The sequence below is a fragment of the Pseudochelatococcus sp. genome (assembly GCF_050946405.1).
Classification (GTDB): domain Bacteria; phylum Pseudomonadota; class Alphaproteobacteria; order Rhizobiales; family Beijerinckiaceae; genus Pseudochelatococcus.
The window spans coordinates 1-57,052 of the sequence record NZ_JBMNUS010000001.1; the positions used below are offsets into that span (position 1 = coordinate 1).

Annotated in this window: 52 protein-coding genes and 1 pseudogene (1 of these 53 cut by a window edge); 27 read left to right on the forward strand and 26 right to left on the reverse strand. The window is 66.2% G+C overall.

Features of this window, described 5'->3' with window-relative positions; all coding sequences use genetic code 11:
- Positions 1–114, forward strand: a pseudogene (locus ACOYJQ_RS00005) (IS5/IS1182 family transposase); the annotation flags it as partial.
- Between the two features lie 354 nt (positions 115–468).
- Here the strand turns inward: ACOYJQ_RS00005 and ACOYJQ_RS00010 are convergent.
- Complete coding sequence (locus ACOYJQ_RS00010; protein WP_433455287.1) at positions 469–744, reverse strand: DUF1153 domain-containing protein; 276 nt, start codon at positions 742–744, stop codon at positions 469–471.
- A gap of 515 nt (positions 745–1,259) precedes the next feature.
- On the opposite strand from ACOYJQ_RS00010, the gene mnmA reads away from it, so the two are divergent.
- From mnmA to ACOYJQ_RS00040, 6 genes are all read left to right on the forward strand, one after another.
- Complete coding sequence (mnmA, locus tag ACOYJQ_RS00015) at positions 1,260–2,456, forward strand: tRNA 2-thiouridine(34) synthase MnmA (RefSeq protein ID WP_433456367.1); 1,197 nt, start codon at positions 1,260–1,262, stop codon at positions 2,454–2,456.
- Positions 2,457–3,107, forward strand: a complete 651-nt coding sequence (locus ACOYJQ_RS00020) for a class I SAM-dependent methyltransferase (protein ID WP_433455289.1) — start codon at positions 2,457–2,459, stop codon at positions 3,105–3,107.
- A 68-nt stretch (positions 3,108–3,175) separates the two neighbouring features.
- The gene (locus ACOYJQ_RS00025; protein ID WP_433455291.1) at positions 3,176–3,688 is read left to right on the forward strand and encodes an HPP family protein; all 513 of its coding nucleotides are present in this window, start codon (positions 3,176–3,178) and stop codon (positions 3,686–3,688) included.
- 3 nt (positions 3,689–3,691) lie between these two features.
- The gene (folB, locus tag ACOYJQ_RS00030) at positions 3,692–4,099 is read left to right on the forward strand and encodes a dihydroneopterin aldolase (RefSeq protein WP_433455293.1); all 408 of its coding nucleotides are present in this window, start codon (positions 3,692–3,694) and stop codon (positions 4,097–4,099) included.
- A gap of 4 nt (positions 4,100–4,103) precedes the next feature.
- Positions 4,104–4,583 carry a 2-amino-4-hydroxy-6-hydroxymethyldihydropteridine diphosphokinase gene (gene folK / locus ACOYJQ_RS00035; protein ID WP_433455295.1) on the forward strand — a complete coding sequence of 160 codons (480 nt, stop codon included), beginning with the start codon at positions 4,104–4,106 and terminating at the stop codon, positions 4,581–4,583.
- 289 nt (positions 4,584–4,872) lie between these two features.
- The gene (locus ACOYJQ_RS00040; RefSeq protein ID WP_433455297.1) at positions 4,873–5,262 is read left to right on the forward strand and encodes a c-type cytochrome; all 390 of its coding nucleotides are present in this window, start codon (positions 4,873–4,875) and stop codon (positions 5,260–5,262) included.
- Between the two features lie 79 nt (positions 5,263–5,341).
- Here the strand turns inward: ACOYJQ_RS00040 and ACOYJQ_RS00045 are convergent, their stop codons facing one another.
- Together ACOYJQ_RS00045 and nspC are read right to left on the reverse strand one after the other, a co-directional pair.
- On the reverse strand, positions 5,342–6,622 hold the full coding sequence (locus ACOYJQ_RS00045; RefSeq protein WP_433455299.1) for a saccharopine dehydrogenase family protein: 1,281 nt from the start codon (positions 6,620–6,622) through the stop codon (positions 5,342–5,344).
- Positions 6,623–6,675: 53 nt separating this feature from the next.
- A complete protein-coding gene (gene nspC, locus ACOYJQ_RS00050) occupies positions 6,676–7,776 on the reverse strand; it encodes a carboxynorspermidine decarboxylase (RefSeq protein WP_433456369.1) in 1,101 nt (366 codons plus the stop codon).
- Between the two features lie 635 nt (positions 7,777–8,411).
- Here nspC and ACOYJQ_RS00055 point away from each other — a divergent pair.
- The 5 genes from ACOYJQ_RS00055 (at position 8,412) to ACOYJQ_RS00075 (ending at position 13,740) form a co-directional block, all read left to right on the forward strand.
- On the forward strand, positions 8,412–8,723 hold the full coding sequence (locus tag ACOYJQ_RS00055) for a DUF2794 domain-containing protein (protein WP_433456371.1): 312 nt from the start codon (positions 8,412–8,414) through the stop codon (positions 8,721–8,723).
- A 191-nt stretch (positions 8,724–8,914) separates the two neighbouring features.
- Complete coding sequence (locus ACOYJQ_RS00060; RefSeq protein ID WP_433455301.1) at positions 8,915–9,865, forward strand: glycosyltransferase; 951 nt, start codon at positions 8,915–8,917, stop codon at positions 9,863–9,865.
- A 1-nt stretch (position 9,866) separates the two neighbouring features.
- Entirely contained in the window at positions 9,867–11,918 is a 2,052-nt protein-coding gene (locus tag ACOYJQ_RS00065; RefSeq protein ID WP_433455303.1) for a hypothetical protein, read from the forward strand.
- A gap of 227 nt (positions 11,919–12,145) precedes the next feature.
- Positions 12,146–13,198 carry an aldo/keto reductase gene (locus tag ACOYJQ_RS00070; protein ID WP_433456373.1) on the forward strand — a complete coding sequence of 351 codons (1,053 nt, stop codon included), beginning with the start codon at positions 12,146–12,148 and terminating at the stop codon, positions 13,196–13,198.
- Positions 13,199–13,392: 194 nt separating this feature from the next.
- Positions 13,393–13,740 (forward strand): YkvA family protein, encoded by a 348-nt coding sequence (locus ACOYJQ_RS00075; protein WP_433456375.1) that lies wholly within the window; start codon positions 13,393–13,395, stop codon positions 13,738–13,740.
- 38 nt (positions 13,741–13,778) lie between these two features.
- On the opposite strand, the gene ACOYJQ_RS00080 is transcribed toward ACOYJQ_RS00075, so the two are convergent.
- The 19 genes from ACOYJQ_RS00080 to ACOYJQ_RS00170 all read right to left on the reverse strand — a co-directional run bounded on the left by ACOYJQ_RS00080 (position 13,779) and on the right by ACOYJQ_RS00170 (position 34,587).
- Positions 13,779–15,029, reverse strand: coding sequence for an acetate/propionate family kinase (locus ACOYJQ_RS00080; protein ID WP_433455305.1), 1,251 nt, complete (start codon positions 15,027–15,029; stop codon positions 13,779–13,781).
- Between the two features lie 105 nt (positions 15,030–15,134).
- Positions 15,135–16,556, reverse strand: coding sequence for a bifunctional enoyl-CoA hydratase/phosphate acetyltransferase (locus tag ACOYJQ_RS00085; protein WP_433455307.1), 1,422 nt, complete (start codon positions 16,554–16,556; stop codon positions 15,135–15,137).
- 27 nt (positions 16,557–16,583) lie between these two features.
- The gene (locus tag ACOYJQ_RS00090; protein ID WP_433455309.1) at positions 16,584–18,899 is read right to left on the reverse strand and encodes a DUF3141 domain-containing protein; all 2,316 of its coding nucleotides are present in this window, start codon (positions 18,897–18,899) and stop codon (positions 16,584–16,586) included.
- Between the two features lie 650 nt (positions 18,900–19,549).
- The gene (locus tag ACOYJQ_RS00095; RefSeq protein ID WP_433455311.1) at positions 19,550–20,317 is read right to left on the reverse strand and encodes an outer membrane protein; all 768 of its coding nucleotides are present in this window, start codon (positions 20,315–20,317) and stop codon (positions 19,550–19,552) included.
- A 115-nt stretch (positions 20,318–20,432) separates the two neighbouring features.
- The gene (glmM, locus tag ACOYJQ_RS00100) at positions 20,433–21,797 is read right to left on the reverse strand and encodes a phosphoglucosamine mutase (protein WP_433455313.1); all 1,365 of its coding nucleotides are present in this window, start codon (positions 21,795–21,797) and stop codon (positions 20,433–20,435) included.
- Positions 21,798–21,998: 201 nt separating this feature from the next.
- Positions 21,999–23,918 (reverse strand): ATP-dependent zinc metalloprotease FtsH, encoded by a 1,920-nt coding sequence (gene ftsH / locus ACOYJQ_RS00105; protein WP_433455315.1) that lies wholly within the window; start codon positions 23,916–23,918, stop codon positions 21,999–22,001.
- Positions 23,919–24,086: 168 nt separating this feature from the next.
- A complete protein-coding gene (gene tilS, locus ACOYJQ_RS00110; protein WP_433455317.1) occupies positions 24,087–25,184 on the reverse strand; it encodes a tRNA lysidine(34) synthetase TilS in 1,098 nt (365 codons plus the stop codon).
- Positions 25,185–25,221: 37 nt separating this feature from the next.
- Positions 25,222–26,214, reverse strand: coding sequence for a tol-pal system protein YbgF (ybgF, locus tag ACOYJQ_RS00115; protein ID WP_433455319.1), 993 nt, complete (start codon positions 26,212–26,214; stop codon positions 25,222–25,224).
- A gap of 117 nt (positions 26,215–26,331) precedes the next feature.
- Positions 26,332–26,850 carry a peptidoglycan-associated lipoprotein Pal gene (pal, locus tag ACOYJQ_RS00120; RefSeq protein ID WP_433455321.1) on the reverse strand — a complete coding sequence of 173 codons (519 nt, stop codon included), beginning with the start codon at positions 26,848–26,850 and terminating at the stop codon, positions 26,332–26,334.
- A 57-nt stretch (positions 26,851–26,907) separates the two neighbouring features.
- Positions 26,908–28,230: a Tol-Pal system beta propeller repeat protein TolB gene (gene tolB / locus ACOYJQ_RS00125; RefSeq protein WP_433456377.1), complete on the reverse strand. Its 1,323-nt coding sequence runs from the start codon at positions 28,228–28,230 to the stop codon at positions 26,908–26,910.
- 156 nt (positions 28,231–28,386) lie between these two features.
- Positions 28,387–29,595 carry a hypothetical protein gene (locus ACOYJQ_RS00130; protein ID WP_433455323.1) on the reverse strand — a complete coding sequence of 403 codons (1,209 nt, stop codon included), beginning with the start codon at positions 29,593–29,595 and terminating at the stop codon, positions 28,387–28,389.
- A 40-nt stretch (positions 29,596–29,635) separates the two neighbouring features.
- Complete coding sequence (gene tolR, locus ACOYJQ_RS00135; protein WP_433455325.1) at positions 29,636–30,109, reverse strand: protein TolR; 474 nt, start codon at positions 30,107–30,109, stop codon at positions 29,636–29,638.
- Between the two features lie 20 nt (positions 30,110–30,129).
- Positions 30,130–30,843 (reverse strand): protein TolQ, encoded by a 714-nt coding sequence (gene tolQ / locus ACOYJQ_RS00140; protein WP_433455327.1) that lies wholly within the window; start codon positions 30,841–30,843, stop codon positions 30,130–30,132.
- Between the two features lie 216 nt (positions 30,844–31,059).
- A complete protein-coding gene (gene ybgC, locus ACOYJQ_RS00145) occupies positions 31,060–31,527 on the reverse strand; it encodes a tol-pal system-associated acyl-CoA thioesterase (RefSeq protein ID WP_433455329.1) in 468 nt (155 codons plus the stop codon).
- The gene (gene ruvB, locus ACOYJQ_RS00150) at positions 31,517–32,593 is read right to left on the reverse strand and encodes a Holliday junction branch migration DNA helicase RuvB (RefSeq protein ID WP_433455331.1); all 1,077 of its coding nucleotides are present in this window, start codon (positions 32,591–32,593) and stop codon (positions 31,517–31,519) included. The genes ybgC and ruvB overlap by 11 nt, the downstream gene beginning before the upstream one ends.
- Before the next feature lie 16 nt (positions 32,594–32,609).
- Complete coding sequence (gene ruvA / locus ACOYJQ_RS00155; protein WP_433455333.1) at positions 32,610–33,227, reverse strand: Holliday junction branch migration protein RuvA; 618 nt, start codon at positions 33,225–33,227, stop codon at positions 32,610–32,612.
- Positions 33,224–33,739 carry a crossover junction endodeoxyribonuclease RuvC gene (gene ruvC, locus ACOYJQ_RS00160; protein WP_433455335.1) on the reverse strand — a complete coding sequence of 172 codons (516 nt, stop codon included), beginning with the start codon at positions 33,737–33,739 and terminating at the stop codon, positions 33,224–33,226. The genes ruvA and ruvC overlap by 4 nt, the downstream gene beginning before the upstream one ends.
- 105 nt (positions 33,740–33,844) lie before the next feature.
- Positions 33,845–34,234 (reverse strand): cell division protein ZapA, encoded by a 390-nt coding sequence (locus ACOYJQ_RS00165; protein ID WP_433455337.1) that lies wholly within the window; start codon positions 34,232–34,234, stop codon positions 33,845–33,847.
- Between the two features lie 2 nt (positions 34,235–34,236).
- Positions 34,237–34,587: a DUF4164 domain-containing protein gene (locus ACOYJQ_RS00170; RefSeq protein WP_433455339.1), complete on the reverse strand. Its 351-nt coding sequence runs from the start codon at positions 34,585–34,587 to the stop codon at positions 34,237–34,239.
- Between the two features lie 142 nt (positions 34,588–34,729).
- Between ACOYJQ_RS00170 and tkt the strand changes: the two genes are divergently transcribed.
- From tkt to fba, 4 genes are all read left to right on the forward strand, one after another.
- On the forward strand, positions 34,730–36,751 hold the full coding sequence (gene tkt, locus ACOYJQ_RS00175) for a transketolase (RefSeq protein WP_433455341.1): 2,022 nt from the start codon (positions 34,730–34,732) through the stop codon (positions 36,749–36,751).
- A gap of 175 nt (positions 36,752–36,926) precedes the next feature.
- Entirely contained in the window at positions 36,927–37,934 is a 1,008-nt protein-coding gene (gene gap, locus ACOYJQ_RS00180; RefSeq protein WP_433455343.1) for a type I glyceraldehyde-3-phosphate dehydrogenase, read from the forward strand.
- 203 nt (positions 37,935–38,137) lie between these two features.
- On the forward strand, positions 38,138–39,358 hold the full coding sequence (locus ACOYJQ_RS00185) for a phosphoglycerate kinase (protein ID WP_433455345.1): 1,221 nt from the start codon (positions 38,138–38,140) through the stop codon (positions 39,356–39,358).
- Between the two features lie 181 nt (positions 39,359–39,539).
- Positions 39,540–40,604 (forward strand): class II fructose-bisphosphate aldolase, encoded by a 1,065-nt coding sequence (gene fba / locus ACOYJQ_RS00190; RefSeq protein WP_433455347.1) that lies wholly within the window; start codon positions 39,540–39,542, stop codon positions 40,602–40,604.
- Between the two features lie 179 nt (positions 40,605–40,783).
- On the opposite strand, the gene phaR is transcribed toward fba, so the two are convergent.
- Positions 40,784–41,386 (reverse strand): polyhydroxyalkanoate synthesis repressor PhaR, encoded by a 603-nt coding sequence (gene phaR, locus ACOYJQ_RS00195; RefSeq protein WP_433455349.1) that lies wholly within the window; start codon positions 41,384–41,386, stop codon positions 40,784–40,786.
- A gap of 326 nt (positions 41,387–41,712) precedes the next feature.
- On the opposite strand from phaR, the gene ACOYJQ_RS00200 reads away from it, so the two are divergent.
- Both ACOYJQ_RS00200 and phbB read left to right on the forward strand, forming a co-directional pair.
- Entirely contained in the window at positions 41,713–42,891 is a 1,179-nt protein-coding gene (locus ACOYJQ_RS00200; protein WP_433455351.1) for an acetyl-CoA C-acetyltransferase, read from the forward strand.
- A gap of 328 nt (positions 42,892–43,219) precedes the next feature.
- A complete protein-coding gene (gene phbB, locus ACOYJQ_RS00205) occupies positions 43,220–43,954 on the forward strand; it encodes an acetoacetyl-CoA reductase (RefSeq protein ID WP_433456379.1) in 735 nt (244 codons plus the stop codon).
- 109 nt (positions 43,955–44,063) lie between these two features.
- On the opposite strand, the gene gloB is transcribed toward phbB, so the two are convergent.
- The gene (gloB, locus tag ACOYJQ_RS00210; protein ID WP_433455353.1) at positions 44,064–44,834 is read right to left on the reverse strand and encodes a hydroxyacylglutathione hydrolase; all 771 of its coding nucleotides are present in this window, start codon (positions 44,832–44,834) and stop codon (positions 44,064–44,066) included.
- A 133-nt stretch (positions 44,835–44,967) separates the two neighbouring features.
- Between gloB and ACOYJQ_RS00215 the strand changes: the two genes are divergently transcribed.
- Together ACOYJQ_RS00215 and ACOYJQ_RS00220 are read left to right on the forward strand one after the other, a co-directional pair.
- Entirely contained in the window at positions 44,968–45,774 is an 807-nt protein-coding gene (locus ACOYJQ_RS00215; protein ID WP_433455355.1) for a methyltransferase domain-containing protein, read from the forward strand.
- Between the two features lie 118 nt (positions 45,775–45,892).
- A complete protein-coding gene (locus ACOYJQ_RS00220) occupies positions 45,893–46,846 on the forward strand; it encodes an acetyl-CoA carboxylase carboxyltransferase subunit alpha (RefSeq protein ID WP_433456381.1) in 954 nt (317 codons plus the stop codon).
- A gap of 36 nt (positions 46,847–46,882) precedes the next feature.
- Here the strand turns inward: ACOYJQ_RS00220 and ACOYJQ_RS00225 are convergent, their stop codons facing one another.
- A complete protein-coding gene (locus ACOYJQ_RS00225) occupies positions 46,883–47,884 on the reverse strand; it encodes an NAD(P)H-quinone oxidoreductase (protein ID WP_433455357.1) in 1,002 nt (333 codons plus the stop codon).
- Between the two features lie 138 nt (positions 47,885–48,022).
- Positions 48,023–48,898, reverse strand: coding sequence for a UTP--glucose-1-phosphate uridylyltransferase GalU (gene galU, locus ACOYJQ_RS00230; protein WP_433455359.1), 876 nt, complete (start codon positions 48,896–48,898; stop codon positions 48,023–48,025).
- A gap of 277 nt (positions 48,899–49,175) precedes the next feature.
- On the opposite strand from galU, the gene ACOYJQ_RS00235 reads away from it, so the two are divergent.
- The 7 genes from ACOYJQ_RS00235 to hisN all read left to right on the forward strand — a co-directional run.
- Positions 49,176–50,528 carry a lytic murein transglycosylase gene (locus tag ACOYJQ_RS00235; RefSeq protein WP_433455361.1) on the forward strand — a complete coding sequence of 451 codons (1,353 nt, stop codon included), beginning with the start codon at positions 49,176–49,178 and terminating at the stop codon, positions 50,526–50,528.
- A gap of 220 nt (positions 50,529–50,748) precedes the next feature.
- The gene (locus tag ACOYJQ_RS00240) at positions 50,749–52,035 is read left to right on the forward strand and encodes an SGNH/GDSL hydrolase family protein (RefSeq protein ID WP_433455363.1); all 1,287 of its coding nucleotides are present in this window, start codon (positions 50,749–50,751) and stop codon (positions 52,033–52,035) included.
- Positions 52,036–52,527: 492 nt separating this feature from the next.
- The gene (locus ACOYJQ_RS00245; protein WP_433455365.1) at positions 52,528–52,659 is read left to right on the forward strand and encodes an aa3-type cytochrome c oxidase subunit IV; all 132 of its coding nucleotides are present in this window, start codon (positions 52,528–52,530) and stop codon (positions 52,657–52,659) included.
- Between the two features lie 242 nt (positions 52,660–52,901).
- Positions 52,902–54,038 carry a Re/Si-specific NAD(P)(+) transhydrogenase subunit alpha gene (locus ACOYJQ_RS00250; protein ID WP_433455367.1) on the forward strand — a complete coding sequence of 379 codons (1,137 nt, stop codon included), beginning with the start codon at positions 52,902–52,904 and terminating at the stop codon, positions 54,036–54,038.
- Between the two features lie 72 nt (positions 54,039–54,110).
- A complete protein-coding gene (locus ACOYJQ_RS00255) occupies positions 54,111–54,572 on the forward strand; it encodes a proton-translocating transhydrogenase family protein (RefSeq protein ID WP_433455369.1) in 462 nt (153 codons plus the stop codon).
- A gap of 5 nt (positions 54,573–54,577) precedes the next feature.
- Complete coding sequence (locus ACOYJQ_RS00260; RefSeq protein WP_433455371.1) at positions 54,578–55,981, forward strand: NAD(P)(+) transhydrogenase (Re/Si-specific) subunit beta; 1,404 nt, start codon at positions 54,578–54,580, stop codon at positions 55,979–55,981.
- 327 nt (positions 55,982–56,308) lie between these two features.
- Positions 56,309–57,052, forward strand: partial view of a histidinol-phosphatase gene (gene hisN, locus ACOYJQ_RS00265; protein ID WP_433455373.1) — the 5' portion only. The gene runs 66 nt beyond the window's last position; only the first 744 of its 810 coding nucleotides appear in the window; its start codon is at positions 56,309–56,311; the stop codon falls past the right edge of the window.

Here is a 57,052-nt window from a genome sequence, read left to right on the forward strand (position 1 = left end):
ATGTTCTGCCGCCTCAAGGATTTCAGGCGCATCGCAACCAGATACGACAAGCTGGCCAGAAACTATCTCGCTTCTCTATGCCTCGCGGCGCTCGTCACATGCTGGTTGCGTTGAGTCTCGACCCTAGAGCAGTCTGCGTTCAAATCGATCCATCGAATTGGATGCAAGTTGCGGTAAAATATAGAGTTTAGAGCGGCGTGACGATTCCACTTGAATGCACGCCGCTCTAACGGAAACGCAAAAATGGCCAGCGGACCAATCGTCCGGCTGGCCATGTTGCTTTGATCGCCTGTTCGCCGCATCGAAAAATGCTCCGGGGTTCTTTCCTCGGAGCGGCTCCCGATCGATCGGATGATTCCATCCGGCTGGAAGGCGTTCTTTCCGTAAGGCGGTCCCGTTTCTTCGCTTTCGTGCAGTATTCGGCAAGCCGTTTCGCCCGTTGTCGCGCAGGCCGGCGGCTGCATCGCCCTATTGGCGGTAATGCTGGATGCGCGTGGTGCGCAGCCCGGCAAGGCCGTGCTCGTCGATGGATTGCTGCCAGCTCAGAAATTCCTCAACCGTGAGGGTGTAACGCTGGCAGGCTTCCTCCAGGCTGAGAAGGCCGCCGCGGACGGCCGCCACCACCTCGGCCTTGCGCCGGATGACCCACCGCTTGGTGGATGTCGGCGGAAGATCTGCGATCGTCAACGGACTGCCGTCCGGTCCGATGACGTATTTTGCACGCGGGCGAAAAAGTTCGGTCATTGATACGCTCACAAAATTTCTGACTGACCCAGTTCGACAGATCCGACAGGAGCGATCCGGTGCAACGGGCTTTCCCGACCGATCCATGTCGATCCGTGACGCTAAGGGGTTCCCTTTAAGAATTGCCTAAAGGCTGCGCCCATGCTTTCGCTTGCGCCGGCGGGCCGGAAAGATGGATAATGCCCTGTTGCCGGCTGCGCCCGCGTCGCGGGACGGGAGCGGTTTCGCATCGCGGGGCTGGCGGGAACCGCATGGCGCGAGTATCTGTGACGCGAGTATCTGTGGCGCGAGTATCTGGAGTCGGTCGGTTTGGGCAAATCCTCACCCTGCCCATGGTCGCCGGCGGCCTCCAGAGCGGTCGGCCTGCGGGCCTCAGTCGGAGAATAGCGCGCAAACCACTCTGATTGATGTATTTTTCGCATCTTGCATTCAATCTGGTACTCAAATTGAGCGCAAACTGCTATAGGAGCGGCGACGCGCGCATCCGCGAGGGTGCGCAAAAGGCGGAAGTGATGTTGAACAGTCTTGATCTGCCCACGGCCCCGCGCGACACGCGGGTCGTCGTGGCGATGTCCGGTGGCGTCGATTCCTCGGTGGTCGCGGCCATGCTGGCCCGCGAAGGCTACGATGTGATCGGCATCACCCTCCAGCTCTACGACCACGGCGCGGCCATCCATCGCAAGGGCGCATGCTGCGCCGGGCAGGACATTCACGACGCGCGCCGGGTGGCGGAGCGAATCGGCATTCCGCATTATGTGCTCGACTACGAATCGCGTTTTCGCGATGCGGTCATCGAGCGCTTCGCCGACAGCTATCTCAACGGTGAAACCCCGATCCCCTGCGTGGAATGCAACCGGTCGATCAAGTTCACCGAACTGCTGGACACCGCGCGCGACCTGGGTGCGGACGCGCTCGCCACCGGCCATTACGTCGCGAGCCGCAGGCTTCCCGGCGCGGCGGGCGGGCGGGCGCTCTATCGCGCCGCCGATCCCGACCGCGACCAGAGCTATTTTCTCTACGCCACCACGGCGGAGCAGCTTTCGCTGCTGCGCTTTCCGCTCGGCGACCTGACGAAACCGCAGACGCGGGCGCTGGCGCGCGAGTTCGGCCTCGAAATCGCCGACAAGCACGACAGTCAGGACATCTGCTTCGTTCCCAACGGCCGCTATGCGGACATCATCGAGCGGCTGCGCCCCAGGGCGGTGCTGCCGGGCGATATCGTCCATGCGGACGGGCGGGTGCTCGGCCGGCACAACGGCATCATCCATTTCACCGTCGGCCAGCGCAAGGGGCTCGGCCTTTCCACCGGGGAGCCGCTCTATGTCGTGAAGCTCGACGCCGAGAACGCGCGCGTCATCGTCGGCCCGCGCGACATGCTGGCGACGAGCGCCATCACGCTGGGCGATCTCAACTGGATCGGCGACACGCCCCTGCTGCCGGGCGACGACCCGCTCGAGGTCGCGGTGCGCGTGCGCTCCACGCGGCCGCCCCACCCGGCATTCCTGCAAATGACCGGCGACGGCCCCGTCATCACGCTGCCGGTCGCCGAAACGGGCGTCGCGCCGGGGCAGGCGTGCGTCATCTATGAAAACAACGAGCCACGCGCGCGCGTTCTCGGCGGCGGCACCATCCGGCGCACGCGCTCGCCCGTTCCGCTCGCGGTGCCGCCCGTCACCGCCTCCCCGCTCGCAACCGTAACGGAAACCTTGTGAATGAGCACGATCGCCGACGGCCCCAACACCTCGCTGATGCGCAAGACCTATGCGCGCTGGGCGCCCATCTACGATTTCGTCTATGACGGCCTGACCGCTTCCGCCCGGCAGGAAGCCGTATCGGCCGCGCTCGCCTGCGGCAACAACGTTCTGGAGGCGGGCGTCGGCACCGGCCTTTCCCTCGGCGATTATCCGGCTTCCGCCAACGTCATCGGCTTCGATCTGTCGGAGCATATGCTGCGCAGGGCGCAGGACAAGGTGGCGAAGAACGGGCTCTCCCATGTCCGCCTGCTCACGGTGATGGACGCATGCCGGCTCGGCTTTCCCGATAACGCGTTCGATTCCGTGGTGGCGCAATTCCTGATCACGCTCGTGCCGCATCCCGAAGGCGCGCTGGACGAATTCCTGCGCGTGCTGCGTCCCGGCGGCGAGATCATCCTGGCCAACCATTTCGGCGTCGCCGACGGCCCGATCGCCCGCGCCGAGGAAGCCGTCGCGCCGGCGGTGCGCAAGCTGGGCTGGAGCTCGGCCTTCAAGACGCACCGCATCGAGGCCTGGGCGGAACGGCACCCTGACGCGACGCTGATCGAGGTGCGCCCCGCCTTTCCGATGGGCTTCTTCAAGATCATCCGGGTGCGCAAGCAGGGCTGACCGCCCGACAGGCTCCGGGCCATTTCAACGCCGTGAAAGAAATTGCCGTATCCAGGCGAGGCCCCTTCATGCATCGTCCCGTGTTCGATTATCTGGTGAGACTGCGCGCCTATCCCGCGATACGGCGAACGCAGGAGGGCCTTGCGATCGGCGGATGCAGCGCGCTCGTCATCTTCACGCTGGCGAGCATCGGGCAGCATGCCCATCTGCTGCTGGTGATGGCGTCTTTCGGCGCATCGTGCGTGCTGGTGCTGACGCTGCCCCAGAGCCCGCTCGCACAGCCGCGCAATGTCATCGGCGGGCATCTGCTCTCCGCCGCATCCGGTCTCGTGGCGTTGTGGCTGTTCGGGCAGACGCCCCTGTCGATGGCGGCGGGCGTGGGCCTGGCAATCCTGGCCATGGCGATCACCGGCACGCTGCATCCGCCGGGCGCGGGCAATCCCGTTCTCGTCATTGGCGGTGGCCACGGCCCGTGGTATCTCGTCACCCCCGTGGCGGCCGGCGCCATCGTCATCGTCGTTTTCGCCCTGCTGTATCACCGGCTCATCTCGGGGCATGTCTATCCGGTACGGAAAGTCTGATCATTGTCCAGCAACCCGCAATCTCCCGGCGCTTCCCTTCCCGCCGACCGCATCATCGTCAGCCGCATCGCTCTCTTCGCCTATCACGGCCTGCACGATGAGGAGGCGCGGCTCGGGCAGCGCTTCTTCGTCTCGCTCGATGTCGGGCTCGATCTGCGCGAGGCGGGGCGCAACGACGACTGGAACAGCACGGCCTGCTACGCCCGGATGACGGAAACCGTGCAACAGGTCGCCACCGCGCAGCGTTTCCACATCATCGAGGGGCTGGCGGAGGCCATCGCCTCCGCCCTTCTGGCGACGATCCCGCGCATCGTGCGCGCTACCGTGCGCGTCGAAAAGCCGGCCGCGCCGGTGCCCGCCGTTCTCGATACCGTCGCCGTGGAGATCACCCGCATTCGTGCGGGGGCGTGAGGCGATGACGGCGCGCGCCTATCTCGGCCTCGGCAGCAACATGGGCGACAAACGCGCCATGATCGCCGAGGCGCTGGCGCGGCTCGCATCCGTTCCCGGCATCGCGCTGGTCGCCCGGTCGCGCGACTACCGCACCGCGCCATGGGGCGACACCGATCAGGACTGGTTCGTGAACGCCTGCGCCGCCGTCGATACCGACCTGCCCCCGCATGCGCTGCTGGAAGCATGCCTTTCGGTTGAAAGCGCGATGGGCCGCGAGCGCACGCGCAAATGGGGGCCGCGCATCATCGACATCGATCTGCTCGATTATGCCGGCCGGACGATCGACAGCGACACGCTGACCCTGCCCCATCCGTATCTCCTCGAACGCGCTTTCGTTCTCGTTCCGCTGGCGGAGATCGCGGAAGGGCTTCGCGTCGCCGGCCATGACATCGCCGCACACGCCGCGACGATGGCCGATCCGAACGTGGCGCCCATCGCCTGAAGCGGGATGCATTCAAGGGGAATCGTCACGCCGCTCTCAATTCCATATTCCACCGCAACTCGCGTTCAATGCGACGGATCGACCTGAACGCAAACTGCCTAGGGCATTTCGGCGTTTCGTTGAAACGCCGAAATGCCCTATCTTATTGACTTTACGCGTTTTCTTCACGCAAAGCGGTATCCACTTTGCTTGAAAACGCTTTAACCCCTGCGCTGATCCGCGCATTGGCGTCCGGCGCGACGATCCTTTAGAGGATTATGGTTCCTGCTCCGGGTACGATCGCATCGTCATGAGAACCTTTGTCGCCATCGTTTCGCTTTCGGCACTCGCAATCCTGATCGCTCCGGCGCGGGCGCAGGACGCCGCCGCGGGCGAGCGCCTTTTCGTCAAGTGCCGCGCCTGTCATCAGGTCGGCGAAGGGGCGCGCAATCTCGTCGGCCCGCAACTCAACGGCATCGTCGGCCGCCCCGCCGCGAGCATCGACAAATATGCGTATTCTCCCGCCATGAAGGGTTCCGGCCTGACCTGGGACGAGGAAACGCTGGCCGCCTACCTGCGCGACCCGCGCGGGAAGGTGCCGCGCAACCGCATGGTGTTTCCCGGCCTGAAGAAGGACAGCGAGATCGCCGACCTGATCGCCTATCTGAAACGGTTCGACGCCGACGGCGCGAGGCGATAGAGGCGTTCGGGGCGCCCGATGACGGCCCAAAAGAGAAAGCGGGACGCCACAGCGCCCCGCTTCCCTGAACCCGATCGCGTCACGCGCCGCCGGCGACGCTCCAGCGGCCGTCTTCCGCCTGCGTGAAATCCAGCGGGCGGTCGCCTTTCTCGTCCCGGATACGATTCGGCAGGCCGATGCGGTTCAGCAGATCGAGGAACGGGTGCGGCGGCAGTTCCTCGACATTGACCTGCCGCTTCACGTCCCACGCGCCGGTGGCGACCAGCATCGCCGCCGCGACGGGCGGCACGCCGGCCGTGTAGGAAATCGCCTGGCTGCCGACTTCCTCATACGATTCCTTGTGGTCGCAGATCTGGTAGATGAAGATCTCGCGCGCCGCGCCGTCCTTCGTGCCCTTCACCAGATCGCCGATGCAGGTCTTGCCGACATAATCGGGCGCAAGCGACGAGGGATCGGGCAGCACCGCCTTCACCACCTTGAGCGGCACGACTTCCAGCCCTTCGGCCGTCTTCACCGGCTGCTCGGACAGCAGGCCGAGATTTTTCAGCACCGTGAAGACATTGATATAATGCTCGCCGAAGCCCATCCAGAAGCGGATATCCTTCACCGGCAGGTTGCGGGAGAGCGAATGAAGCTCGTCATGGCCGGAGAGATACGTCGTCTGCGCGCCTACCACGGGCAGGTCGTCTGTACGGCTGATCTCGAACATCCGGTTCGTCTGCCACGCGCCGTTCTGCCACGAATAGACCTGGCCCGTGAACTCCCGGAAATTGATCTCGGGGTCGAAGTTGGTGGCGAAATAGCGCCCGTGGCTGCCGTCGTTGATATCGATGATGTCGATCGAATCGACGTGATCGAAATAATCCGCAACGGCGAGCGCGGCATAGGCGTTGACGACGCCGGGATCGAAGCCCGCGCCATGGATGGCGGTGATGCCCTTCTCGGCGCATTCCTGCGCGTGATGCCACTCGTAATTGGCGTACCACGGCGGCGTTTCGCAGATCTTCGCCGGGTCCTCATGAATGGCCGTGTCGATGTAGGCGACGCCGGTGTCGATAGCCGCGCGCAGCACCGACATGTTGATGAAGGCAGAGCCAACGTTGATGACGATCTGCACGCCCGTCTCGCGGATCAGCGCCTTCGTCGCCTCGATGTCGAGCGCGTCGAGCGCGTGCGCCTTCAGCACGCCGGGCACCTTCAGGCTGCCCTTTTCCCTGACGCTCGCGATGATCGCCTCACATTTCGCGACGCTGCGCGAAGCGATATGAAGCTCGCCGAGAACGTCGTTGTTCTGGGCGGCCTTGTGGGCGACGACCTGTGCTACACCTCCAGCACCAATGATGAGGACATTCTTTTTCATTTCACGCGGGGTTCTCCGTTTTCGTGGGGTAAACTGCGATATTCGCGGCGCTCTCAGGAGAGATTGCCGGCGAAATCCTCAAAGCCGAACTCCCTGACGACATCCAGCGTGCCGTCGAGCTGGCGAACGACGATCGACGGCATCTTGACGCCGTTGAACCAGTTCTTCTTGACCATCGTATAACCGGCCGCATCCTCGATGGACAGCCTGTCGCCGGCCTGAAGCGGCGCCTCGAAGCTGAACTCGCCGAAGATATCGCCGGCAAGGCACGACTTGCCGCACACCTGATAGATGTGCGCGCCGTCGTTCGGCTTCATCTTCGCGCTCAGCCGGTAGATCAGCAGGTCGAGCATGTGCGCCTCGACCGAGCTGTCGACGATGGCGAGGTTCTTGCCGTTGAACAGGGTGTCGAGCACCGTCACCTCCAGCGTGGTGCTGTTGGTGATGGCGGCCTCGCCGGGCTCCAGATAGACCTGCACGCCGAACCTGTCGGCGAACGCCTTCAACCGGTCCGCGAAGGCATCGACCGGATAGCCCTCGCCGGTGAAATGGATGCCGCCGCCGAGGCTCACCCAGTCGAGCCGTCCGAGCAGCGCGCCGTAGCGCGCCTCGATCTCCCCCAGCATCCGGTCGAACAGCGGGAAATCGGCATTCTCGCAATTGTTGTGAATCATGAAGCCGGAGATCCGCTCCATCACGGCTTCCACTTTCTCCACGTCCCATTCGCCCAGACGGCTGAAGGGGCGCGCGGGATCGGCCAGCGTGAAGCCGGAGCTGCTGACGCCGGGATTGACCCGCAGGCCCTGCCGCACGCCGCGCGCCGCCGCCCGCGCCGAAAAGCGCGTGAGCTGCCCGATGGAGTTGAAAATGATCTTGTCGGCCTGCGCGAGAACCCCGTCGATCTCGTGATCGGCATAAGCCACGCTGTAGGCATGGGTTTCGCCGCCGAATTTCTCGCGGCCCAAACGTGCCTCGTACAGCGAGGAAGACGTCGTCCCGTCCATGTACTCGCGCATCAGATCGAACACCGACCAGGTGGCAAAGCATTTCAAAGCCAGCAAAGCTTTTGCCCCGGACCTCTCGCGCAATCTGGCTATTACTTCCATATTGCGAAGAAGTTTTTCCTTATCTATCAGGTAATACGGTGTCCGGATATCCGATCTGCGGTTCAATTCCACATCCTTGCGGTTGAGAAGTGTTGCGGCGCACAAGGCCGCTTTTTGCCTGTTCTGGAGAAGATCCAGCAAGCGCAGCCGCTGTTTTATATTCCAATCGCCTGAAACTCAAGGACGAATTGAAAAACAGCCCGTGAGGCCCGCGAAACGGGCCTTGCGCCGGGTTCATCAAATGCGGAGAAGAGATCGGGAGGGGGAGATCCGTCGCATCCAGATGGCCCGACTTGCGCCCTGCCGAAGGGGCTGGGGGGCTATGAAACTCGGCACAGCGAACAGCCGGGCCACCTGGATGACGATGCCGACTATCGCGGGCGATTGGGGCGGCATCGCGGCGAAGCCTTGCCCGCGACGGGGCAATATCGGGGCATTTCACCGCCGCATCCGGCGCATCATGGCGGGGCGCTTTGGCGCTTGCATGTGGCCGCCGCGACGGCCATCATGACAGCGGTGAGACAGCGACACCCTTGATGCCGTCGTTTTCAGGGCGGGAGAGGCGATTGAGCGGGACGGACGGCGAGGATGCCGGACAAGACGAGGATTCGCAGGGCAGTCGCCGGGCGGAGACCGGCGGCGCGGTCGTATCCCTGAGGGCGCGCGCGGAAGCGCCGCCGCCCATGGCGGCAGAGCCCTCCGCGGTCACTTTCGACCAGGGCGAACTACGGCTGATCTTCGGGCTTTACGGACGCAAGGTCGCCGGCGGGGAATGGCGCGACTACGCTCTGGATTTCCTGCGCGACAGGGCGGTGTTTTCCATATACCGGCGCTCGTCCGAAGTGCCGCTTTACAGAGTCGAGAAGACGCCGCGCCTTGCGCGCAAACAGGGGCAATATGCCGCAATCGCGGCTTCCGGCCTCATTCTCAAGCGCGGGGCGGATCTCGCCCGCGTGCTCGCGGCGCTGGACCGACCTCTGAAGATCGTGCGCTGACGCACGCATCCGCAGCAACCGAAAAATCGATTCAACCAAGGATACCACGCGGCCGGCGCAATAACCGGTCGAGGGCGTACAGCGCCCTTTACATGCCGTGTGCTTCATATTATTAGCAATATAATGGATGCAGCGTGAATCTCAAATAATTAATACGTGATTCAGGCATCATTTCAGGTGGAGATGTTTTTATGTCTTTAAGTGGAAACAATAGCGATTACCACAAAATCGCTGTCCTCCTGCCCTGTTACAATGAAGCCGCATCGATCAACTCCGTGGTGGAGAGTTTTCGAAAAGCTCTGCCTCACGCTGTCATTTATGTTTACGATAACAACTCTTCCGACGATACCGCCGACATCGCGCGCCGGGCCGGCGCGACCGTCAGACGCGAGACGCGGCAGGGCAAGGGCAACGTGCTGCGGCGGATGTTCGCCGACATCGAGGCGGATATCTACGTTCTGGCCGATGGCGACGGCACCTATGACGCCAGTGCCGCGCCGATGCTGATCGACAGGCTGATCGAGGATCGGCTGGATCTCGTCAACGGCTCCCGCGTTTCGACGGCCTCGCATGCGTACAGGCCCGGGCACAAGCTGGGCAACTACGTGTTGACGAAGCTCGTCAGCGTCATCTTCGGGCGTCAATTCCAGGACATGCTTTCGGGCTACAAGGTTTTTTCGCGCCGTTTCGTCAAATCCTTCCCTGCTCTGTCGCGCGGTTTCGAAACCGAGACGGAACTGGCCGTTCACGCGCTCGAACTGCGCATGCCGTGCACGGAGGTGGAGACGGAATATGGCGAGCGGCCGGCGAACTCAACCAGCAAGCTGCGCACCTATCGCGACGGTTTTCGCATCCTGATGCTGATCGCCAAACTGGTGAAGGACGAACGGCCGCTGTGGTTCTTCGGCTTCCTGGGTCTGCTCGGCATGGGGATCGGCGTCGGCTTCGGCGTGTCGGTCATCGGGGAATATCTCGCGACCGGGCTGGTGCCGCGCCTGCCGACGGCCGTGCTGAGCATCGGCCTCGTGCTTACCGGTATCATATCCTTCTTTACCGGCATGATGCTCGACATGCTCACGCAAAGCCGGCAGGAGATCAAGCGCCTCGCCTACCTTTCCCTGCCCCCGCTGCCGGCGGAATGACATGAGCGGATCGTCGTCGTCGCCACGGGATCGCCAATCCTGGCGGTCCGACCTTGCGATCGCCGTCCTGGTATGGCTGGTCGCGGCAACCGGCCTGTCCGTCTTCACCTGGTGGCGCGGGCAGGACATCAACTACGACCTGATGAACTATCACAGGTTCACCACCGCGGCCGCGCTGTCGGAGGAGCCGTTCCGCCATATCGCCGGTTTGCAGCAGTTCCTCAATCCGTTTCTCTATCTGCCGCATTTCGTGCTCAACGCCATGATGTCGCCGTTCAGGGCGGCGGTGGCCATCACCTGGATTCAGGCGCTCAACATTCCGCTGCTCTACATCATGAGCCTTCTGGTTCTGAAGGGCGCGGACATATCCCTGCCGGCGCGCCGCGTCATGGCGCTTCTCGGGGCCGCGGCCGGCGTGTTCGGGCCGATGTTCCTGACGGAAACGGGCAGCTCCTTCGCCGACAGCCTGGCGTCGCTGCCGATTCTGGCCGGCCTGTGCCTGCTGCTGATCGCGACCGACACGCCCGATCGGCGCACGGCGCTGTTGTTCGGCGCGGGTTTGCTGTTCGGCGTATCGGTCGGTCTGAAGTTGACCAACGCGGGTTTCGCCCTCGGTGCCGTCGTCGCCCTGCTGGCCATCGCCGGCTGGCGCGCGCGGTTCCCCGCCTTCGCCGCTCTTGCGTCGGGCGGCGCGCTCGGCGGCGTGATGGCCAACGGCTACTGGAGCCATCAACTCTGGCGCCATTTCGGCAGTCCGATTTTTCCCTTCTATAACAGCATCTTCAAATCCCCCTTCTACCCGCCGGAGAATACGGTCGACCGCCGCTTTCTGCCCGAGGGCCTGGCGGATGCGCTCTCCTATCCTTTCCAGTGGGTCGTCGGGCTGCATCCGTCTTCGGAACTGCCCTTCCGGGACCTGCGCTTCGCGGTGCTGTCCGTTCTGCTGGTCGCGCTGCTGGCCGTTTCGCTGTGGCGTGTCGCAAGGGCGCAAGCCGGCGGGATATCGCAAGGGACTTTGCCCGCAGCCGCGTCTTTCCGCGGAAGGTCTGCCGCCCTGGTGCTGTTCAGCGTGACGGGCTACGGGCTGTGGATCGGCCTGTTCGCCATCCAGCGCTACCTGACGCCCATCGAACTCATCGCCGGGCCGGCGCTGATCGCCATGCTTGTGCTCCTGCGTATTCCGGCGCGGGTGCTGGCGGTGGCGGCGGGTTCGCTGATGATCGCGATCGGCGCGTGGACCAGACCGAGCGATTTCGGTCATTCCGTCTGGACCTATGACGTAACCCGCACCCATCTGCCGGCGGAAATTCTGGACTCGAACGGCATCTTTCTGCTTCTCGGCGATCCGACGACCTACGTGATCGCCGATTTCGGCGACCGGACGCGCTTCTTCAACATCGGCATGATCCCCGATCCCGGCAACCGGATGGGCGACCTGTTCCGGGATGCGCTGGCCCGTCATGACGGACCGGTCTACTCCATTCAGGGCGAACCGATGTCGAAGCGCACGCTGGATTTCCTCAACGCCTTCCGCTTGCGTCAGGATGGCATCGACTGCCGTCATTTCGGGACGGACATCGGGGCGCGTGTCGTGGGGCTCGGCCTTTGCTCCGTCACCGCCAACCCGCGCGCGACGGACACCACGGCCATGACCTATCCGCTCGGCCGGGTCATTGCCTTCGCCGGGCCGCATCGAAACAGCGTTTTCTACGAAGTTTCCGGTTGGGGCGCGGAAACGGCGGCGGGACGGGCCTGGGCGCAGGACGCGAGAAGCGTTCGCATGCACTTCGAAATCGCCGACCGCCCGCCGCCGCGCATGCTGGCAACCATGCGCTTTGCCGCGCCCGTCGACCGCTGTAACATCGAGATCGCCCTCAACAAGATCGAGATCAAGGCCGATTTCGAGCGCGGCGACTGCATCGATGACGTATTGTCGTTCTCCGTCAGCGATAACATGATCGCGCCTTCGGGCGAGTTCGATCTTCATTTCAGCCTGAAACACCCGGTCAGCGCGCCTGTCATCGCCAGCACGTTTCGTCTGGTGCCCCGATAGCGCTGGAAGCACCGCTGTTTCGCGCGCGCTGAAAAATGCGTGCCGCGATGCGGTGTTTCAGGCGCATCTTGCGGAGCGGCGCGATCCGGTGTTTTATCCCCTTTATCGATCGTATGAATCAAATATCCGCGTGCTTCCCTGAAGGTCTGCGTTGGCGGGGCTGGAAAAAGCCCGGCGCCGCATGCATTCTGTCGATCCCGCGTCACGCTTCTGGAGTCACAATGTCGATACAATATCGCAAGCTCGGCCGCACGGACCTCACCATTCCCAGCATCACGCTCGGCACCATGACGTGGGGCGAGCAGAACACCGAGGCGGAAGGCCACGCCCAGCTCGATTACGCTCTGGAGCGCGGCATCAATTTTCTCGACACGGCGGAATTGTATTCCATTCCGCCCAAGCCCGAGACGCAGGGCAGCACCGAGCGCATCATCGGCACCTGGTTCAAGGCGCGCGCCAACCGCGACAAGGTCATTCTGGCGACGAAGGTGGCCGGGCGCTCGCCCAACACCTGGTTCCGCGACGATGGTTCGCCGACAGAGCTGAACCGCAAGCAGATTTTCGAAGCGGTGGACAAGAGCCTCTCCCGCTTGCAGACCGACTACATCGATCTCTACCAGCTTCATTTTCCCGATCGCGCCGTCTCGACTTTCGGCTCGGTGCCGACCATTTTTCAAGACACGCGCAACACGGTTCGGGAAAATCCGATTCCCGAAATCCTCGATGTACTCGATGATCTCGTGAAAACCGGCAAGGTGCGCTACATCGGCGTTTCGAATGAATCGCCATGGGGCCTGATGACGTTCCTGCATCACGCCGAGGTCCGTGGCCAGGCGCGCGTGCAGTCGATCCAGAACGCCTATTCGCTCGTCAACCGGGTATTCGAAACGGGGCTTGCCGAAATCTCCCTGCGAGAAGACATCGGCATGCTGGCCTATTCACCGCTGGCGCAGGGCTACCTCACCGGCAAGTATCGCGATGGCGCGCTGCCGGAGCGGTCCCGCAAGCGCCTCTTCGACCGCCTGCAACGCTACGAGAAGCCCGGCGCGGAAACGGCCATCAACGCCTATCTCGATCTGGCTGCGGAACTCGGCATCGATGCGGCGCAATTCGCGATCGCCTTCGTGCATACGCGCCCGTTCATTGCATCGACGATCATCGGCGCGACGTCGATCGCACAGTTGAAGGCCGATATCGACGCGGCCGACATCGCCATCACACCGGAGATCGAGGAGCGCATCAACGCGATCCATCAGCGCAACAGCAACCCCTGCCCCTGACGCCCCCTCCCCGACCGGTGCGCCTGCTCGCGTCAACCGCTTTTCGACGGGCATACCCTTCGAAAAGCGGTTGAGCCGCCAAATCGTCAAGGCTCACCTTGCCTTGCGGGCACGCCTCCCCCATGTCATGCACGGCATTCGAGGAGACCGCCGGAATGGAAGACCTGTTTTCCCGCCAGTTGACGAAGCAGGAAATGGACGCGATGCGCCGCACTGCGCGCGAGGAGGAGCGTGTTACACGCTCCTTCTGGAAGGCGCTGCGGCGCGTTATCCATAACGCGCCGTTCGCCGAGGATCTCGTCGCGGCCTTCTTCTGCGTGAAGGACCCTCACACACCGGCGCGGGTGCGCTATTTGCTGCTCGGCGCGCTGGGATACTTTATCCTGCCGCTCGATGCGGTGCCGGACATCCTGCCCCTTTTCGGCTACGGCGACGATATCGCCGTGCTCGCGGCGGCCTTCGGAGCGGTAGCGGGCGCCATCAAACCCGAGCATCGCGAACGTGCGCGAGAGGTTCTCGCCGACAGACAATCCATAAACTGAGGCGGGCCGAAGCGGCCCGCCCGTTTCACGCCGGCGCTTCACGCGGCGGGACGCGTGCCCGCTCCGCCGTCGATCGAGAACGCCTGGATTTCCGGGGCCGCGAGGCCGAGCACGGTCAGCGTGTGTTCGGCGATCATGAGGCCCTCGTTGGTGCGCACGATGTAGACGCGCACACGCGACAGAGGCGAGGAGATCAGGCGGGCGTTGCGGTGGTTGGCTTCCTCGTCGAGATCGATGCCGATCCACTGCATGCCTTGCAGCACGCGCTCGCGCACGCGCCAGGAGTTCTCGCCGATGCCGCCGCAGAACACCATCGCATCGAGGCCGTCGAGCGCCGCCGAAAGCGCGCCTACCTCACGGCGCACGCGGAACACGAAGTAGTCGATCGCCTCGCGCGCCTCGCGCTTGTCCGACGCTTCGAGGTCGCGCATGTCCTGCGAGATGCCGGAAAGGCCGAGAAGGCCGGATTTCGAATACAGGATCTCGCGGATTTCGGAGGACGACAGGCCCTTCTGATCCAGCAGGTAAAGCAGCACGCCGGCGTCCAGATTGCCGCAGCGGGTGCCCATCGGCAGGCCGTCGAGCGCCGAGAAACCCATCGTGGACGCGATGGAATGGCCGTAGCGCACCGCGCACATGGAAGCGCCGTTGCCCAGATGCGCGACGATCACGCGCCCTTCCGCGTCGAGCGGCGCGATCTGCCGCAGGCGGCGCGTGACATATTCATAGGATACGCCATGGAAGCCGTAGCGGCGCACGCCCTCGTTATAATACTCGCGCGGGATCGCGAACGTATCGTTGACGAAGGGGTGATTGCGGTGGAACGACGTGTCGAACACGGCCACCTGCGGCACGCCGGGGAACGCGGCCTGCGCGGCGCGGATGCCCGCGACGTTGTGCGGCTGGTGCAGGGGCGCCAGCGGCGTCAGCGATTCCAGCTCCGCGACCACCTCGTCGGTGATCTGCACCGGCTTCGTGAAGCGCACGCCGCCGTGAACCACGCGATGGCCGACAGCCACAACCTGCGTGCCGGGGAACGTATCCTCGATCCACTTGAGAATCAGATCGACGGCATGCGCATGATTCGCGATCGCGCCGCTGGCCTTGTCGAAATCCTTCTCGCCGAGCGACTGTCCTTCGCCGTCCTTGGCCGAGAAACGAGTGACCGAAGCGCCGAGGCCCTCGACCTGTCCCGTCGCCAGACTGACCGGCTTGCCTTCGGTAACGTCGAACACCACGAACTTGATGGAGGATGAGCCTGCATTCAGAACGATCAGGGTCTTGGACATGGGATATCCTTTAGCAACGCGAAAGTGAGCGGCAGGGCTGAAGCATCTGCGATGGCCGGTGCACGGAAAAAGGGCCGGTTCCCATCGGAACCGGCCCCGATCGCATCATTCCGCAGCGTCGGCGACGGCCTTTTCGGCAGGCTCGAAAGCCTTGCCGTTGCGGCGCCAGTAATCATAGAGCTGCGCCAGCGCAGCCGAAGCCAGGCGAGCGCGGTCGTTGTCGGCGCGGCTCGTGAGCATCACGGGCGCCTTGGCGCCCAGCACGAGACCGGCGGCTTCGCCGCGCGCCACGAAGGTGAGTTCCTTCGCCAGCATGTTGCCCGCCTCGAGGTTCGGCACCACGAGGATTTCGGCGCGGCCGGCCACCAGCGAGGTGATGCCCTTGGTGCGCGCAGCTTCCATATCGATGGCGTTGTCCATCGCGAGCGGGCCGTCGACGATGCCGCCACGGATCTGGCCGCGATCGGCCATCTTGGACAGCACGGCGGCGTCCAGCGTCGACGGGATGTTGACGTTGACCGTTTCCACCGCCGACAACACGCCCACGCGCGGCTCCTTGACGCCGCAGGCGATGGCCAGATCGATCGCGTTCTGGGTGATGTCAACCTTGGTCAGCAGGTCCGGCGCGATGTTGATCGCCGCATCCGAGATGAACAGCAGGTGGTCGAGGGTGGGCACGTCCATTACGAAGGTGTGGCTGATGCGGCGCGAACTGCGCAGGCCGCCGTCCTTCTTCACCACCTGGGCGAGCAGTTCGTCCGAGTGGATGTTGCCCTTCATGACGGCACGCACCTCGCCGGTGTGCACCAGTTCGACCGCCTTGGCGGCCGCCGCGCTGTGGTTCTCGATCTCGATCAGCTTGTAGCCGCTGATGTCGACGCCCAGATCCAGCGCCGCCTTCTCGATGGCCACGCGATCGCCGATCAGCACCGGAACGATCAGCCCCTTGCGGGCGGAAAGAACCGCGCCGCCGAGCGCATTGCGATCGTCCGGGCAGATGACGGCGGTCGGCATCGGCGGCAGTTGCGCCGCCACGGCCACCAGCTTGCCGAAATGGTCGTGCTCGTCGAGGATCAGTTCCGGCAGTTCGCGGGCGTCCGCCACGATGGTTTCCGTCGGCGCCTCGACTTCCGCGATGCCCTCGGCCACCAGCGAACCGTTTTCCTTCGTCACACGCGTCTCGAAGATCGCATGCGGCTTGTCGCCCTTTTCCGAGCAGCGCACGGAGGCGATGAGCTTCTCGCCCAGATGCACGCGCTCGTGGAACGCGAGGTTCTGCACCCGGTAGAGCGTGCCCGGCCCCGGCAGGCGGTTGCCCAGCACGGCCGAGATGAGCGAACCGATCCACATGGAGGGCGCAAGCGGCTGCGCCCCCTCGTTGCCCGGCAGGTTGGCCGGGTTGATGTTGCCCGTCACATGCGCGAACAGGTAGAAATCCTGCGCCGAGGCGGTGCGCTCCACCGAGGCTTCGTCGCCGACCTTGAGCTCGTCCCAGGTCGTGTTGCGAACCGTGGTCACTTCCGTCATGCTCGTGTCTCCTTCAACAGTCGGCGGTTATTCCGCGGCTGCGACCGCGACCGGACGCGTGTGCGGGGCGGCGGCGAAAGTGGCCTCGATCTCTTCCAGCTTGGCGAGCGCGGACGGATCGATCTCCTCCCGCGTCGGGCCTGCGATGGCGATCGCCACGTCGATCGCGCGGCGGCGTTCGTTCGCATCCCTGATCAATTCCGGCAGCGTGGAGAGCGCTTCTTCGGGCTCCAGCTCCACGATCACGCTCTGCTCATGGATGAGACGCGCGCGGGCGGGCTCGCTCAGGCTGTCGAAGGGCGCCGTCTGCGTCAGCACCTCGGCCGAACGGGCCAGACGGGTGCGGCGCACGGCGCCGCCACGGGCGCGCGCGAGGAAGATCAGGATGCGCACGACGCCTTCGGCGAAACCGCCGTCGGCAACGCGGGCCAGAATGGCCTGCACCTCGGCGCGGGCGCGCATGTCCGCCTCGCGATTGTCGCTCTGGGCCGCACGCCGGCGCAGCTCTTCCTGGCCGACTTCCTGCATCCAGGGCGTGTTGTAGATCGAGATGAAGGCGAATTCCTTGAACGCATCGTTGATATCGCGGAAAGTGTCGAGCGTGTTCTCGATGGCGTCCGCCCACACGTTCTGCAACGCGATGAACGGGTTGTCCGCCTTCGCCGGATGGCGGTTCTGCCGCACCTGCTCCGCCACACCCGCGAGCGGCGCAACGAAGGGGTTCTGATCCGACACCGCGACGCGCTGCACGCGCGGCCATGCCGACTTGAAGTACGCATCCGCGGTCTGCGGCGTCACCAGCGAACGGATGAGCGGACGCAGCGTCAGCTCATAAAGCTGGGCGCCGAGTTCCGAGTAGCGCGCCACGGCGGCGAAGGCGGCGTCTTCCGACAACCCGTCGTCAAGCGCCTTGATGTCGGCGATGGTGCGCGGCTCAAGGCTGATGTGCAGACGGTCCGCGCCGTCCTCCAGCACCAGCTCGTACAGACCCGGCGCCAGCGCCTCGATCGCCTGGATGGTGTCGGTGATGGCGCCGTGCTCGCGGCCCGCGACCTTCGCGGACACGAAGATGCCGAGGTGGCCGATGGTCTTGTGGACGATGTAGATGATGCGCTGGCCGCGCGCCTTGATGTTCTCCGTCGTGCCGTAGAGGTCGACGATCCAGTTCAGCGCCTGCTGCGGAGGGGTGATGTTGTCGCCGACCGAGGCGAACACGATCACCGGGCAGGCGATGTCGCGCAGGTCGATGTTCTTGTGGCCGAGCTTGGACACGCCCGTGCCCAGCTTGTTGCCGATGAACAGATCCTCCACGATCCAGCGGATTTCCGCCTCGTTCATGAAGAAGAAGCCCGACCACCAGCGCTCGAACTCAAGGAAGCGCGGGCCTTCCGTGTCGACCTTGGCGTAGAGGTTGTAATACTTCTTCCACCAGGTGTTGCCGGGGCTCATGTTCTCGAAGTTGGTCACGAGCGCCGAGCCGTCGAACACGCCGTTGCCGAGGTCGGACGAAATGAGCGCCGGCACCACGCCGCCGCCGAGGCCGCCCGAATACCGCATCGGGCTGCCGCCTTCCTTGCCGGCCCAGTAGGACAGCGGCGCACCGCTGATCGCGACCGCGCCGGTCTTTTCCGGGTTGGAGGAAGCGAGCAGCATGCTCGCCCAGCCGCCCTGGCAGTTGCCGATCACGACCGGGCGCGGCGCCTTGGGATGACGCTCGGCGATTTCGTTCAGGAAGAGACCTTCCGCCTCGCAGACGTCGGCGATGGTCTGGCCGGGCTCAGGCTTCGGGCGGAACACCACGAAGTAGCACGGATGACCGGCGTGCAGCGCGACGCCGACCTGGCTGACGGGCTTCATGCCGCCGATGCCCGCGCCGTGGCCCGCGCGCGGATCGATCACCACGAAGGGGCGCTTCGTGTCGTCAACCGTCACGCCCGCCGGCGGCAGGATGCGCAGCAGCGAGTAATTGACGGGGCGCGCCAGCGAACGGCCGTCCACGATGGTCTCGTATTCGAAATCCAGCACCGGGGGCATGCCGGCAGCCTCATGGGCGAGGTAGTTGTTGCCGCGCTGGCGCAGGATGTCGAGATAAAGCACGCCGCGCTCCACCGAGTCCGCGACATACGCGACCCAATCCTGGGCGATGGACAGCGGGTCGATCGCGACCAGCGCTCCCTGGCTGCGCGTAAACCGGTCGATGGCCTCGTTCGCGTGGGTAGAGACGATCGTCTGGCTGCTACCCGACAGATTGTTAGCCAACCGCTGCGCGTTGGTGAACTGATCGTCGACGATCTTCGCGATCCGCGCGATCCGTTCATTCAGGACGTCATCTGCCTGCGTCATGTCCCACTCTCCATCCGTTGCTGCCTGTGGCCGACATCATCGCCGACCCGTCATCCACACTGCCGGACCATCTGATCTATGCACGACACCTGCATCCATGCAGGATGGCGGCGTGCTTCCTCAAATTGTTCCAGCTTTTATCCTGTGCTTACGGGATAATCTGCCGGAGTTCGTCTCCGAATGCCTTGACGCCTCACAAGGGCCGGAAACACCGCAACTGCAAAAGATCAGCACCTGCCATTCAGCAAGTCTGTGCCATACACCAATAACGATGACATGACAGCGCGGACCCTCGGGGCCAATTCCCGCGATCGGGGCCGGCCGGCGGCGCATACGGCCCGGCGCGAGGCAATTCACCGCGCAGGCGCCGATGCAGGGCGCCCGCCGGCAAGCCCGGACCATCTCTACTCTATCGCCGAAACGTAGAAATACTCTGGAGCAGTTTGCGTTCAAGTCGATCCATCGAATTGAACCAAGTTGCGGTAAAGTATAAAATTTAGAGCGGCGTGACGATTCCGCTTGAATGCACGCCGCTCTAAATTCTTGATTCGGAGCGAATTATGATCGACGGAATGATTCCGTCCGATCGGAAGGCGCTCCATTCCATACTTTCTGACGCGAAAGCGGTATCCGCTTCTGCCGGCCTTGCTTCAAGGCAGCGCGGCGGCGCGGGCGGTGTCGCCCAGGCGCCAGCGCAGGCCGATCCGCAGATCGTGGGAGCCGCTTTCCTTCACCGCGATATCCGGTGCGCGATGCGTACCGGTGTGCAGATAGCGGTAGCCGATGTCCACCGTCACCGCCGGCGCGATCTCGACCGCGAAGCCGCCGCCCAGCGCCCAGACGAACCCCGCGCGCACCCGGTCGCCGCCGAAAGCGTGTGGGTGCGACAGCCGGTTCCAGCCCATGCCCACGCTTGCGCCGACATAGGGCGTGACGCCGTGCCAGGTGCCGATATCGGCGTAGATCGAGGCCAGCACGTTCGCGCCGTCGATATGCGCGCGAATGCCGTCGCCCGTCCCGATCCGGGCGCGGGAACGATATTCCGCCGTGATGTCGGCCCGCAGCAAGCCATTGAATCGATATCCGACACCCGCGCCGAAGATCGCCGGGCCCGACAACGTCGGGTTGAAGCGCCCGTTGGCCGTCACCGCGCCATTCGCCGACAGCGCCCCGAAACCTGCGTCGACCCTGAAATAGACGGCGGCGTCGGAAGCGGCGAAGAACGGAATTGCGCCGAGATCGGGCGCGTCCGGCAGCACATCATCGGCGATGGCCGTAAAGGGCGCGTCCGTCGGAAATTCCGGCTGGAGCTGGAGCGGACCGTCAACGGCCTGCGTCGGATCGGCGAAGGCGGCGCCGGTGAGGCATAAAACTGCGGCGAGCGTCGCCGCGGTGTGCCGAAAATACCTTGCCGCCATCTGTCGCAGTCCCTCCGCCCGACCCCGCCTGGCGGGGAAACGAAGGCACTGTCACCCAACAGGGTAAACAACCTGTTAACCCTGTTCATTAACGGCGTGGAAAGGTGCGCCCGTCTCAGGCCACCGCGGTCGTCAGCGCGTCGACGATATCGTCGACCACCTCGTCCACGAGTTCCCGATCGTCGCCCTCGCCCATCACGCGGATGACGGGTTCGGTGCCGGAAGGCCGCACGACCAGCCGGCCGGCCGCGCCGAGACGTTCGCGCCCGCGTTCGATGACCGGGGAGATGACGTCTTCAGAGGGCGCGCCCTTGGCGAAACGCACGTTCTTGAGCACTTGCGGCAGCGGCTCGAACAGGTGGCATACCTCGCTGACGGGCCGGTTGCGCCGGATCACCACCGCGAGCAACTGCAAGGCCGCGAGCAACCCGTCGCCGGTGGTGCCGTGATCAGACATGATGACATGGCCGGACTGTTCGCCGCCGAGATTGTAGCCGTCCGCCCGCATCCGCTCCAGCACGTAGCGATCGCCGACGGCGGTGCGCGACAGGTCGAGGCCGATGCCGCGCAGATAGCGCTCGAAGCCGAGATTGGACATCACCGTCGCCACCACGCCCGGCCGCGAAAGTTGCCCCTTTTCCTTCCACAGGGTCGCGATGGCCGCCATGAGCTGATCGCCGTCGACGACCTGCCCCTTTTCGTCCACCACGATCACACGGTCCGCGTCGCCGTCGAGCGCGATGCCGATATCGGCGCGCGTTTCGTGCACCTTGGCGATCAGCGCCGCCGGCGCGGTCGATCCCACGTCGCGGTTGATGTTGAAACCGTCGGGGTCCACGCCGATCTCGACGACCTCCGCGCCAAGCTCCCACAGCGCTTCCGGCGCGACGCGATAGGCGGCGCCATTGGCGCAATCGACGACGATGCGCAGACCGTCCAGGCTCAGCCCGTTGCCATTGCCGTTGCCGCGCCCGTTCGACAGCGTGCGCTTGACGAACTCGATGTAGCGCGCATGCACGCCCTCGATGCGCTTGGCGCGGCCGATGCGATCGGGCGAGGCCAGCCGCGACCGCAGATCGGAATCGATCAGTTCCTCGATCTCATGTTCGACTTCGTCCGAAAGCTTGTACGCGTCCGGCCCGAACAGCTTGATGCCGTTGTCTTCATAAGGGTTGTGCGACGCGGAAATCATCACGCCGAGATCGCAGCGCATGGAGCGCGTCAGCATCGCCACCGCCGGGGTGGGCATCGGGCCGAGCAGCAGAACCTCCATGCCGACAGAGGTGAAGCCCGCCACCAGCGCATTCTCGATCATGTATCCCGAAAGGCGCGTGTCCTTGCCGATCACCACCCTGTTGCGAAAATCGCCGCGACGGAAAATGAGCCCTGCCGCCTGCCCCACCTTCAGGGCCAGCTCCGGCGTGATGGACGCGTTGGCGCGCCCGCGAATGCCATCGGTTCCGAAATAGCTACGCGTCATCTGTCGTTTCACCTGATCTACGCTGTCTATCGGGTTCACGAGGCAACCTATGCGCTCGCTGCATCTGAATAAATAGCAGATATACCTATATAGGCAGAAACACGTTCAAAAATTGTAATCGAATATGTCCCCGACACGCGAACGGCCGGATTGCTCCGGCCGTCCATGCAACTCACACGCCTCGATGCGGCGCCGAAACGATCAGGATTGCGGCTGCGGCGTCAGCCCCTGCCCCGGTTCGTCCTTGGGCCGGTTGCGGCCCGCCGACGGCACCGGCGAACTGCGCGAGGGCGCGGGCTCGCCGGAGTCGCGCACGGGAGGCTTGCCGTCGAGCAGATTGACGATCTCGTCGCCCGACAGCGTTTCGTATTCCAGCAGCCCCTGCGCCAGCGCCTCGAGATCGGCGCTCTTCTCGGTGAGGATGCGCCGCGCGTCCTGCAACCCCGCCTCGACGAAGCGGCGGATTTCAGCATCGATCTTCTGCGACGTCGCTTCCGACACGTTCTGCTGACGGCCGACCGACATGCCGAGGAAAACCTCGTCCTGGTTCTCGCCGTACATGACGGTGCCGAGCTCTTCCGAGAAGCCCCACTGCGTCACCATGGCGCGGGCGAGCCGCGTCGCCTGCTGGATGTCCGAAGCCGCGCCGGACGTCACCTTGTCGTGGCCGAAAATCAGCTCTTCCGCCACGCGGCCGCCCATCATGATGGCCAGACGCGAGGTCATCTGCTCGAAGCTCATGGAAAGCTTGTCGCGCTCCGGCAACTGCATCACCATGCCCAGCGCCCGGCCGCGCGGGATGATGGTGGCCTTGTGCACCGGATCGGTCGCCGGCACGTTGAGCGCCACGACGGCGTGACCGGCTTCATGATAGGCGGTGAGGCGCTTTTCCTCCTCGCTCATCACCAGCGTGCGCCGCTCCGCGCCCATCATCACCTTGTCCTTGGCGTCCTCGAACTCGGCCATGGTGACGATGCGCTTGCCGCGCCGCGCCGCGAGCAGCGCCGCCTCGTTGACGAGGTTCATCAGGTCCGCGCCGGAGAAGCCGGGCGTGCCGCGCGCGATGGTCTTGAGGTCGACGTCCGGGGCCAGCGGCACCTTGCGCACATGCACGCGCAGGATGCGCTCGCGGCCCACGACGTCGGGATTGGGCACGACGATCTGCCTGTCGAAGCGGCCGGGGCGCAGCAGCGCGGGATCGAGCACGTCGGGCCGGTTGGTGGCGGCGATGATGATGACGCCCTCGTTGGCCTCGAAGCCGTCCATCTCGACCAGAAGCTGGTTCAGCGTCTGCTCGCGTTCGTCATTGCCGCCGCCGAGCCCCGCGCCGCGATGGCGGCCCACCGCGTCGATCTCGTCGATGAAGATGATGCAGGGCGCGTTCTTCTTGGCCTGCTCGAACATGTCGCGCACGCGCGAGGCGCCGACGCCGACGAACATCTCGACGAAGTCCGAGCCGGAAATGGTGAAGAAAGGCACGTTCGCCTCGCCGGCGACGGCGCGCGCGATCAGCGTCTTGCCGGTGCCGGGCGGGCCGACGAGCAGCACGCCGCGCGGGATGCGACCGCCCAGGCGCTGGAATTTCTGCGGATCGCGCAGGAACTCCACGATCTCCTGCAAGTCTTCCTTCGCCTCCTCGACGCCGGCGACGTCTTCAAAAGTCACGCGCCCGTGCGCCTCGCTGAGAAGCTTGGCCTTGGACTTGCCGAAGCCCATGGCCCGCCCCGCGCCGTTCTGCATCTGGCGCGAGAGGAAGACCCACGCGCCGATGAACACGATGAGCGGAAGCCAGTTGACCAGCAGGGCGATGAACCACGGCGTCGAATCGCTCGGCGGCCGCGCCGTGATCTGCACGCCCTTCTCGGACAGCCTGCCGACCAGCGAGGGATCGTAAGGCGCGTAGGTGCGGAAGGTCCCGCCCGTCTTGTAGGTGCCGGAGATCTCCTGCCCGGAGATGGTGACGGTGGCGATGCCGCCGTTTTCCGCGTCGTTCAGGAGTTGCGAGTAGGGAATTTCGTTGCTGCCGCCGCGCTGGCCCGGGTTCTGGAAGAGGCTGACCAGAGCGAGCACCAGCAGGAATATGATGACCCACAGGGCGAAATTCCGAAAATTGGGGTTCATCGTCTGTCTGTTATCCCGCATGGTTGAAAGGCTGGACGCCTCTGGGGCGATCGCATGTCAGTGCGTAATCTAGGCGCGGCGTCCGCTCTTGCCAAGGTCTTGAACGAAGCAGCGGGCAATAATTACCACGCCGACCGTCATATTGCGGCCGTTGAAGGCTTTTCAAGCTCATCGGCCTTGCACGACAACGCCCCGCCGGCGCTTCGGTTCCCGCCGGATGTCGAGTTCACCGCCGCGCCTGATTCCGACGACCGCCCCGCGCAGCGTGCGCCGCAGGCCGGTGTCGGCGCGGAGCGCCGCATGGAGCGCATTCACCAGGCTTTCGAGACGTTCGAGCCGGAGCGCGGGCAAGTCCTGACCTGCGCACACCCGTTCGACGCCCAGCGCCACGCAGCGCAGCACGATTTCCTCCGGCTCGCGCCACAGGTCGGCGGCGATCAGCAATCCGTCCTCATCGGGGCGCGCCAGTTGCGCGAACTTCCGCTCCGCCACCGTGTCGAGCGCGTTCTCCGCCCGCGCGCAGCGCCGGGCGAGCGTCGCGAGCCGTTCCGGCGTCAGGCCCAGCGCCTGCCGTTGCGGCGTCAGCAGACGCAGGCGCGCGCGCGTATAGCGCGGGTCGCGGTTCGACGGATCGTCGACGGCGGCGCACCCGGCCTCGCGGACGACCGACTCCAGCCGCGCCTTCGTCACGGCGAGCAACGGCCGGGCCAGCGTCAGCGGCGCCGCGTTTCCCTCATCCCCCGCCGCGAGCGGGCGGAAAGGGCGCATGGCGGCCAGCCCGCCGATGCCGCTGCCCGCAGCCAGGCGCATCAGCACCGTCTCCGCCTGATCGTCCGCGTGATGCGCGGTGACGATATGGCTCGCGCCCGCCTCCCGCGCCGCCTCCGCCAACAGGCGATAGCGCGCCGCGCGCGCCTCTTCCTGAATGGCCCGTGCCGGCTTTTCGCCGCGCCACACCATGATGCGCGCGGAAAAGCCGAACGCCTGCGCGAGCCGCGTCACCGTGTGCGCCTCGGCGGCAGCGGCGGGGCGCAACGCATGGTCCACGGTGACGACGCTCATGGCCGGGTTTTTGGCCAGCGCGCGCCAGCGCGCGGCGAGCAGCAGCAGCGCCAGCGAATCGGGGCCGCCGGAAACGGCCAGCACCAGCCCCTGCGCCGGCAGCAGCGGCGCGAACAGCGTGGCGATTTCGGCGTCGGAAACCGCCTCGAACGGACCTCGGGCGGAAAGAACGCGATCGGCGAATGAGATATCGGCTTCGATCATGGCGGCGACGCGCTTGTCGCGTCCGTTGCGGAAAAGTTCAGGCGCAGTTGGCGCGGGCGCGGGCGCGACCGAGCGCGGCTTTCAGCTCGGCGTCGGCATCGGGAAACTTGCGGATGGTTTCGGAAAACGTGGCGCAGGCCTGATCGCGAGCGCCCAGCGCTTCGAGCGACATGCCAAGCTTCAGCATGCCCTCGGGCACGCGCGCATTGCCGGAATAGGTGGTGCTCAGCTTCAGATATTGTTCGGCGGCTTCGCGGTAACGGCCACGAAAGAAATAGCTTTCGCCGAGGTTGAAAGTGGCGTCCGCCGCAAGCCTGTCACGCGGATGACTTTGCAGGAACTGACGAAAACCCATTTCGGCCTTCTCGTATTCCTGCCGGCGCATTGCCGCATCGGCCTCATTGTAGCTCGCGCGGGGATCGCCGGGCGCCGTGGCGGCGACGGACGGAATCGGCGCATCCGCCGCCTCGTCGACGGCCGCCGGCCGGCCGGCGGCGATCCCGGCGACGGCGCCGAGATCGAGCGGTCGCCCGGCCCCCGGCGGCGTCGCGGCGGGAGCAGAGGAAACGGCCGCGTTGACCTGCGGCGCAGCCGTCGCGTCGGAAGCGTCGTCGGCAACCGCCTCCTCCTCGCCCGCTTCGGTCAGGATATTGGCGTCAGCGCTTCCCACCTGCGGCGAAGGGGCGGACGCCGGCGATGCCGGCGTCGCTGTCCGGGCGGCGGAGCGCCCGTCCTGGGGGTCGAGATCGGAGCGCTTCTGCCGCGTGGGCGCCTGCTCCTGAAAACGGAATTCGACATCTTCCTGAAAACGCCGCAACTGGTCCTGAAGGCGGCGGTTCTCGAATTCCAGCTTTTCGACGGTGCCGGAGAGCTCGCGCACCTGGTTTTCCAGCCGGTTGAGACGCAGAAAGAAATCGGTGCTGTCCTGGGCGCTCGCGGACGAAGCGCCCCCGACGGCCATCAGCACCGGCAACAGCAGGGCTGCAAGCGCCAGGCCGGCGCGGGAGAAAAACAAACGGCGTACGGTCATCAGAAAAGAACCTCGTCTTTTTTACTCGATGGCGACAAGCCATAGACTAAGGACTCTTACCCGAAACCGCCCGCCGCGTCATTTCAAAGCATCGTTTTCCGCAACCTCTCGCCGCGTTCAGGAACCGGCGGGGCGGTCCAGCACCGTTACCGCACGGCGGTTCTGCGACCAGCAGGAAATATCGTCGCAGACGGCGACCGGACGCTCCTTGCCGTAGGAGACGACACGGATGCGGTTCGAGCCGACGCCGCGCGACACGAGGAAGTCGTAGGCCGTCTGGGCGCGGCGCGCGCCGAGCGCATAGTTGTATTCGCGCGTGCCGCGCTCGTCGGCATGGCCTTCGATCAGGAAGGTGTACTGCGGATAGCGTTGCAGCCACGCGGCCTGCTTGTCGAGCGTCGCGATCGCCGTCGACGTCAGATCGCTGCTGTCGGTCTCGAAGAACACGCGGTCGCCGACATTGACCACGAAATCCTGCGCCGAGCCCGGCGTCGACGCGCCGGCGCCGTACAGCCCCCCCGCACCCGCGCCGGCGCCTGCCTGGTCCGTCTTCTTCGAGGCGCAGGCGCCGAGCGCGAGCGTCGCCATGATAACGGCGGCTGCCTTGAATCCGGCAGTAGCCCTGATACCCACCATCGTCAATTCTCCTGACATAACGTTTGCTGAAACGGGTGACACGACCGGACCGGCAACTCAGCGCAGATCGCTCAGCAGGGGCGACCATGCGGGATCCGACGCAAAGGACGGCGTGGGTATCTGCGCCTTGACGCGGCCGGTGATGTCGACAATGTAGAGACGCCCGCCCGCGCTGCCGCCCGGATCGGAGAAGAACATGATGAACTGGCCGTTCGGCGCCCAGGTCGGGCTCTCGTTGTGGTAGCTCTCGGTCAGGATGCGCTCGCCCGAGCCGTCCGGCTTCATGATGCCGATGGCGAATTGCCCGGCCCGCGCGCGGGTGAAGGCGATGTAGTCGCCGCGCGGCGACCAGACCGGCTGGCTGTAGCGCCCTTCCCCGAACGAGATGCGCTGCTGGCCGGAGCCGTCCGCATTCATCACGTAGATCTGCGGCCCGCCGCCGCGGTCGGATTCGAACGCCACGCGCCCGCCGTTGGGCGAGAAGGAGGGCGAGGTGTCGATGGCGTTGGTCGAGGTGACGCGCGTCGTGGTGCGCGAGCGCAGGTTGATCGCATAGATGTTCGCGTTGCCGCCCTGCTGGAGGCTCAGGGCGATGCGCTGGCCGTCCGGCGAGAATTGCGGGCTCGACGTCATCTCGGGGAAGTTGCCGACGACCTCGCGCTGCCCGGTTTCGATGTTGAGCAGTTGCACGCGCGTGCGCTCGTTCATGCGCTGCGACATGAAGGCGATTTCCTGCGACACGGGCGAGAAGCGCGGCGACACCACGAGTTCCTCGCCGCGCGTGAGATAGCGCATGTTGGCGCCGTCCTGGTCCATCACGGCCAGACGCTTGCGGCGGTTTTCCTTCGCGCCGGTCTCGTCGACGAACACGATGCGCGTGTCGAACATGCCCTTGAGCCCGGTCACGCGCGTGAGCACGGCGTCCGAAATGATATGGCCGATGCGGCGCCAGTTGACCGGATCGGTATAGAATTGCTGGCCGGCGAGCTGCTGGCCGGCGAAAACGTCCCACAGCCGGAACTCCACCCGGATGCGGCCGCCGGCCTCGCGCACGGCGCGCCCGGTCACGAGACCCTGCGCGTTGATGCTCTGCCAGGAGGCGAAATCGGGCACGGCGTCGAAATTGACCGATTTCTCGATGAAGGTCGCGGGATCGAGCGGCGCGAAGTAGCCGATACGGCGCAGGTTCGCGGTGATCACGTCGGTAATGCCGGCGGCCACCTCGGGATCGCCGGAAAAATCGGCGACCGCGATGGGCAGCGGTTCGAAGGTCGCGCTGTTCAGCGTGATTGCGATTTCCGCCCGCGCGGCGGGCGCGAACAGGCCGACCGGCAATACCGCCAGCGCGGCGGCAGCGATGCGGGGCAGCAGGAGTTTCATCTTCATCGTCGCCAGTCTCTTGATCGGGGCAAGTCTTTTTGTCGAGGCAAGTCTTTTTGTCGAGGCAAGCTTCTTGCTCAGGGATATTCCGGCCGGCACCTGCTCGGCGTATACCGTTTCACATGAACGAAGGATATCGGGTGCGGTCATGTTTCCTCACCCCAGAAAGTCGCCGGGCGAGGCGTCGATGCGCCAGTCGCGCCAGTCCTGATAATAGGGCGCGTATTGCGCCGGGAAGGAATAAGGCGCGCAGCGGCGGATGGCGCGCATCAGGCTTTCGGCGAAGGAGCGCGAGGCCGGATCGCTCGCGCCGCTGATCACCTCCGGCGGCCCGGCGAGCGTGCCGTCCTGATTGAGCGACACGCGAACCACAGGCGACGTGCGCACATCCGCGAGCCCCGGCGGCGCGGAGAAGCAGCGCGAGATCTGCGACTTCATCAGATTGCCGATGGCGTCGCGCTGCGACAGCGACAGCTTCGGCGCGTTGCCCGTGCGCGTGCCGGCGGAAGCCGCCTGGCGCTCGCGGCCCGTGGAACCCGCCGATTGCGCGCTATCCCGGCTTGCCAACAGCTTTTCGATGGCGTCGGGATCGAAAGACCGATCGCTCTGCGAACGCGATGCCGGCTTCGCCGGTTCGCGGGCGGGAGCGGACGCCCGGGGCTCGGGCTTCGGCTCGGGTTTCGGCTTGGGCTCCGGCTTGGGCTCCGGCTTCGGTTTAGGCTCCGGCCTGGGCGGCGCGGGTTTCGGCGGCTGCGGTTTAGGCGGCTGCGGTTTAGGCGGCTCGGGCTTGGCAGGTTCGGGCTTGGCAGGTTCGGGTTTGGCAGGTTCGGGTTTGGCAGGTTCGGGTTTGGCAGGTTCGGGTTTGGCAGGTTCGGGTTTGGGCGGCTCGGGCTTTTCGGGCGCGGGCGCGGAGGGCTGCGCCTGCGCGATCTGCTGCGGGCGGGGCTGCGGCAGCGGTGGCGGCGGCACCGCCGCCTGCGGCTCGGGCTTGACCGGTTCGGGCTCTGGTGCGGGCGCGGCGGGTTGCGGCGGCGCCGGCTCGGGCGGAGCCGGTGCGGGTTCGGCGGCGGCGCGGTCCTCGCTCTTGTCCGGCGCGGGCGGGCGCGCGACGGGCGCGGGAACGTCGCGCTTGGCCTCGCCGGGGTCCGGTTTCCGCTCCTCGACGTCCGCCACCCTGTCGACGCGCGGCTTCGGATTGTCCTGCACGGTCTTCGCCGTGCGCTCGCCCTGCGTCATGGTGGAGAAAGCCTCCTCCGAGATGACCTCGACGGCGATGGCTTCCTGCTGGTCGGCGAATTTCGGCGGCGACGAGAACGCGACAAGCCCGACCACGAGCAGCGCGCCATGCGCGGCTGCCGAAGCCATCAGTCCGGGCTCGTTCTTCGAAAAACGCACTTCAACGCCCTCAGTTCGGCCCGCCGGCGTGCTTCTCGGCCGCGGGCTCCGTCACCAGCGCGACCTTCCTGAAGCCCGCCGCGGTGATCAGCGCCATCACCTCCGCCACGCGGCCGTAATCGACGGCTTTCGCACCGCGCACGTAGATGCGCTCGTCCTCGCCCGCCTGCGCCACCTCGCGCAGCCGGCCGGCGATATCGCCGTCGGCGACCTCCGTCTCGGCGACGAAGATGCGCCCGGTCGCATCCACCGAGACGGTGAGCGGCTTGTGCTCCATGTTGAGCGGCTTCGCCGCCGTCTGCGGCAGGTCGAGCGGCACCCCGACGACCATCATCGGCGCAGCGACCATGAAGATGATCAGCAGCACCAGCATCACGTCGATGAACGGCGTCATGTTGATTTCGGACATCACCGCGGGCGTGCGCCCGCGCCGGCGTCCCCGCCGCCCGCCGCCCGCTCCCGTTCCACCGACAGACATGCCCATCGCTCACCTCTCCCCGCTGCTCACGCGGCGGCGCGTTCGTCGATCTGCCGCGACAGGATCGACGAGAATTCATCGGCGAACCCTTCGAGACGCGCCTGCGTGCGCGTGGCTTCCGATTGCAGCTTGTTGTAGGCGATCACCGCCGGAATGGCCGCGAACAGCCCTATGGCGGTCGCGAACAGCGCCTCCGCGATGCCCGGCGCGACGACCGCGAGGCTCGTGTTGTTGGAGGCCGCGATCGAGCGGAAGCTGGTCATGATGCCCCACACCGTGCCGAACAGGCCGATGAACGGGGCGGACGAACCCACCGTCGCCAGCACGCTCAGGCGCGCCTGCAACGTCTCGCCCTCGCGCTGGACGGCGAGATCGAGCGCGCGGTCGATGCGCTGCTGCAAGCTGCCGACCGCGCGGCGCTGGCCGTCGAACGTGCGCTTCCACTCCCTCATCGCCGCCAGAAACAGCGCCTGCATGCCGTGAGCCGGCCGGTCTTCCAGCGAGCGGTAGAGTTCGTCCAGCGAGCGGCCGGACCAGAACACCTCCTCGAACTGGTCCATGGCCCGCCGGTAACGGGAGAACAGCAGCGACTTGTCGACGATGATCGCCCAGCACCAGACGGAAGCCGCGATCAGACCGATCATGACCAGCTTGACGACGATATGCGCCTGCCAGAACATGCCGAACAGGGTAATCTCGCCAGCGGACGGCAGGGCCGTCTGGACCACGGCGGTATCCATCGAAATTCCTTTCACACTCCGGTCTTCGCGACACGGCACGCGGCATGCTCTTCGCGCCCATCCGCCGGAGGCCGGACGACGTGACGCGGACGACGACGACCGCTTCGTAACTTGCCTGCGAATCTGTCGAAATGAGGGCCGGCGCATGAGCCGCCGCCGCCGTCACGACGCGAAACGCAACGGCAATACGAAACACCGGTTACGGTTAACGCCGCGTTACGGCCGCGCGCCGCCGACGCCTTCCAGCGCCCGCCGCAGCGATTCGGGTATGCGCGCAGGCCGGCCGCCCGCGATCGCCGCGACCCGCACGTCGGCCGAGACGATCAGTTCCTCGCCGCGCACGATTCTCTGCGCGATGACGATCGAGGCGCCGCGCACCTCCTGCGTGCGGGTGCGCACCTCGATCACGTCGTCCATCAGCGCGGGGCGATGATAATCGATGGTCATGCGCCGCACGGCGAACACGAGCCCCTCGCCGCCCGCGTGCAAGGCCCCCTGCCCCACGCCGGCGAGGCGCAGGCTGTCGGTGCGCCCGCGCTCCAGAAAGCGCAGGTAGCCGGCGTGATAGACGATGCCGGAAAAGTCGGTGTCCTCATAATAGACGCGCACCGGCAGGATGTGGGTATCGCCCTCGAAGCGCCCGGCGAGATCGGGCCAGTCCCGGCCGGCGGCGTCAAACGTCATCGGAAGGCTCCTCGTCGAACAGATCGGAAGAGAGAGGATGAGGCTGCGACTTTTCGTCGCGGACGCCCTCCTCCCGCCGGGGCGCGGCGAGCCCCAGATGGCTGAAGGCATGGGGCGTGAGCACGCGCCCGCGCGGCGTGCGCTGCACGAAGCCCTGCTGGATCAGATAGGGCTCGATGATTTCCTCGATGGCGTCGCGCGGTTCGGACAGCGCGGCGGCGATGGTTTCGACGCCCACCGGCCCGCCGCCGAAGGATTGCGCGATCATCGAGAGGTAGCGCCGGTCCATCAGGTCGAGCCCCGCCCCGTCGACCTCCAGCAATCGCAGCGCCCGGTCGGCGATAGGGCGCGTGATGATGTCCGAACCGCCCACCACGGCGAAATCCCGCACCCGGCGCAGCAGCCGGCCGGCGATGCGCGGCGTGCCCCGCGCCCTGCGCGCGATCTCGTTGGCGCCGTCCGGGCTCATGCCGACGCCGATCACCTTCGCCCCGCGCGTCACGATCAGCTCCAGCTCCGCCACCGTGTAGAATTGCAGCCGGATCGGAATGCCGAAGCGGTCGCGCAGCGGCGTGGTCAGCAGGCCCTGGCGCGTCGTCGCCCCCACCAGTGTGAATTTCGGCAGGTCGATCTTGACCGAGCGCGCCGCCGGCCCCTCGCCGATGATCAGATCGAGCTGATAATCCTCCATCGCCGGATAGAGAATTTCCTCCACCGCCGGGTTGAGGCGATGAATCTCGTCGATGAACAGCACGTCGCGCTCGTCGAGATTGGTCAGTTGCGCGGCGAGATCGCCGGCTTTCGCGATCACCGGCCCGGAGGTGGAGCGGAAATTCGCGCCGAGCTCGCGCGCGACGATCTGCGCCAGCGTCGTCTTGCCGAGGCCCGGCGGGCCGACGAACAACACATGGTCGAGCGCCTCGCCGCGCGCCTTCGCCGCCTCGATGAAGACGGACAGGTTGGCGCGCGCCTGCGCCTGGCCGATGAACTCGCCGAGCGCCAGCGGCCGCAACGACGGCTCCTGATCCCCGGCCTGCCGTTCCGGCCCGAGCACGCCCTTGCTCATGGGACAACCTCCGGGCTCATGAGGCCAGATCCCTCAGCGCGAGGCGAATGAGCCGGGCCACATCGGCCCCCTCTCCCGCCTGCTGCGCGGCGACGCTCACGGCGCGCGCGGCCTGCGGCTCGCCATAGCCGAGATTGACGAGCGCCGACACGGCGTCCGCCAGCGGCTGCGGCGCATCGGACGGCGCGGCCGCGGCAGACGGCGCGGGAGCACCCCCCGGCAGGGCAAGAAAGGCCGGCGCCTTGTCGCGAAGCTCGGTGGCGATACGCGTCGCGAGCCTTGGCCCGACGCCCGGCGCACGGGCCAGCGCATTCTTGTCGGCCTGCGCGATGGCGGCGGAAAGCGCGGCCGGCTCCAGCGCCGCCAGAATGCCGAGCGCCACCTTCGCGCCCACCCCCTGCACCGTCTGCAACAGCCGGAAAAAGTCCCGCTCCGCCTCCGAGCGGAAACCATAAAGCCGTATCATGTCCTCGCGCACCACCGTCTCGATGACGAGCGTCGCCTGTTCTCCGGCCGGCGGCAGCCCTTGCAGGGTGCGCGACGAGCAATGCGCCACATAGCCGACGCCGTGCACATCCAGAACGACGTAATCCTCGCCCTGCGAATCGACGACGCCGCGCAGCTTGCCGATCATGACGCCACCCGCATCGCCAGCGCCCGCGCCTTCCGGTGATGCGCATGGGTGATAGCGACGGCGAGCGCATCCGCCGCGTCGGGCGTCCTCGCGGTCGAGAGCGGCAGCAGCACGCGGATCATCGCCGCGATCTGCGCCTTCTCCGCGTGGCCGACTCCCACCACCGTCTTCTTGATCTGATTGGCCGCGTATTCGGCGACCGAAAGGCCGGCGAGAGCCGGCACCAGCAGCGCGATGGCGCGCGCGTGGCCGAGCTTCAGCGTCGCCTGCGCATCCTTGTTGACGAAAGTCTCTTCCACCGCCACCTCGTCGGGCGCGGCCTCGGCAAGCACGCGCGCCAGTCCGTCATGCAACTGGCGCAGCCGTTCCGCCAGCGGCAGCGCCCCGTCCGACTCGACGCAGCCGCAACCGACGAACGACAGCCGCGATCCCTCCACCGCGATCGCGCCCCAGCCCATGCGGCGCAATCCCGGATCGATCCCCAGAATGCGAATCACCTGTTGTCCCGTCATGCCTTCCGTGTAACAAAAACAAACGGAGAACGCACCTGCCGCCAGGCGCCCGATGGTGGAAAATGCCGGAGCCCGGCGCAAAACATGTCCGGTCCCGCCGCGTGGTTAAGCCTGAAGCGAGGGGGTGAGATCGGCGACGACGTTCTCGACTCTTTCCGCGATCGCCGCTACGGCTGCGGCGAATTCCGCCTCCTGCGCCCCGGCGCGTTCCTTTTCCGCCTCGCGCTTCTGCCGCAGCGCGGCGATTTCGGCCTGCGCCCCGGCCAGACGCCGGTCGGCGGCGGCGAGATCGTCCGCGATGGAGACGGCGGCCATGACGGTGAGGCGCAGTTCGTCGATGGCGCCGAACACCGCGGCGAGTTCTCCGATCCGCGCGTCGACCCGCGCCGACAGCGCCTCGATCCGCGCCTCGTCGCCCGCCTCGCAGGCCATGCGGTAGGCGCGCCCGGCGATGACGACGCTGACATGGGCGACGCCGCTGCTTTCCTGTGGCACGATCAGCCTCCCCGCTCGCCTGAAAGCACGGTCTCCACCTTCTCCAATGCGGCGGCGAGGCGCTCGTCGACATCGCCCGCCACCCGTTCGAGCCGGGCGACGCGCGCCAGCGTGCCGTCCAGCTCGACGGCGAGGCGGGCGCGGTCGTCCTGCATCAGGGCGAGTTCGGTCGGCAGGTCGCCGCCGCGCCGGTCGAGCTCCAGCCGGCGCACGCTCGCGCGCTCCAGCGCGCTCACGGCGTCGCCGAGCCGTTTCAACGCTTCCGCCAGCGACATGATGCAGCCCCCAATACCGAACTCGAGGTGAAAATCCACGTATCCGCGCAGGGTGAACGGCTGTTTTCCGCGCGTCAATACGCCTGATCGCCATGTTCCGTTTTGACATGGGGATACAGCCTGCTATCAAGCCTGATTATCAGCATGGCAGACGGGTGGCGTCACTCCGGCGCAGCGACGTCCGCCGCACGCATATGATCATATTCAAAGGATTCCACCCGTGACATCACAAGTCGAGCCCCATCAGGTCGCGTCCGAGCAGATCGGGCCGAAGCAGCTTGCCAACGCGGTGCGCGCGCTGGCGATCGATGCGGTGGAAAAGGCGAAGTCCGGCCACCCCGGCCTTCCGCTGGGCATGGCGGACGTGGCGACCGTGCTTTTCTCGCGCTTTCTCAAGTTCGACGCCGCCAATCCCGCCTGGCCGGACCGCGACAGGTTCATCCTGTCCGCCGGCCACGGATCCACATTGCTTTATGCATTGCTTTATCTCACGGGCAACCCGTCGGTGACGCTCGATGAACTGAAGCGGTTCCGCCAGTTGCATTCGAAGACGCCGGGCCACCCCGAGAACTTCGTCACCGCCGGCGTCGAGACCACCACCGGCCCGCTCGGGCAGGGCCTCGCCACGGCGGTCGGCTTCGCGCTGGCGGAGCGGCTGCTCAACGCCGAATACGGCGGCGATCTCGTCGACCACTTCACCTACGTCCTCGCCTCCGACGGCGACCTGATGGAAGGCATCAGCCAGGAGGCCATCGCGCTCGCCGGGCATCTTGCGCTCAACCGGCTGATCGTGATCTGGGACGACAACGGCATCTCCATCGACGGGCCGCTGTCGCTTTCCGATTCGGTCGATCAGGTCAAGCGCTTCGAAGCCGCCGGCTGGCGGGCCGTGCATGTCGACGGCCACGACCACGAGGCGGTGGCGGCCGCCATCGACGCCGCGCGCGCCGCCGACAGGCCGACGCTGATCGCCGCGAAAACCGTCATCGGCTACGGCTCCCCGAAGAAGGCCGGCACCTCGAAGGCCCACGGCGAGCCGCTGGGCGGCGACGAACTCCTCGCCACCAAGGAGGCGCTCGGCTGGCATCACGGGCCGTTCGAGATTCCCGACGATATCCTCGCCGCATGGCGGGCTTTCGGCGAGCGCGGGCGCGAGGCGCGTCTCGACTGGCAGAAGCGGCTTGCCGGGCAGCCCGAGAGCGTGCGCACCGAATTCGCCCGCCGCATCACCGGCGAGCCCGACGCGCGCCGCCTGCACGCGGCCATCGACGCGCTGAAACTGCGCCTGAACGCCGAAGCACCCACGATCGCCACCCGCAAGGCAAGCGAACTGGCGCTGGAGGCGCTCGTGGACGAGGTGCCGGAACTGCTGCTCGGCTCGGCGGATCTCACGCCCTCCAACAACACCCGCACCAAGGGGCTCAAGGAAATCGCCCCCGGCGACTTCAGCGGACGCTACATTCATTACGGCATCCGCGAACACGCCATGGCGGCGGCCATGAACGGCATCCTGCTGCATGGCGGCTATCGTCCGGCCGGCGGCACCTTCCTCGTGTTTTCCGACTACGCCCGCCCCGCCATCCGGCTCGCGGCGCTGACGGGAACCCCGGCGATCTACGTTTTCACGCACGATTCCATCGGGCTCGGCGAGGACGGCCCGACGCATCAGCCGGTGGAGCATCTGGCGGCGCTGCGCGCCATCCCCAACCTGCGCGTGCTGCGGCCGGCGGACGCGGTGGAGACCGCGGAAGCGTGGCAGATCGCGCTGGGCCGCACGACGGGGCCGACGCTGCTCGCCCTCACCCGCCAGAACCTGCCGGCCCTGCGCACCGAACCCGCGCCGCAGAACCTTTCGGCCACCGGCGCCTACGAGCTGTCGCCGGCCGAGGGCGTCGCGATGGCGTCGCTGTTCGCCTCCGGCTCGGAAGTCGAGATCGCGCTCAAGGCGCAGGCGTTGCTGAAGGAACAGGGCATCGCGGCGCGCGTCGTGTCGGTGCCGTCGCTGGAGCTGTTCCTGGAGCAGCCGGAAGACGTGCGCAAGGCGGTGATCGGCAGCGCCCGCATCAAGGTGGCCATCGAGGCGGCCGTGCGCTTCGGCTGGGACGCCGTGATCGATTCGGACGGCATCTTCGTCGGCCTGTCGGGTTTCGGCGCCAGCGCCCCGTACAAGGAACTCTACCGGCATTTCGGCATCACGCCGGAGGCCGTCGCCGACAAGGTGGCCAGACGGCACAACGGCTGAGGCGAACAGAGCATTTCTACTAATATCCATAGAAGGCGGAAATGCTCTATACCTTTATCGGCACATCAAAGTTTCCGAAAAGAACACAAACTTTTTGATTTGATGCGATATGAGGCCGGCGGCGCCGGCCGGAACGGCACAACCGAGTGAGCATCTTTTGCGAGGAGACGAAAACATGGCGGTTCGCGTAGCAATCAACGGATTTGGTCGCATCGGGCGCAACATCCTGCGCGCCATTGTGGAAAGCGGGCGCACCGACGTCGAGGTGGTGGCGATCAACGACCTTGCCCCCGTGGAGACGAACGCCCACCTGCTGCGCTTCGATTCCATCCATGGCCGCTTTCCCGGCGAGGTGAAGGTCGACGGCGACACGATCGACGTGGGCCGCGGCCCGATCAAGGTGACGGCGGTGCGCGATCCCGCGCAGCTCCCGCACGGCGAGCTCGGCATCGACATCGCGCTCGAATCGACCGGCATCTTCACGGCGCGCGACAAGGCGGCGGCCCACCTCGCCGCGGGCGCGAAGCGCGTCATCGTCTCGGCTCCGGCCGACGGCGCGGATCTCACTGTCGTCTACGGCGTGAACCACGACAAGCTGACGAAGGATCATCTCGTCATCTCGAACGCTTCGTGCACCACGAACTCCCTCGCGCCGGTCGCCAAGGTGCTGCACGAGACGGTGGGCATCGAGCACGGCTTCATGACCACGATCCATTCCTACACCAACGACCAGCCCTCGCTGGACCAGGTGCACAAGGATCTCTACCGCGCCCGCGCGGCCGCGCTGTCGCAGATCCCCACCTCGACCGGCGCCGCCAAGGCCGTCGGCCTCGTGCTGCCGGAACTCGCCGGCAAGCTTGACGGCAGTTCCATCCGCGTGCCCACTCCGAATGTGTCGGTGATCGATTTCAAGTTCGTGGCCAGGCGCGCGACGACGAAGGAAGAGATCAACGAGGCGATCAGGGCGGCGGCGGAAGGCCCGCTCAAGGGCGTGCTCGGCTTCACCAGCCAGCCCAACGTGTCGGTGGACTTCAACCACGATCCCCACTCCTCCATCTTCGCGCTCGACCAGACGAAGGTCATCGACGGCACCTTCGTGCGCGTGCTGAGCTGGTACGACAACGAATGGGGCTTTTCGAACCGCATGTCGGACGTCGCCGTCGTGCTGGGCAAGCTGATCTGACGCCTGCGCATCGGGCCGGGGGAGCGCCTTCCGGTCCGATGTGTCGACAAGTGAAGAAGCGCCCGCCCGCATCCGCCGGGACGCAGGGCGCCTGACGGGAGACGCGGGAAAAAGCTGTTTGACCAGATGAAATCATCTGATCGACAAGTATTTCCTCTAGGATATAACAACCCGCGCCTCTTCATGACCGGAGTTATGCCCAGATGACCGCTTTTCGCACCCTCGACGACGCCGATGTACAAGGCCGGCGTGTGCTCGTCCGTGTCGATCTCAACGTGCCCAAGGACGACGACGGCAACGTCACCGACACCACCCGCATCGCCCGCGCCATGCCGACGATCGGCGAACTGGCCGACAGGGGCGCGCGGGTGATCGTCCTGTCGCACTTCGGCCGCCCCAAGGGGCGCGATCCCAAGGAGAGCCTGAGCCCGCTCGCGCCCATCTGCGCCGATATTCTGGGGCGGCCCGTGGCCTTTGCAGACGATGTCGTCGGCGAGGTCGCGGAGCATGCCGCGGCGGCGCTCGGCGACGGCGAGGTCCTGCTGCTGGAGAACACCCGCTTTCATGCGGGCGAGGAAAAGAACGACCCCGATTTCGTCGCGGCCCTGGCGCGGCTTGGCGAGCTTTACGTCAACGACGCCTTTTCCGCCGCCCACCGCGCCCATGCGTCGACGGAGGGGCTCGCGCATGTGCTGCCGGCCTTCGCCGGGCGCACCATGCAGGCGGAGCTGGAGGCGCTGGCGAAGGGACTGGAGACGCCGCGGCGTCCCGTGGTGGCGCTCATCGGCGGCGCCAAGGTTTCGACCAAGCTCGCGCTGCTCGAGAACCTCGTGACGAAGGTGGATGCGCTCGTGGTCGGCGGCGGCATGGCCAACACCTTCCTGCTGGCGCAGGGTGTCGCGGTCGGCAAGTCGCTGGCCGAGCGGGACCTCGCCCCCACCGCGCTGCGCATTCTCGAGGCTGCGGACAGGCACGGCTGCACCATCATCCTGCCGGTCGACGCCGTGGTGGCGTGGGATTTCAAGGCGGGTGCGGAAAACCGCGCCTACGGCCTCGACGCCATTCCCGAGGACGGCATGATCCTCGACATCGGCCCGCAATCGGTGGAGCGCGTGCGCGCGGCGATAGACGACGCAGCGACACTGGTGTGGAACGGGCCGCTCGGCGCCTTCGAGCTCGAACCGTTCGACCGGGGCACCGTGGAGGCGGCCCGCCATGCGGCGCAGCGCACGCGCGGGGGCAAGCTGGTGTCGGTCGCCGGCGGCGGCGACACCATCGCGGCGCTGAACAAGGCCGATGCGGTGGCCGATTTCACCTATGTCTCGACGGCGGGCGGCGCCTTCCTCGAGTGGCTGGAAGGCAAGCCCCTGCCGGGCGTCGCCGCCCTGTCGCCGGCAGCCGCGCCCGCCACGACCGGCGCCTGAACGCGCCGTCCGGCGCCTGAACGCGCCGTCCGGCGCACTTGGAGAGCGGGAGCGGAATATTCCGACGCGAACGGGTATCCGGCTCCCGCCATCCGTTTCCGCATCCAGTTCATCCTGAAGAATGACGCTCATTCTTCGGTTCGATACAGTACAGTGCATTTTTCGTTGAGGAGGATGGCCCGTGGCCCGCATCACCCTGAGACAGCTTCTCGATCACGCGGCAGAGCACGGCTATGGCGTGCCCGCGTTCAACATCAACAACATGGAACAGGGGCTCGCCATCATGGCGGCCGCGGACGCCGTGGATGCTCCTGTGATCATCCAGGCGAGCCGCGGCGCGCGGGCCTATGCCAACGACATCGTGCTGGCCCGCCTGATCGACGCGCTCGTGGAGATCTATCCGCACATTCCGGTCTGCATGCATCTCGACCACGGCAATGCCGAGCCCACCTGCGTCACGGCGTTGCAGAACGGTTTCACCTCGGTGATGATGGACGGCTCGCTGCTGGCCGACGGCAAGACGCCGGCCGACTACGAGTATAACGTCGCCATCACGAAGCGCGTCGCCGACATCGCCCATTGGGGCGGGGCTTCCGTCGAGGGCGAGCTGGGCGTGCTCGGCTCGCTGGAGACCGGCGAGGGCGACAAGGAAGACGGCCACGGCGCCGAGGGCAAGCTCTCGCACGACCAATTGCTGACCGATCCCGATCAGGCCGTCGATTTCGTGAAGAAGACGAAGGTCGACGCGCTCGCCATCGCCATGGGCACCTCGCACGGCGCCTACAAGTTCAGCCGCAAGCCGGACGGCGAGATTCTCGCGATGCACGTCATCGAGGAGATTCACAAGCGCCTGCCGAACGTGCACCTCGTCATGCACGGCTCGTCGTCGGTGCCGCAGGAGTTGCAGGACATCATCAACACGTATGGCGGCGAGATGCCCCAGACGTGGGGCGTGCCGGTCGAGGAAATCATCCGCGGCATCAAGCATGGCGTGCGCAAGGTCAACATCGACACCGACAACCGCCTCGCGATGACCGGGGCGATCCGCAAGGTGCTCTCCACCGACAAGGCCGAGTTCGACCCGCGCAAGTATCTGAAGCCCGCCATGGAGGCGATGACGAAGCTGTGCCGGCAGCGCCTGGAAGAGTTCGGCACCGCCGGCAACGCCTCGAAGATCAAGGTGCTGCCGTTGTCCGCGATGGCCAAGCGCTACGCCGCCGGCGAGCTCGATCCGACCTTCGGCTGATCGGGGACGCTCGGGGCACCCGCCCGGCCATCCTGCGAATCGCCGGGTTTTCGCGAAGCTGGCGGCACGTTGCTGCCGCCAGATCTTGCCGCTGCGTTGCAAGCGGAAATGGAGCATGGCGTCGACCGCGCCCGCAGGGTCGGCCTGCTGCTGCGCCTTGAGCGAAGCAGCCGCCGACGTCAGCCGCCGTTCTTGTCCGCCTCCCCCTTCCGGCCCACCAGCGCGTCGAGACGCGCCTGCATGTCGGCCATCTGCTTTTTCAGCGCCTCGAGATCGGCCGCGTCGTTGGCGGGCACGGCCGGGCGGCGCTCCTCCTCGGCGGCTTTCTGCGGGAAGGGCGTGAACAGGCGCAGCGCCTCGTTGAACATCGCCACGTTGTTGCGCACCTGCTCCTCGATGGCGTGGAAAGCCGCCGCGGCGCCGAAGGACTGCGCCATCTTCTCGCGCAGTTTCTGCTGCTCGCGCGTGAAATTCTCGATGGAGAACTCGAGATAGCTCGGCACGAGCGCCTCCATGCTGTCGCCGTAGAAGCGAATGAGCTGGCGCAGGAACGCGACCGGCAGCAGGGATTGCCCCTCCTTGCCTTCCTCCTCGAAGATGATCTGGGTCAGCACGGAACGGGTGATATCCTCACCCGACTTCGCATCGAAGACGACGAAGTCCTCACCCAGACGCACCATCCCCGCCAGATCCTCGAGTGTCACATAAGTGCTGGTTCCCGTGTGGTACAGGCGGCGATTAGCGTACTTCTTGATAACCGTGGGTTGTTTCTCAGTCGCCATGAGCATCCTAGCCGTCATTCTGCCCCGCCGGTGTTTTGCAGCGCCTTGCGATTTGATGCAGGTCATTGCTCCGGCCCCTGAGTCGGGGACGATAGGCTGTTCGCGCGTTCTGGCAAACAATTTTCGCAGCAACCCGTTGTTGCGGTGCGGGTTCACACCGGTCGCCCGCCCCCGGCGGCGCGCCCGGAGACGTTTGCCGCGGTTTCTACGCTTGACGCTCCGCACGCCGCGTTCACAATCAGCGGCGGGGGAGGAACTTCACCGCCCGCTCCGGGCAGAAAGCCCCGCAGAACGTTTTTAAAAACGCTCAACTGGAGACTGATCTCATGGCCCTCAACGACATCGTCATCGTCGCCGCCGCGCGCTCCGCCGTCGGCTCATTCACCGGTTCCTTCGCAACCGTGCCGGCGCATGAGCTCGGCGCGCAGATCATTCAGGCCGCCATCGCCCGCGCCGGCATCGAGCCGGGCGACATCGACGAGGTGATTCTCGGGCAGGTGCTGACCGCGGCACAGGGCCAGAACCCTGCCCGCCAGGCCGCCGTCAAGGCCGGCATCCCGGTGGAGAAAACCGCGTGGACGCTCAACCAGGTCTGCGGTTCGGGCCTGCGCGCCGTCGCGCTCGGCGCCCAGCAGATCGCCACGGGCGACGCCACCTACATCGTCGCCGGCGGCCAGGAATCGATGTCGCTCGCCCCGCACGCCGCCTACCTGCGCGCCGGCCAGAAAATGGGCGACGTCAGCTTCATCGACACCATGATCAAGGACGGCCTGTGGGAAGCCTTCCACGGCTACCACATGGGCCAGACGGCCGAGAACGTCGCCCAGAAGTACCAGATCTCCCGCGAGGAGCAGGACGAGTTCGCCGTCGCCTCGCAGAACAAGGCGGAAGCCGCCCGCAACGCCGGCAAGTTCAAGGACGAGATCGCGCCGATCACCGTCAAGACCCGCAAGGGCGACGTGATCGTCGACACGGACGAGTACATCCGCGACGGCGCCACGCTTGAGGCGGTCGCCAAGCTGCGCCCGGCCTTCGCCAAGGATGGCACCGTCACGGCCGGCAACGCCTCCGGCCTCAACGACGGCGCGGCCGCGCTCGTCGTCACCTCCGCCGCCGAGGCCGAGCGCCGCGGCCTGAAGGTGCTCGCGCGCATCGCCTCGTGGGCGACGGCGGGCGTCGATCCCGCCATCATGGGCACCGGCCCCATCCCGGCCGCCCGCAAGGCGCTGGAAAAGGCCGGCTGGACCGTCGACGACCTCGACCTGATCGAGGCCAACGAGGCTTTCGCCGCGCAGGCGATCTCCGTCAACCGCGATCTGGGCTGGGATCTGTCCAAGGTCAACGTCAACGGCGGCGCCATCGCCATCGGCCACCCGATCGGCGCCTCGGGCGCGCGCATCCTCACCACCCTGCTCCATGAGTTGCAGCGCCGCGACGCCAAGAAGGGCCTTGCCACGCTCTGCATCGGCGGCGGCATGGGCGTCGCGCTGACCGTCGAGCGTTGATCGTCAAGCGCTGATCGTCTTTGCCGCAAAAGGGCCGCGAGACAACGACAAGACGATCCCGCACACCGTTCCGGCGGCCTCCGCCGGAACGTCTGCGCTGCTTTGGGCCAACATATCTCCTGCGCGGCGAACAATAGTTTCCGTAGCAACAAGTCTAAAAAATTGATCGATAATAATGACTTCGCAGGAGACAACCCTATAATTTCATACTATCCTGATGTTGTTCTGAATCGGGACTTCAAGGCTGCTTTCTGGCAGAAATGTTGGGCGGCATCGGTTTCTTTCGCAACGGAATCTGTGCTGCCTCACGTACAAGAAAAGAAAAGGGATCACCATGGCACGGGTAGCGATTGTAACCGGGGGCACGCGCGGCATCGGCGCGGCGATCTCCAAGGCTTTGGCGGCAGCCGGACACAAGGTCATCGCCAATTACGCCGGCAATGAAGAAGCGGCGGCGAAGTTCTTCGCCGAAACGGGCATTCCGGTCATCAAGTTCGACGTCAGCGATCCGGTGGCGTCGGCGGAAGGCATCGCCAAGATCGAAGCGGAGCACGGCCCCATCGACATCGTGGTCAACAACGCCGGCATCACGCGCGACGCCACGTTCCACCGCCTGTCGTATGAACAATGGTCGCAGGTGCTGCGCACCAACCTCGATTCGGCGTTCAACGTCACCCGCCCGGTGATCGAGGGCCTGCGCGCGCGCGGCTGGGGCCGCATCATCAACATTTCGTCGATCAACGGCCAGAAGGGGCAGGCGGGGCAGACGAACTATTCGGCCGCCAAGGCCGGTTTGATCGGCTTCACCAAGGCGCTGGCGCAGGAGAACGCCTCCAAGGGCATCACCGTCAACGTCATCGCGCCCGGCTACATCGACACCGAGATGGTCGCCGCCGTGCCGGAAGACGTGCTGAAGAAGATCATCGCCACCATCCCGACCGGCCGTCTCGGCCGGGCCGAGGAAATCGCCGACGCCGTGGTGTTCCTCGCCTCCGAGCAGGCGAGCTTCTTCAACGGATCGGTGCTGACCGTCAACGGCGCCCAGTACATCGCCAACGGCTGATCCGCTTGCAGGAGAAAGATTTGGAGCGGCGTCAAGCTTCCGCTTGAATGCATGCCGGCATCGATCCCGGCGCGAAGCCCCGGATTTTCCGGGGCTTCGTTTTCATGGGTCACGCGCGATCCTTGCGGGCGCGCACGGCGGCGAAAACCTCGGCCGGCGTGTGTCCGGCAAGGCCGAGATGCAGGGCGAGCGCCGGATCGTCGGCGCGCAGGAACGGGTTCTGCACCTTCTCGTCGCCGAGCAACGAGGGAATCGTGAGTTCCCCTCGCCCGCGCGCGGCCTCCACCGCGGCGGCCCGCTTCCGCAATTCGGTGTTGTCGGGGTCGAGATCGAGCGCGAAACGGGCATTGGCGAGCGTGTATTCGTGCCCGCAGAACAGGCGCGTATCGTCCGGCAGCGCCCGGAGCTTCTGCAAAGACGCCCACATCGTTGCGGCGTCCGCCTCGAAGAGGCGTCCGCAGCCCAGCGAAAACAGCGTATCGCCGGCGAACAGCGCCTTTTCCGGCGCGAACCAGTAGGCGACATGGCCTTTCGTATGGCCGGGCGTGGCGATGACCGCAGCCCTCAGGTCTCCGACGGCGACGGTATCGCCCTCGCCGACCGCGACGTCCACGGCCGGAATCGCTTCCTTCTCCAGCAGCGGCGCGGTCACGCGCACGGCGGGAAAGCGTTGCTTCAGGGGCAGGATGCCGTCGATGTGATCCGCGTGCTTGTGGGTGACGAGAATGTCGGTCAGTCCCCAGCCGGTGCGGGCCAGCGCGTCGACGACGGCCGCCTCCTCGGGTGCGTCGATGGCCGCCGTCGCGCCGGTGCGGGGATCGTGCAGCAGCACGCCGATGTTGTCCGCGCGGGCCGCGAATACGTGCGTTTCACCTGTCATCGCCTCAAAGCCTCCGTTTTCTCTCGACGAGCCGGCCGGCCGGCATTCACGGGACACTCGCATGTCCGTGATAATTACGCATTATATAAGAACTTCGCCCGATACGAAAAACGCCCCCGAAACTGTTGTGCTCATGGACGTCGATGTCGTTGAACTGAGAGATTTCTACGCAAGCCCCCTCGGCACCGTCGCGCGGCGACTGGTGGCGAAGGCCGTCGAGCGGATATGGCCGGATGCGCGCGGTCATACCATGCTCGGCTTCGGCTATGCCGTGCCCTACCTGTCGGCCTATCGCAACAGCGCGGACCGCATCGTCACCTTCATGCCGGCTGCGCAGGGCGCGGTGCACTGGCCGCGCCGGGGACCGAACGCCGCGGCGCTCGTCGACAAGACGTCCCTGCCGCTGCAAATCGGCAGCATCGACCGTGCGATTCTGGCGCATGCGCTTGAAACCGCCGATTCGCCGCTGGCGCTGATGGAAGAAATCTGGCGGGTGCTCACGCCCGGCGGACGCATCATCGTCATCGTCCCCAACCGGCGCGGCCTGTGGACGCGCATGGACACCACCCCTTTCGGGCAGGGCCAGCCGTTCAGCCGCTCGCAGCTCGCCCGTCTGATGCAGGCAAGCCTGTTCTCGGCCGAAACCTGGGGCGAGGCGCTCTACATTCCGCCGGTGCCGCGCCGGCTCGCGCTGCGCTCGGCCGTGGCGTGGGAGCGCATCGGCGCCGGCCTGTCGCTGCCTTTCGCCGGGGTCCACGTGATGGAGGCGGTGAAGCAGCTCTACCGGCCGGTCGTCGCGCGGGAGCTGCGTAAATCCGCCCGGATCGCACCCGTTTTCGTACCCGCTCACCCGGCGCAATCGACGCTCCCCCGCCGCGCCGCGCCGCATGATTCGCCGGCCGGATGCGACGCGACGGGCCTGTCAGCGCCCTTGACTTGACGCCGCGCCGACGCCAAGGTCCGCGCACGCAAGGGCGCTTGCCGATCGCAGCGCGCTCCGGCGCGGAACGCGGCAAAGCGTGTCCGCAGCTCCCCCACGATGCAACGACTGGCGAACCATGCGCAGCTATCTCGATTTTGAAAAACCCGTCGCCGAACTCGAAGCCAAGATCGAGGAGCTCAGAGCCCTGGCCGATTCGGGCGATGCGGTGGCGATCGGCGACGAGATCGCGCACATCGAGGCCAAGGCGCGCAAGGCGCTCAACGACCTCTACGCCTCCCTCACCCCCTGGCAGAAGACGCTCGTGGCGCGTCATCCGCAGCGGCCGCATTTCGTGGATTACTGTGCGGCGCTGATCACCGACTTCACGCCGCTCGCCGGCGACCGCAAGTTCGGCGAGGACGAGGCCATCGTCGGCGGCCTCGGCCGCTTCCGCGGCGAGAGCGTCTGCATCATCGGGCAGGAGAAAGGCTCCTCCACCGAGACGCGCATCCGCCACAATTTCGGCATGGCGCGGCCCGAGGGGTATCGCAAGGCGGTGCGCCTGATGGAACTCGCGGGACGCTTCGACCTGCCGGTCATCACCTTCGTCGACACGGCGGGCGCCTACCCCGGCATCGGCGCGGAGGAGCGCGGACAGGCCGAGGCCATCGCCCGCTCCACCGACGCATGCCTGCTGCTGCCCGCGCCCAACGTCTCCGTCGTCATCGGCGAGGGCGGATCGGGCGGGGCCATCGCGCTCGCCACCGCCAACCGCGTGCTGATGCTGGAACACGCCATTTATTCGGTGATCTCGCCGGAAGGAGCCGCCTCGATCCTGTGGCGGGATCCGACCCGCGCGCAGGACGCCGCCACCGCGATGAAGATCACCGCTCAGGACCTGCTGCGCTTCCACGTCATCGACGCCATCGTTCCCGAACCCGCCGGGGGCGCCCACCGCGACCCGCAGGCGGCCATCGCCGCCACGGGCGATGCAATCGCCGCCTCCTTGCAGGAGCTTGCCGGACTTTCCGGCGAGGACGTCAGACGCCTGCGCGCCGACAAGTTCCTCGCCATCGGTTCGAAGCTGTAGCAGCCCGGACGGCGCAAACGCCTTCCGGGCGTCGCCTCATCCGGCGACGCGCAGCACGATCTTGCCGATATGCGCGCTCGATTCCATCAGCGCGTGCGCCTGCGCGGCCTCGGCCAGCGGAAAAGTCGCATGGATCACCGGCAGGCAGCGCCCCGCCGCCAGCAGCGGCCAGACATACTCCCGCAATGCGCGGGCGATGGGTGCTTTCTCGCTCACCGGGCGGCTGCGCAGGGTGGCCCCGGTGTGAGTGAGGCGCTTCAGCATCAGCCGCATGAAGTCGATCTCAACTTTCGAGCCTTGCAGGAAGGCGATCTGCACGATGCGCCCGTCCTGCGCCGCCGCCTGATAATTGCGCGGAATGTAGCTGCCGCCCACCATGTCGAGGATGACGTCCGCGCCGCGGCCGCCCGTGGCCGTCTTCACCGCCGCGACGAAATCCTCATCGCGGTAGTTGACGGCGACATCCGCGCCGAGCTGGCGGCAGGCGGCGCATTTTTCGGCGGAGCCCGCGGTCGTCAGCACGCGCGCGCCGAACGCCTTGCCGAGCTGGATCGCCGTGGTGCCGATGCCCGACGTGCCGCCGTGCACCAGCAGCGTTTCGCCGGGGCGCAGCGCGCCACGGTCGAACACGTTCGACCAGACGGTGAAAAAAGTTTCAGGAACGGCGGCGGCGGCCACGAAGTCGAGCCCGTCGGGGATCGGCAGCGCGAGTTCCGCGTCCGCGAGACAATATTCGGCATAGCCCCCGCCCGTCACCAGCGCCGTCACGCGGCTGCCCGGCGCGGGCGCGGCGACGCTCTCCCCCACGGCGACGACCTCGCCGGCGATTTCAAGGCCGGGGATGTCGGACGCGCCGGGCGGCGGCGGATAATGCCCCTGCCGCTGGGCGACGTCCGGCCGGTTGACGCCGGCGGCATGCACGCGCACCAGCACCTGCCCGGCGCCGGGAAGCGGCACGGGGCGGATTTCCGGCCGCAGAACCTCCGGCCCTCCCGGCTCGCGGATGCCGATGACGGTTTGCGTTGACGGCGGCTTCATCGTGTTCTCCCTGTTTCGCAAACAGGGTTACAACACACGCCCGCGATAGTCGACAACCCCGCCGGGGCAGCCGCCCGAAGCTCCCGCGCCGGGCGGCGACGATTTTCCCGGTTCCGTCGGTCGCGACGAAACCGGGGCTCAGCGCCCGAGCAGCGCGTTCAGCGCGACGCGGAAATCCGGTGCCAGATCGTCGCGGGAGAGGGCATAGGCGACGTTGGCGGCCAGAAAGCCGATCTTGGAACCGCAATCGTAAATGTTGCCGTCGAAACGCGTCGCGAAGAACGGCTGCGTCCCCGCCAGGGTGATCATGGCGTCGGTGAGCTGGATCTCGCCGCCCGCGCCGCGCTCCTGCTTCTCCAGCAGCGCGAATATCTCCGGCTGAAGGATGTAGCGGCCGGAAATGGCGAGATTCGACGGCGCGGTGCCCTTCGCGGGCTTCTCGACCATCGCCCTGATCGGCGACACCTTCGCGCCGGCATTCTCCACGTCGACGATACCGTACTGATGCGCCTGATCGGCGGGCACCTCGTAGACGCCGATGATATTGCCGCCATGGGCGGCGTAAGCATCCTTCATCTCGCTCAGGCACGGCGTGTCCGCGTGATGCAGCATATCCGGCAGCAGCAGCGCGAAGGGCTCGTCGCCCACGATGTCGCGCGCGCACCAAACCGCATGGCCGAGACCCAGCGGCCCCTGCTGGCGCGTGAAGCTGGTCTGGCCGGGGCCGGGCAGATCGCGCAGAAGCGCCTCCAGCTCGCGCGTCTTGCCGCGTTCGAGCAGCGTGCGCTCGAGCTCGAACTGGTTGTCGAAATGATCCTCGATGACGCCCTTGTTGCGCCCGGTCACGAACACGAAATGCTCGATTCCGGCGGCACGAGCCTCGTCCACCACATGCTGGATGACCGGCCGGTCGACGACCGTCAGCATCTCCTTGGGCATTGCCTTGGTTGCGGGCAGAAAACGTGTGCCAAGTCCGGCCACGGGAAACACGGCCTTGCGGATGGGTTTGTTCATGTCCGTTTCAACAGGCGGGGTGAGTTGCGAGCCGGCAATCCGCGCCCCCCTTGACGCGCATCGCCTATGGAGACGGCATAGCCGCCGGATAACAGGTCGTCGTGTATCATCGCGACATGAATACGGTAAAGTGAAGAATGCCGCGGCCATTTGTAGAGACGCGTCTTAACGCCCTGTCAACGATTCCTGAACCATATTTACGGGAGGTTGTTGGCGTTTTTACCAACATGGTGCAAAGCCGCATCGGATTTCGGCTTCAAGAAACAAGGCGTGAGGGATGACGCAGCCGCGAAAAGAGCAGTCCGCAGCATGTCGCGCGGGGCGCGCCGCATTCCGCGCCGGCGCGCGGCCGCTGTTCGCCGCGCTCGCCGCGAGCGCCCTGCTCGCGTCCTGCTCTTCGCACAGCTATTGGCCCATCGGCGTGGACAGCGTCACCACCGCGTCGATACCCGCCTCCCCGTCCACGCCTTCCAATGCGGCGCCCGCCTATGCCGGGGCGCCGTCCTCCGGCACGGCCAGCATGAGTTTCTCCGTCTTTACCCGTGAATTATGGCCGGAAGCCGCCGCACGCGGCGTCTCGCGGCAGACGTTCGACGCCGCCCTCGCCGGCGTTTCGCCCGATCCGAAAATCATCGCGCTGACGAAAAAGCAGTCGGAATTCGTCAAGCCGGTGTGGGATTACATCGCCTCCGCCACTTCCGCGCAGAGGCTGACGCGCGGGCGCGAGCAGACCGTGCAATGGCGCGAGACCTTCACCGCCGTCGAGCGCCGTTTCGGCGTCGATCGCAAGGTGATCGCCGGCGTGTGGGGCATGGAAACGAACTTCGGCTCCACGATGGGCAGCCACTATGTGGTGGAGGCGCTGGCGACGCTGGCGCACGCGCAATATCGCGGCCCCTTCTTCCGCAACGAACTTCTCACCGCCCTCACCATCCTTCAGGAAGGTCACATCACCCGCGACAAGATGATCGGCTCATGGGCGGGCGCGATGGGCCAGACCCAGTTCATGCCGACGAGCTTTACGCGCTACGCGGTCGATTTTACCGGCGACGGACGTCGCGATATCTGGACGTCCGTTCCCGACGCGCTGGCTTCAACCGGCAATTACCTGAAAGAACACGGCTGGGTAGCCGGATTGCCCTGGGGCTTCGAGGTGAAGCTTCCGTCGGGCTACGACTACCGCCACCGGAACGGCGCCTTCGCAACCTTCGCTGCCGTCGGCGTGCGGCGGATGGACGGGCGGGCCATGCCGCAGACGGGCGAAGCGCGCATCTTCCTGCCCGCGGGCGCGCGCGGCCCCGCCTTCCTGGTCACGAAGAACTTCGACGTGATCAAGCGTTACAACAACTCGGACGCCTACGCGCTCGGCGTGGCCCTGCTCGGCGACATGATCCACGGCGGCGCCGGCGTACAGGCGGCGTGGCCGCTCGATGAAAAGCCGCTCAGCCGCGACGAGCGCGAGGATCTGCAACGCTATCTCGCGCGGCTCGGCTTCTCGGCGGGCGAGCCGGACGGGCGCATCGGCACCCAGACGCGCGCCGCCATCACCGCCTATCAGGAGCGCACCGGGCTCATTCCCGACGGCCATCCCAGCCAGGCGCTGCTGGCCCGCATCCGGCAGGACATCTGACGCAGACGAAGCGCGGGCGGGCGGCCGCGGCGTTTACCCTGATCGGCATTCGCGCGCCGCGCCTGCGAACGATGCGAGACTCACGGCCGGTTCTATCGTAAAATGACACATATGTTGGCCCGTTCCGCCCGCCGCGAAGCCAAGGTGGCGGCGGCGGAACTGTCGTGCGTGTGAACCCGTCATGCCGTCGCGTCGAAGCGGATCCTCTCCGCGTGGAAAGTTGCGCATCATCGCCGCGATCGCCGCCGCCGGCCTCATGGCCGGCGCGCCGGCCGTGACGCTGCACGCCGCATCCGACCCTTTGACGCGTTTTCTTGACAGCATCTTCAGGAAGGAGGCGCAGCCCGCGCCGCCGCAACCCGTTGTCAAGAGCGTCCGGCCGAAGCCGGCCCGCCCGGCGCAGCCCCAGAAGGTGCCGCGCAAACCCCGCCCCGCGACGGTGATCGTGCGCGATGCGCAGCAGAAGCGGGAAGCGAACACTTTCATCGCCGTGATCGGCGACACGCTGGGCGAAGCATTGGCGGGCGGGCTGCGCGAGGCATTCGCCTCCGCGCGGGAGATCGCCGTCGTCAACCGCGCCGGAGCGGACACGAGCCTGATGCGCGCCCAGACACCCGACTGGGCTTTCCTGACGCGCGACTACAGCCGCGAGGGCATGCCGGCCTCCCAGCCGATCACGGTCGGCGTGGTGCTGATCGGGGCCGAGCCGCCCCGGAGCCTGAGCGAGGACGACACCGAGATTCCGGTCGGCGCGCCGCGCTGGCGGGAACTGATGACGGCGCGCATCGAATCACTGATTCGCACCTTCGTCGATCGCGGCATTCCGCTGATCTGGGTCGGCCTGCCGCCGATGAAGAACGAGGCGCACTCCGTTTCCGCCAGCGCGCTCAACGCGCTCTACAGGGAGGAAGTGCAGCGGGCGGGCGGTGTGTTCGTCGATATCTGGGCCGGTTTCTCGAACGATGAGAAGGGGTTCGCCGCGAACGGACCCGACGTGCGCGGGCAGACGACGCAGTTGCGCAGCGGCGACGGCATCGGCCTGACAAAAGCCGGCGGGCGCAAGGCCGCGCATTTCGTCGAACTGGAAATCCGCCGCCTCTTGCAGGCGCGCGGGCTGTCCGCCGTCATCGCGGAATCGCCCGTCGAAAGGGAGACGCAGCCGCAGGAAGACCAGGGCGCCTCGCTTTCGCTGCCCGACATGCCGGTGCCGGTGGTGATTCCCGTCAAACCCGTTGCGGGACCGATCCTGCCGCTGGCGCGCCTCCAGGCCGCGCCGGGCGGCGAACTTATGGCGCAGCGCCCTGTGCTGAAGGGCGACGCAGCCGTGCTCGTCCACCGTGTCTACGGCGAAGGCCGCGTCCCCGAGCCTGTGGCAGGCCGGGCGGACGACTTCTCGTGGCCCCCCGAAACGCGCTCCTTCAGCACCGCCGTGGCGCCCGAAAACGGCGCAGACGAGGCCGCCATCAGAACCGCCACCGCCACGCGCCCGACCACGGCGCATCCATAGAACAGCGCGCCATGAACAGCCCGCCATGAACAGCGCAACACGAAAAAACCCGTCCTGCGTCGCAGGACGGGTTTTGCATCTCTTCCCCGGATGCTGTTCAGACAAGCGCCCTTGCAGCGCTTCTTGTCGCCTACCCTTGTGGGGGCGTTGCTTCCCTAGACCTGGACCGCCTCGTCAGAATCGCGTGCGGCTTTCTCTTCTTGTATTCATCCAGGACCGGACCCTTACAGGCGACCATTCTTGGATGAACATAGTTGCGCACGAAACTTGACCGAATGCAAGAGGGGTTTTTCAAGCCCGTGCGACAAAACGCGCCAACCCCTTTGCCAGCAACGAACAGTGGCGGCGATTTTTTTTGCAGCCGCCTCCCTCGCCGCCCTGAAATGCCCAAATTTTGCTGATCGTCGTCATCAGGAGGCCGGTGGCCCATTGCAACGGCGGCGGGCTTGCGCTACGACCTGAACAGCATGATCGGATGCGAGGAGTTGCGCCGTGGCGAATGACCTTGTTGAAATGGATTACAGGGAACACGAACGCACCTATGCGGGCTTCATTCGCCTGTCGAAATTTGTCGGCCTGGCCGTCATCGGCGTGCTTGTCCTGATGGCGATCTTCCTGCTTTGAGCGGCACGCGGACGCCACGCCGCGTTTCGGTCGCGGCTGCTGCGGCCTGCTGCTGCCGGCGTTTTCACGCCGATTGCAATATCCTCGCCGGCCGGGCTTCTGCCCGGAAAGTATGTGGCCTCGTTGCCCGCAGATCGGCCGTGCGCCCGCCGCACGCGCAACAAGCCTGACCGCTTGCCCGTCCGGGCAAGGATGAGACCAACCTGATACATGCCGCACCGTACCGTTCTGGAGTGAATGCCATGCTGGTCGCCGTTCCCGCAGAAACCCAGGCCGATGAAAGCCGCGTCGCGGCGTCGCCCGAAACCGTTCGGAAATTCATCGCGCTCGGCGCCACCGTCAGAGTTCAGTCCGGCGCGGGGCTGGCGTCGGGCATTCCCGACGCCGATTTCGAGGCGGCCGGCGCCGGGATCGCGGGCGATGCCGCCGCCGCGCTCGCCGACGCCGACATCGTGCTCAAGGTGCGCCGCCCGGAAGCAGCCGAGATCGCGCTGCTGAAGAAGGGCGCGATCGTGATCGGCACGCTGGACCCCTATGGCCATGACGATGCCGTCAAGGCGCTTGCCGATGCGGGCATCGTCGCCTTCGCCACGGAGCTGACGCCCCGCATCACCCGGGCGCAGGTCATGGACGTGCTTTCCTCGCAGGCGAATCTCGCCGGCTACCGCGCGGTGATCGACGGCGCGGCGGAATACGGCCGCGCGCTGCCGATGATGATGACCGCCGCCGGCACCGTGCCCGCCGCGCGCGTCTTCGTCATGGGCGCCGGCGTCGCGGGCCTGCAAGCCATCGCCACGGCGCGGCGTCTGGGCGCGATCGTCACCGCGACGGACGTGCGGCCGGCGGCCAAGGAACAGGTCGAATCGCTCGGCGCGAAGTTCATCGCCGTCGAGGACGAGGAATTCAAGCAGGCGGAGACCGCGGGCGGCTATGCGCGCGAGATGTCCGACGCCTACAAGCAGAAGCAGGCGGATCTCGTCGCCGCGCACATCGCCAAGCAGGATATCGTCATCACGACGGCGCTCATTCCCGGCCGGCCGGCGCCGCGCCTCGTGTCCGACGCCATGGTGCGCTCGATGCGCCCCGGCAGCGTCATCGTCGACCTCGCCGTGGAGCGGGGCGGCAACGTCGAGGGCGCGCAGCCCGGCGCTGTCGCGGTCGTCGACGGCGTGAAGATCGTCGGCCATCTCAACGTGCCCGGCCGCCTCGCGGCGACGGCATCCGCGCTCTATGCGAAGAATCTGCTGGCCTTCGCCGAGCAGCTCATCGACAAGGAAAAGAAGACGATCGCCGTCGACTGGGACGACGAGATCGTCAAGGCCACCGCGCTGACGCGCGACGGCGCCGTCATCCATCCGGCCTTCCAGCCGAAGGGCTGATACCCTTGATCCAACGTCCGGCGGCTTCACGTCCCGCGATTTTACGTCTCCCGATCTGAGAGGATGCGCGTCATGGCAAACCTTTTGGCAACCCCCTCGCCGGAACAGGCGCTCGAACAGGCCCGCGCGGCGGCCGATGCGGCGCGCGCGGCCGCCGACGCGGCGCAGGTTTACGCGGACCAGGCCGCCACCGTGCTCGGCACGCTGGCCCACGGCGCGACGGGGGGCGCCGTCGATCCGACGGTGTTTCGCCTCGCCATTTTCGTGCTGGCGGTTTTCGTCGGCTATTATGTCGTCTGGTCGGTGACGCCGGCGCTGCACACGCCGCTGATGTCGGTGACGAACGCCATCTCGTCGGTGATCGTGGTCGGCGCGCTTCTCGCGGTCGGCGTCGAGGCGGCGCCGGCGCTCGAGAGCGGCTCGGGCTGGGCGCGGCTCTTTGGTTTCGTGGCGCTGATCCTCGCCTCCGTCAATATCTTCGGCGGCTTCCTCGTCACCCAGCGCATGCTCGCCATGTACAAGAAGAAGGGTTGAGGATCATGTCTGAGAACGTTGCAGCCCTGCTCTACCTCGCTTCGGGGGTTCTGTTCATCCTGGCGCTTCGCGGCCTTTCCTCGCCGGCGACCTCGCGTCAGGGCAATCTCTACGGCATGGTCGGCATGGCGCTCGCCATCGTCACCACGCTGGTCGGGCATCCGCCGTCCAGCGGGTTGGCGTGGCTGCTGATCATTCTCGGCATCGGCATCGGCGGTGGCATCGGCGCGGTCATCGCCCGGCGGGTGCCGATGACGGCGATGCCGCAGCTCGTGGCGGCCTTCCATTCGCTCGTCGGTCTCGCGGCGGTTCTGGTGGCGGCCGGCGCGCTCTATGCCCCGCGCGCGTTCGGCATCGGCGCGCCGGGCACGATCCACGGCGGAAGCCTGGTGGAAATGGGGCTCGGCCTCGCCATCGGCGCGATCACCTTCTCGGGCTCGATCATCGCGTTCCTGAAGCTCGACGGGCGCATGTCCGGCAAGCCGATCCTGCTGCCGAACCGCCATGTCATCAACATCACCCTCGCCTTTCTGCTGCTGGTGCTGTTCATCGGCTTCGTGGCGAGCGAGAGCCACTCGGTGTTCTGGCTGATCGCGCTGGTGAGCCTCGTACTCGGCTTCCTGCTGATCGTGCCCATCGGCGGCGCCGACATGCCGGTCGTGGTGTCCATGCTCAACTCCTATTCCGGCTGGGCCGCGGCGGGCATCGGCTTCACCGTGGGCAATCTGGCGCTGATCATCACGGGCGCGCTGGTCGGCTCGTCCGGCGCCATCCTGTCCTACATCATGTGCAAGGGCATGAACCGCTCCTTCATCTCGGTGATCCTCGGCGGCTTCGGCGGCGATTCGGCCGCGGCGGGCGCCGCCGGCGTGGTGGAGGATCGCCCCGTCAAGCAGGGCTCGGCCGAAGACGCCGCCTTCCTGATGAAGAACGCCGGCAAGGTCATCATCGTGCCGGGCTACGGCATGGCCGTGGCGCAGGCCCAGCACGCGCTGCGCGAGATGGCCGACATCCTGAAATCGGAGGGCGTCGAGGTGAAATACGCCATCCATCCCGTCGCGGGCCGCATGCCGGGCCACATGAACGTGCTGCTGGCGGAAGCGAACGTGCCTTACGACGAAGTGTTCGAGCTTGAGGACATCAACTCGGAATTCGCGCAGGCGGATGTCGCCTTCGTGATCGGCGCCAACGACGTCACCAACCCGGCGGCGAAGAGCGACCCCGCCTCCCCGATCTTCGGCATGCCCATCCTCGACGTCGAGAAGGCCAAGACCGTTCTCTTCTGCAAGCGCGGCATGGGATCGGGATATGCCGGCGTGGAGAACGAACTCTTTTTCCGCGACAACACGATGATGCTCTTCGGCGACGCAAAGAAGATGGTCGAGAGCATCCTGAAGTCGCTCGACTGAAAAAAACGTGTCCATTCGCTCCGTCATTGCGTTCGCGCAATGACGGAAGCTTTTTTGGACGTAAAAAAAGACCGCACATTTGCATGCGCGGTCCAAGTCTAGGGAGGAAACGCCCAAGGAGGGCAGCGATAAGGCGACGCCATCGCCATATCGCACTGCAACAATATGCCACCGCGCCGCACAAAAAACAAGACCGACGGAGGATTTTTCGCTCCTTCGCCGGAAGGGCTGTCTCTTCCCTGACGCAACCTGTTGGCTATCAAGGGATTGTTGCGCGATCACGCCTGTGTGTAATTCATTCCGGCAGGCCGTTTCAGGGAGCATGTCTTGTCGTCCGACTCATTTCTTTCCGACATTCCGGCCTTCGCCGGGAAACTGGCCGCGGAATCCGCCAAAGCGACGCTACCGCTTTTCCGCACCGCACTCAAAACCGACAACAAGGCGGGAGACGGCGACTTCGATCCGGTGACGGACGCGGATCGCGAAGCTGAAGCGCTGATGCGCGCGCTCATCCGCCAGACCTATCCGGACCACGGCATCGAGGGCGAGGAACACGGCAGCGAGCGTCTCGATGCGGATTATGTCTGGGTGCTCGATCCGATCGACGGCACGCGCGCCTTCATCTCCGGGCTGCCGCTGTGGGGCACACTGATCGGGCTGAAATACCGGGACAGGCCGATCTTCGGGCTGATGTATCAGCCTTTTCTGGAGGAGACTTTCTCAGGCGCCGTGTTCGAGGCGTCCGCGCCCGTCGCGCAATATGCGCGCGGCGCCGCGAACCGGCCGCTGCGCACGCGCGCCTGCCCCGAGCTCGCACAGGCGACGATCTCGACGACATCCCCGCGCATGTTCGGCGGCGCGGTGCTTGACGCCTACAACCGCGTCGAGCGGGAATGCCGCCTCGCACGCTACGGCTATGACTGCTACGCCTATGCGATGGTGGCGGCCGGCCATCTGGATCTCGTGGTGGAGGCCGGTCTGAAGCCGTGCGACATCGTGGCGCTGGTTCCCGTCATCGAGGCGGCCGGCGGCATCGTCACGAGCTGGACCGGCGGAGCGGTGACGCAGGGC

What these genes read in the sequence shown, in the direction of transcription:
- ACOYJQ_RS00010 (WP_433455287.1), bottom strand. Translation starts at nt 744, where the DNA reads ATGACCGAACTTTTTCGCCCGCGTGCAAAATACGTCATCGGACCGGAC.
- ACOYJQ_RS00020 (WP_433455289.1), top strand. Translation starts at nt 2,457, where the DNA reads ATGAGCACGATCGCCGACGGCCCCAACACCTCGCTGATGCGCAAGACC.
- ACOYJQ_RS00025 (WP_433455291.1), top strand. Translation starts at nt 3,176, where the DNA reads ATGCATCGTCCCGTGTTCGATTATCTGGTGAGACTGCGCGCCTATCCC.
- folK (WP_433455295.1), top strand. Translation starts at nt 4,104, where the DNA reads ATGACGGCGCGCGCCTATCTCGGCCTCGGCAGCAACATGGGCGACAAA.
- ACOYJQ_RS00040 (WP_433455297.1), top strand. Translation starts at nt 4,873, where the DNA reads ATGAGAACCTTTGTCGCCATCGTTTCGCTTTCGGCACTCGCAATCCTG.
- ACOYJQ_RS00045 (WP_433455299.1), bottom strand. Translation starts at nt 6,622, where the DNA reads ATGAAAAAGAATGTCCTCATCATTGGTGCTGGAGGTGTAGCACAGGTC.
- ACOYJQ_RS00055 (WP_433456371.1), top strand. Translation starts at nt 8,412, where the DNA reads ATGGCGGCAGAGCCCTCCGCGGTCACTTTCGACCAGGGCGAACTACGG.
- ACOYJQ_RS00060 (WP_433455301.1), top strand. Translation starts at nt 8,915, where the DNA reads ATGTCTTTAAGTGGAAACAATAGCGATTACCACAAAATCGCTGTCCTC.
- ACOYJQ_RS00065 (WP_433455303.1), top strand. Translation starts at nt 9,867, where the DNA reads ATGAGCGGATCGTCGTCGTCGCCACGGGATCGCCAATCCTGGCGGTCC.
- ACOYJQ_RS00075 (WP_433456375.1), top strand. Translation starts at nt 13,393, where the DNA reads ATGGACGCGATGCGCCGCACTGCGCGCGAGGAGGAGCGTGTTACACGC.
- ACOYJQ_RS00080 (WP_433455305.1), bottom strand. Translation starts at nt 15,029, where the DNA reads ATGTCCAAGACCCTGATCGTTCTGAATGCAGGCTCATCCTCCATCAAG.
- ACOYJQ_RS00085 (WP_433455307.1), bottom strand. Translation starts at nt 16,556, where the DNA reads ATGACGGAAGTGACCACGGTTCGCAACACGACCTGGGACGAGCTCAAG.
- ACOYJQ_RS00090 (WP_433455309.1), bottom strand. Translation starts at nt 18,899, where the DNA reads ATGACGCAGGCAGATGACGTCCTGAATGAACGGATCGCGCGGATCGCG.
- ACOYJQ_RS00095 (WP_433455311.1), bottom strand. Translation starts at nt 20,317, where the DNA reads ATGGCGGCAAGGTATTTTCGGCACACCGCGGCGACGCTCGCCGCAGTT.
- glmM (WP_433455313.1), bottom strand. Translation starts at nt 21,797, where the DNA reads ATGACGCGTAGCTATTTCGGAACCGATGGCATTCGCGGGCGCGCCAAC.
- ftsH (WP_433455315.1), bottom strand. Translation starts at nt 23,918, where the DNA reads ATGAACCCCAATTTTCGGAATTTCGCCCTGTGGGTCATCATATTCCTG.
- tilS (WP_433455317.1), bottom strand. Translation starts at nt 25,184, where the DNA reads ATGATCGAAGCCGATATCTCATTCGCCGATCGCGTTCTTTCCGCCCGA.
- ybgF (WP_433455319.1), bottom strand. Translation starts at nt 26,214, where the DNA reads ATGACCGTACGCCGTTTGTTTTTCTCCCGCGCCGGCCTGGCGCTTGCA.
- pal (WP_433455321.1), bottom strand. Translation starts at nt 26,850, where the DNA reads ATGGTGGGTATCAGGGCTACTGCCGGATTCAAGGCAGCCGCCGTTATC.
- tolB (WP_433456377.1), bottom strand. Translation starts at nt 28,230, where the DNA reads ATGAAACTCCTGCTGCCCCGCATCGCTGCCGCCGCGCTGGCGGTATTG.
- ACOYJQ_RS00130 (WP_433455323.1), bottom strand. Translation starts at nt 29,595, where the DNA reads ATGGCTTCGGCAGCCGCGCATGGCGCGCTGCTCGTGGTCGGGCTTGTC.
- tolR (WP_433455325.1), bottom strand. Translation starts at nt 30,109, where the DNA reads ATGGGCATGTCTGTCGGTGGAACGGGAGCGGGCGGCGGGCGGCGGGGA.
- tolQ (WP_433455327.1), bottom strand. Translation starts at nt 30,843, where the DNA reads ATGGATACCGCCGTGGTCCAGACGGCCCTGCCGTCCGCTGGCGAGATT.
- ybgC (WP_433455329.1), bottom strand. Translation starts at nt 31,527, where the DNA reads ATGACGTTTGACGCCGCCGGCCGGGACTGGCCCGATCTCGCCGGGCGC.
- ruvB (WP_433455331.1), bottom strand. Translation starts at nt 32,593, where the DNA reads ATGAGCAAGGGCGTGCTCGGGCCGGAACGGCAGGCCGGGGATCAGGAG.
- ruvA (WP_433455333.1), bottom strand. Translation starts at nt 33,227, where the DNA reads ATGATCGGCAAGCTGCGCGGCGTCGTCGATTCGCAGGGCGAGGATTAC.
- ruvC (WP_433455335.1), bottom strand. Translation starts at nt 33,739, where the DNA reads ATGACGGGACAACAGGTGATTCGCATTCTGGGGATCGATCCGGGATTG.
- gap (WP_433455343.1), top strand. Translation starts at nt 36,927, where the DNA reads ATGGCGGTTCGCGTAGCAATCAACGGATTTGGTCGCATCGGGCGCAAC.
- ACOYJQ_RS00185 (WP_433455345.1), top strand. Translation starts at nt 38,138, where the DNA reads ATGACCGCTTTTCGCACCCTCGACGACGCCGATGTACAAGGCCGGCGT.
- phaR (WP_433455349.1), bottom strand. Translation starts at nt 41,386, where the DNA reads ATGGCGACTGAGAAACAACCCACGGTTATCAAGAAGTACGCTAATCGC.
- ACOYJQ_RS00200 (WP_433455351.1), top strand. Translation starts at nt 41,713, where the DNA reads ATGGCCCTCAACGACATCGTCATCGTCGCCGCCGCGCGCTCCGCCGTC.
- gloB (WP_433455353.1), bottom strand. Translation starts at nt 44,834, where the DNA reads ATGACAGGTGAAACGCACGTATTCGCGGCCCGCGCGGACAACATCGGC.
- ACOYJQ_RS00215 (WP_433455355.1), top strand. Translation starts at nt 44,968, where the DNA reads ATGGACGTCGATGTCGTTGAACTGAGAGATTTCTACGCAAGCCCCCTC.
- ACOYJQ_RS00220 (WP_433456381.1), top strand. Translation starts at nt 45,893, where the DNA reads ATGCGCAGCTATCTCGATTTTGAAAAACCCGTCGCCGAACTCGAAGCC.
- ACOYJQ_RS00225 (WP_433455357.1), bottom strand. Translation starts at nt 47,884, where the DNA reads ATGAAGCCGCCGTCAACGCAAACCGTCATCGGCATCCGCGAGCCGGGA.
- galU (WP_433455359.1), bottom strand. Translation starts at nt 48,898, where the DNA reads ATGAACAAACCCATCCGCAAGGCCGTGTTTCCCGTGGCCGGACTTGGC.
- ACOYJQ_RS00235 (WP_433455361.1), top strand. Translation starts at nt 49,176, where the DNA reads ATGACGCAGCCGCGAAAAGAGCAGTCCGCAGCATGTCGCGCGGGGCGC.
- ACOYJQ_RS00250 (WP_433455367.1), top strand. Translation starts at nt 52,902, where the DNA reads ATGCTGGTCGCCGTTCCCGCAGAAACCCAGGCCGATGAAAGCCGCGTC.
- ACOYJQ_RS00255 (WP_433455369.1), top strand. Translation starts at nt 54,111, where the DNA reads ATGGCAAACCTTTTGGCAACCCCCTCGCCGGAACAGGCGCTCGAACAG.
- ACOYJQ_RS00260 (WP_433455371.1), top strand. Translation starts at nt 54,578, where the DNA reads ATGTCTGAGAACGTTGCAGCCCTGCTCTACCTCGCTTCGGGGGTTCTG.